Origin of the sequence: Microcoleus sp. N9_A2 (genome assembly GCF_036701775.1) — a bacterium.
In the GTDB taxonomy this organism is placed as follows: Bacteria; Cyanobacteriota; Cyanobacteriia; order Cyanobacteriales; family Microcoleaceae; genus Microcoleus.
This window is the reverse complement of record NZ_JAUBRH010000052.1, coordinates 1-48,868: the sequence shown is the minus strand read 5'-3', so window position 1 is coordinate 48,868 and position 48,868 is coordinate 1. Positions and strand designations below refer to the sequence as shown.

The 48,868-nt window shown below is 46.6% G+C and carries 38 protein-coding genes; 26 read left to right on the top strand and 12 right to left on the bottom strand.

Annotation, left to right across the window (positions count from 1 at the left end):
- Positions 1–107: 107 nt before the first annotated feature.
- Both QUA44_RS23570 and QUA44_RS23565 read right to left on the bottom strand, forming a co-directional pair.
- Complete coding sequence (locus QUA44_RS23570; RefSeq protein WP_333276727.1) at positions 108–257, bottom strand: hypothetical protein; 150 nt, start codon at positions 255–257, stop codon at positions 108–110.
- Positions 258–325: 68 nt separating this feature from the next.
- The gene (locus QUA44_RS23565) at positions 326–2,386 is read right to left on the bottom strand and encodes an amylo-alpha-1,6-glucosidase (RefSeq protein WP_333254802.1); all 2,061 of its coding nucleotides are present in this window, start codon (positions 2,384–2,386) and stop codon (positions 326–328) included.
- Between the two features lie 316 nt (positions 2,387–2,702).
- Between QUA44_RS23565 and treZ the strand changes: the two genes are divergently transcribed.
- From treZ to QUA44_RS23520, 9 genes are all read left to right on the top strand, one after another.
- Positions 2,703–4,526 carry a malto-oligosyltrehalose trehalohydrolase gene (treZ, locus tag QUA44_RS23560; RefSeq protein WP_333254804.1) on the top strand — a complete coding sequence of 608 codons (1,824 nt, stop codon included), beginning with the start codon at positions 2,703–2,705 and terminating at the stop codon, positions 4,524–4,526.
- A gap of 233 nt (positions 4,527–4,759) precedes the next feature.
- Positions 4,760–7,555: a malto-oligosyltrehalose synthase gene (treY, locus tag QUA44_RS23555; RefSeq protein WP_333254871.1), complete on the top strand. Its 2,796-nt coding sequence runs from the start codon at positions 4,760–4,762 to the stop codon at positions 7,553–7,555.
- A 539-nt stretch (positions 7,556–8,094) separates the two neighbouring features.
- Positions 8,095–10,011 carry a molecular chaperone DnaK gene (gene dnaK / locus QUA44_RS23550; RefSeq protein WP_333254806.1) on the top strand — a complete coding sequence of 639 codons (1,917 nt, stop codon included), beginning with the start codon at positions 8,095–8,097 and terminating at the stop codon, positions 10,009–10,011.
- A gap of 234 nt (positions 10,012–10,245) precedes the next feature.
- A complete protein-coding gene (locus tag QUA44_RS23545; RefSeq protein WP_333254808.1) occupies positions 10,246–10,758 on the top strand; it encodes a DUF4112 domain-containing protein in 513 nt (170 codons plus the stop codon).
- Between the two features lie 384 nt (positions 10,759–11,142).
- Entirely contained in the window at positions 11,143–11,751 is a 609-nt protein-coding gene (locus QUA44_RS23540; RefSeq protein WP_333254810.1) for a PadR family transcriptional regulator, read from the top strand.
- A 264-nt stretch (positions 11,752–12,015) separates the two neighbouring features.
- Positions 12,016–13,884 (top strand): efflux RND transporter periplasmic adaptor subunit, encoded by a 1,869-nt coding sequence (locus QUA44_RS23535; protein WP_333254812.1) that lies wholly within the window; start codon positions 12,016–12,018, stop codon positions 13,882–13,884.
- A gap of 257 nt (positions 13,885–14,141) precedes the next feature.
- Entirely contained in the window at positions 14,142–17,345 is a 3,204-nt protein-coding gene (locus QUA44_RS23530) for an efflux RND transporter permease subunit (protein ID WP_333254813.1), read from the top strand.
- A gap of 27 nt (positions 17,346–17,372) precedes the next feature.
- Positions 17,373–17,552: a hypothetical protein gene (locus tag QUA44_RS23525; protein ID WP_333254815.1), complete on the top strand. Its 180-nt coding sequence runs from the start codon at positions 17,373–17,375 to the stop codon at positions 17,550–17,552.
- Between the two features lie 210 nt (positions 17,553–17,762).
- On the top strand, positions 17,763–18,032 hold the full coding sequence (locus QUA44_RS23520; protein WP_333254817.1) for a hypothetical protein: 270 nt from the start codon (positions 17,763–17,765) through the stop codon (positions 18,030–18,032).
- A 98-nt stretch (positions 18,033–18,130) separates the two neighbouring features.
- Here the strand turns inward: QUA44_RS23520 and QUA44_RS23515 are convergent, their stop codons facing one another.
- Positions 18,131–20,308, bottom strand: coding sequence for a pentapeptide repeat-containing protein (locus QUA44_RS23515; RefSeq protein WP_333254819.1), 2,178 nt, complete (start codon positions 20,306–20,308; stop codon positions 18,131–18,133).
- A gap of 761 nt (positions 20,309–21,069) precedes the next feature.
- Here QUA44_RS23515 and QUA44_RS23510 point away from each other — a divergent pair.
- Positions 21,070–22,098, top strand: a complete 1,029-nt coding sequence (locus tag QUA44_RS23510; RefSeq protein WP_333254821.1) for a hypothetical protein — start codon at positions 21,070–21,072, stop codon at positions 22,096–22,098.
- Positions 22,099–22,158: 60 nt separating this feature from the next.
- Here the strand turns inward: QUA44_RS23510 and QUA44_RS23505 are convergent, their stop codons facing one another.
- The 3 genes from QUA44_RS23505 to QUA44_RS23495 all read right to left on the bottom strand — a co-directional run bounded on the left by QUA44_RS23505 (position 22,159) and on the right by QUA44_RS23495 (position 23,954).
- Positions 22,159–22,407: a transporter suffix domain-containing protein gene (locus tag QUA44_RS23505; protein WP_333254822.1), complete on the bottom strand. Its 249-nt coding sequence runs from the start codon at positions 22,405–22,407 to the stop codon at positions 22,159–22,161.
- Between the two features lie 305 nt (positions 22,408–22,712).
- Positions 22,713–23,531, bottom strand: coding sequence for a carbohydrate ABC transporter permease (locus QUA44_RS23500; protein WP_333254826.1), 819 nt, complete (start codon positions 23,529–23,531; stop codon positions 22,713–22,715).
- 231 nt (positions 23,532–23,762) lie between these two features.
- Complete coding sequence (locus QUA44_RS23495; protein WP_332984860.1) at positions 23,763–23,954, bottom strand: hypothetical protein; 192 nt, start codon at positions 23,952–23,954, stop codon at positions 23,763–23,765.
- Positions 23,955–24,024: 70 nt separating this feature from the next.
- On the opposite strand from QUA44_RS23495, the gene QUA44_RS23490 reads away from it, so the two are divergent.
- From QUA44_RS23490 to rdgB, 7 genes are all read left to right on the top strand, one after another.
- A complete protein-coding gene (locus tag QUA44_RS23490) occupies positions 24,025–24,717 on the top strand; it encodes an aldehyde oxygenase (deformylating) (RefSeq protein WP_333254830.1) in 693 nt (230 codons plus the stop codon).
- 131 nt (positions 24,718–24,848) lie between these two features.
- Complete coding sequence (locus QUA44_RS23485; RefSeq protein ID WP_333254832.1) at positions 24,849–25,874, top strand: long-chain acyl-[acyl-carrier-protein] reductase; 1,026 nt, start codon at positions 24,849–24,851, stop codon at positions 25,872–25,874.
- Between the two features lie 705 nt (positions 25,875–26,579).
- Positions 26,580–27,560, top strand: coding sequence for an acetyl-CoA carboxylase carboxyl transferase subunit alpha (accA, locus tag QUA44_RS23480; protein WP_333254836.1), 981 nt, complete (start codon positions 26,580–26,582; stop codon positions 27,558–27,560).
- Positions 27,561–27,804: 244 nt separating this feature from the next.
- On the top strand, positions 27,805–28,530 hold the full coding sequence (locus QUA44_RS23475) for an SDR family oxidoreductase (RefSeq protein WP_333254838.1): 726 nt from the start codon (positions 27,805–27,807) through the stop codon (positions 28,528–28,530).
- A 103-nt stretch (positions 28,531–28,633) separates the two neighbouring features.
- A complete protein-coding gene (folE, locus tag QUA44_RS23470) occupies positions 28,634–29,368 on the top strand; it encodes a GTP cyclohydrolase I FolE (RefSeq protein ID WP_333254840.1) in 735 nt (244 codons plus the stop codon).
- A gap of 206 nt (positions 29,369–29,574) precedes the next feature.
- Positions 29,575–31,002 carry a phosphoglucomutase/phosphomannomutase family protein gene (locus QUA44_RS23465; protein ID WP_333254842.1) on the top strand — a complete coding sequence of 476 codons (1,428 nt, stop codon included), beginning with the start codon at positions 29,575–29,577 and terminating at the stop codon, positions 31,000–31,002.
- Positions 31,003–31,309: 307 nt separating this feature from the next.
- Positions 31,310–31,897, top strand: coding sequence for an RdgB/HAM1 family non-canonical purine NTP pyrophosphatase (gene rdgB, locus QUA44_RS23460; protein WP_333254844.1), 588 nt, complete (start codon positions 31,310–31,312; stop codon positions 31,895–31,897).
- A 184-nt stretch (positions 31,898–32,081) separates the two neighbouring features.
- On the opposite strand, the gene QUA44_RS23455 is transcribed toward rdgB, so the two are convergent.
- Positions 32,082–32,420, bottom strand: coding sequence for a P-II family nitrogen regulator (locus QUA44_RS23455; protein ID WP_006633346.1), 339 nt, complete (start codon positions 32,418–32,420; stop codon positions 32,082–32,084).
- Positions 32,421–32,505: 85 nt separating this feature from the next.
- Here QUA44_RS23455 and QUA44_RS23450 point away from each other — a divergent pair, with 85 nt between their 5' ends.
- From QUA44_RS23450 to QUA44_RS23420, 7 genes are all read left to right on the top strand, one after another.
- Complete coding sequence (locus tag QUA44_RS23450) at positions 32,506–32,799, top strand: hypothetical protein (protein ID WP_333309960.1); 294 nt, start codon at positions 32,506–32,508, stop codon at positions 32,797–32,799.
- Complete coding sequence (locus QUA44_RS23445; RefSeq protein WP_333254848.1) at positions 32,774–34,072, top strand: MFS transporter; 1,299 nt, start codon at positions 32,774–32,776, stop codon at positions 34,070–34,072. The genes QUA44_RS23450 and QUA44_RS23445 overlap by 26 nt, the downstream gene beginning before the upstream one ends.
- 561 nt (positions 34,073–34,633) lie before the next feature.
- The gene (gene ilvB, locus QUA44_RS23440; protein WP_333254850.1) at positions 34,634–36,469 is read left to right on the top strand and encodes a biosynthetic-type acetolactate synthase large subunit; all 1,836 of its coding nucleotides are present in this window, start codon (positions 34,634–34,636) and stop codon (positions 36,467–36,469) included.
- 449 nt (positions 36,470–36,918) lie between these two features.
- Positions 36,919–38,325 (top strand): serine/threonine-protein kinase, encoded by a 1,407-nt coding sequence (locus QUA44_RS23435; protein ID WP_333254852.1) that lies wholly within the window; start codon positions 36,919–36,921, stop codon positions 38,323–38,325.
- Positions 38,326–38,522: 197 nt separating this feature from the next.
- Positions 38,523–39,815: an FGGY-family carbohydrate kinase gene (locus tag QUA44_RS23430; RefSeq protein WP_333254854.1), complete on the top strand. Its 1,293-nt coding sequence runs from the start codon at positions 38,523–38,525 to the stop codon at positions 39,813–39,815.
- 305 nt (positions 39,816–40,120) lie between these two features.
- On the top strand, positions 40,121–40,465 hold the full coding sequence (locus tag QUA44_RS23425; protein WP_333254856.1) for a hypothetical protein: 345 nt from the start codon (positions 40,121–40,123) through the stop codon (positions 40,463–40,465).
- Positions 40,462–40,662 (top strand): hypothetical protein, encoded by a 201-nt coding sequence (locus QUA44_RS23420; protein WP_106146329.1) that lies wholly within the window; start codon positions 40,462–40,464, stop codon positions 40,660–40,662. Before QUA44_RS23425 ends, QUA44_RS23420 begins: the two co-directional genes overlap by 4 nt.
- Before the next feature lie 294 nt (positions 40,663–40,956).
- Here the strand turns inward: QUA44_RS23420 and QUA44_RS23415 are convergent, their stop codons facing one another.
- The 3 genes from QUA44_RS23415 to QUA44_RS23405 form a co-directional block, all read right to left on the bottom strand.
- Positions 40,957–41,562, bottom strand: coding sequence for a hypothetical protein (locus QUA44_RS23415; RefSeq protein ID WP_333254858.1), 606 nt, complete (start codon positions 41,560–41,562; stop codon positions 40,957–40,959).
- A 207-nt stretch (positions 41,563–41,769) separates the two neighbouring features.
- On the bottom strand, positions 41,770–44,118 hold the full coding sequence (pcrA, locus tag QUA44_RS23410) for a DNA helicase PcrA (RefSeq protein ID WP_333254860.1): 2,349 nt from the start codon (positions 44,116–44,118) through the stop codon (positions 41,770–41,772).
- A gap of 260 nt (positions 44,119–44,378) precedes the next feature.
- Positions 44,379–44,762 carry a YkvA family protein gene (locus QUA44_RS23405; protein WP_333254862.1) on the bottom strand — a complete coding sequence of 128 codons (384 nt, stop codon included), beginning with the start codon at positions 44,760–44,762 and terminating at the stop codon, positions 44,379–44,381.
- 435 nt (positions 44,763–45,197) lie between these two features.
- Here QUA44_RS23405 and QUA44_RS23400 point away from each other — a divergent pair, with 435 nt between their 5' ends.
- A complete protein-coding gene (locus QUA44_RS23400; RefSeq protein WP_333254864.1) occupies positions 45,198–45,389 on the top strand; it encodes a helix-turn-helix transcriptional regulator in 192 nt (63 codons plus the stop codon).
- Between the two features lie 523 nt (positions 45,390–45,912).
- Here the strand turns inward: QUA44_RS23400 and QUA44_RS23395 are convergent.
- Entirely contained in the window at positions 45,913–46,554 is a 642-nt protein-coding gene (locus QUA44_RS23395; protein WP_333309957.1) for a hypothetical protein, read from the bottom strand.
- Positions 46,535–46,882, bottom strand: a complete 348-nt coding sequence (locus QUA44_RS23390) for a hypothetical protein (protein WP_333254867.1) — start codon at positions 46,880–46,882, stop codon at positions 46,535–46,537. The genes QUA44_RS23395 and QUA44_RS23390 overlap by 20 nt, the downstream gene beginning before the upstream one ends.
- Before the next feature lie 462 nt (positions 46,883–47,344).
- On the opposite strand from QUA44_RS23390, the gene QUA44_RS23385 reads away from it, so the two are divergent.
- Positions 47,345–48,697, top strand: a complete 1,353-nt coding sequence (locus QUA44_RS23385) for an NB-ARC domain-containing protein (RefSeq protein ID WP_333254869.1) — start codon at positions 47,345–47,347, stop codon at positions 48,695–48,697.
- The last annotated feature ends 171 nt before the right edge of the window (positions 48,698–48,868 follow it).

Sequence of the window (48,868 nt, the reverse complement as noted above, 5' to 3'; positions counted from 1 at the left end):
CATGTCACTTAATTTATCAGATTTTCTCCGCTTTTTGGGCTATTTCTCTTTTACCCCCCCTGAACGGTTACCTTTTTCGACCTTTGCATAGTATAGTTTATGTACGTCTAAAATGCAACACCGAAAATTACTATTTCAACACTGGAAAGAACATCGAAAATCAAGATGCTACCGAAGATTGATTCGTAGTAAGCAGGTCTAATTGTTGGTTTCCGTTCCTCCACCCAACGCTTCTGGACATCCCTACGGTAATTCATTCGGGGTACTTCGCGTAGCGCTCAGATTCATCCCCTCTGAATATACCGAGGGACTTCCCGGCTGGTAGTTAAACACCCACAGTATTAATTGCCAACCAAGCCCGCAGCACCTCAGCCACAGTCCAAGCTTGAGCCGTGCAGCCGCGCGGCGAGTGGGGGGCGTCGCCCTCAAAAATTTCGCTCAGACTGCCAACTCCGCCGCCCCTTATATGATGTGCCATCGGTTCCAGGAATTCGCGAGCTTGTGCTGGGTTTTTGTATACGTGCAAGTGCGCCAAGACAAACGGGCCAATCAGCCAGCCCCAAACTGTGCCCTGGTGGTAGGCGCTGTCGCGCTGCAATTGGTCGCCTCCGTATGCGCCGCGATACTGCGGGTGCTGCGGGGAGAGGCTGCGGAGGCCGACAGAAGTGAGCAACTGTTGAGCGCAGGCGTCCACCACGCCGCGCTGCTGGATGGGCGTCAGTAACGTTGTATAGCGGGTTTCCTGGCGCATCCCCGCTGACAAGGAGTTGGCGGAGTGAGGAGGAATCGAGTCTAGGGGCAGGGATACGGCGAATATTTGGTTGGGCCGCAGGGAAATATCGTGTCCGTCGGGGCCGTCCAGAACGTCGTAACAGTAACCAGTTGAGGCGTTCCAGAAGCGAGGGAATCCGGCGGCCGTTCGATCGCCCAATTGCTGGTATTCATTGTCAGGCTTGCCCAGTTTTCGAGCAAAACTTGCCATAGCTTGTATAGCATTGTACCAAAGCGCGCTGAGTTCGATCGGCTTACCAATCCGGGGCGTCACCACCCAATCGCCGATTTTCGCGTCCATCCAAGTCAGTTGCACACCCTTTTCGCCGGCGTAGATTAAACCGTCATCGGGATCGACGCGGATGTTATACCGAGTTCCCTGTATGTGCCAATCAACAATCTCACATAAGGTCGGCCAGAGTTCGCTCAAAAGTTCCTCGTCCCCCGTGGCATCGATATAAGCGCGAATTGCCTCAAAGTACCACAGAGTGGCGTCTGCGGTGTTGTATTCCGGTGCGCCGCCCGCATCCGGGAAGCGGTTCGGCAGCATCCCCCGATCGACATACCGCGCAAATGTCCGCAAAATCGATCGCGCAATCTCCGATCGCCCCGTACAGATTGTGAGGCCGGGCAAGCTAATCATTGTATCCCGTCCCCAGTCGCTGAACCAGGGATATCCGGCGACGATGGTTTTCCCCTCCGGTTCCTCGGCTACCGGCCGACTGACGATAAATTGGTCGGCGGCTAGCACTAAGCGATCGATCCAGTCGGGAGAGTCGCTCACTTTTGACCAGTTTTGCAGCAGTTGTTGGTCATAAGTGCGGCGGACTTCTAAAGCTGTACCGCCGTTGAGTTCTGGATTTTTATCGGTGCTGGCTATCAATGTGAGAGAACTTCCCGGTGCGATCATCATGTGAAAAGTCGCCGCGTGCAAGTGATCCTCGCAGCAGTCCAATCCGCGGCGCTTTTCGGCTGCCAAGTCAAATCCGTAGTACCAATTGTATAAGGGCGCAGAGACTCGGAATTTAGCCTCTGGTTCGGCATCCGTCAGCAGGTATAGGGGTGCGCACGTGGGAAATGCGGTCACACAAACCCCGCTTTCCAAAGTTTCTAGGCTCATTTGCCAGTCGCCGGCGCTCGTCGTGTGGTGGTAGTCGCGGTAGTTGACTAGGGCTTTGACGGCGAGGGCGATCGGTTGTGAGGCGCGGTGCAAGCGGTATTGAATATACGTTGTGTTAGCACCTTGCTGCATCCAAATCCGCTTTTCCAGGATAGCGTCGGCGAGAGCAAACCTCCAAACAGGCGTCGTGCCTTCTAGGTGAAAGCTTTCGATGTAGTTGTAGCCGTGAGGTTCGATCGTGCTGTCGGCCCAGCGGTTTGTATAAAGCGGATAGGCGCGATCATTATACACAGCCGTCTCGTCCAGCTTGGCGAGCATCAAAGTGCGTCCCAGCGGGGGTTTGAGGGCGGCTACCAGCAAGCCGTGATAGCGGCGGGTGAGGAGACCCGCGATCGTCCCGCTAGCGTAACCGCCGATCCCGTTTGTCACCAACCACTCCCGAGACTCCGCCGAGTCGAGATTGCAGCAGATTTCCCGTCCAAAAGCCATAACCATAAAATCCACACTCGTGCTGATTTTTGACCTACCTTTAGGTAGATTTTAGACATGATATCAACCAGAAATATTAACGCTTCCAGGCCGTTAATTTGGCGATCGCCCCCGTGCGGATTCATGCTCTAATTTAGACATAACTAACCGCTACTTGTGGCCGTTACACAATTTTAGCCTTTGATGCCTCTGTCTAAAGTTAGTTGTTTGTTATATTAAGTAATATTACCGTCTAAACAGGCGCTGAACGTTAAGGGCAAGCATTTGATAGCGCGTCGGGCGATCGAACTACCAACCTATTTTATAAGGAGAACAACTCAAAGTGAAGATAGGATCAAATTACCTCGGCAACAACCAATGTGAATTTACCGTTTGGGCGCCCACCATCAAACAAATAGCAGTCCAAATTGTTTCTCCAAAAAAACGCCTGATACCCCTGCAACAATCGGCAGAAGGTTATTGGCAAACCACAGCTACAGACATCGAACCAGGAACCCTTTACACTTACCAAATCGAAGGAAAAACCGACCGACCAGACCCAGCATCAAAATATCAACCTCAAGGCGTACACGCCCCGTCGCAAGTAATAGATGAAAATATCTTTACTTGGACAGACACAAAATGGCAAGGCGTGCCGCTAGCCGAAATGATTATTTACGAACTGCACGTCGGCACATTCACCCAAGCCGGAACATTTGAAGCAATAATTCCCCAGCTCAAACAACTTAAAGAATTGGGAATCAACGCCATCGAAGTAATGCCAGTAGCCCAATTCCCCGGCGAGCGAAACTGGGGATATGACGGCGTATATCCCTACGCAGTTCAAAACTCCTACGGCGGCCCCGATGGCTTCAAAACACTCGTCAACGCCTGCCACGAACACGGTATTTCAGTAATTCTCGATGTAGTTTACAACCACCTCGGCCCCGAAGGAAATTATCTCAGGGACTTCGGCCCCTACTTTACCTCAAAATACGGCTCGATTTGGGGAGACCCCCTCAACTTCGACGACGCCTACAGCGACGGGGTACGCAACTACTTTCTTGAAAACGCCCTCTACTGGTTTCGAGACTATCACATCGATGCCCTGAGATTAGATGCAATTCAAGCAATATTTGAAGTAGGTGCAAGACCTTTTTTACAAGAACTATCCGATGCCACAGCCGATATTTCCCAAGAACTAGGACGGCAACTTTATTTAATAGCCGAAAGTGACTTAAATGATGTCCGCACTGTACGTCCCAAAGAACTCGGCGGCTTCGGACTAGATGCCCAATGGTGCGATGATTTCCACCACGCACTACACGCCTTGCTCACCGGAGAAGACGACCGATACTACCAAGATTTCGGCAAGTGCGAACACTTAGAAAAATCATTCAAAGAAAGCTTTGTTTACTCCGGCCAGTACGCCCCCCACAGAAAGCGGAAACACGGCAATTCTGTTAAGGATGAACCGGGTCATAAATTTGTGGTGTTTGCCCAAACCCACGACCAAATCGGCAACCGCATTTTGGGAGACAGACTATCCAAAATAGTTGATTTTGAAGGATTGAAACTCGCCGCCGGCACAGTCTTGATTTCTCCCTACATTCCATTCTTTTTTATGGGAGAAGAATACGGAGAAGAAGCACCATTTTTTTACTTCGTTTCCCACTCCGACGAAAACTTAATTGAAGCTATCCGCAAAGACAAACAACAAGAATTTAAAAGCTTTGAAGGCCGAGGCGAGTTTCACGACCCCCAGAGTCCTGAGACTTTCGATAAGTGTAAGTTAAACTGGGAAAAACAAAGCGAAGGCAAACACAAAATCCTTTGGGAATGGCACCAACATCTGATTCAACTGCGGCGGACAATACCAGCCCTTAAAAAACTCGACAAAAACAGTCTAGAAGTGTCCAGCATTGAAGCGGAAAAAATCTTATTTCTACGTCGCTGGACAGATGACAGCCAGATATTCTGCATTCTAAACTTCAACACGCAAGATGTCGCTTTTACGGCTGCACTGCCCCAAGGCAACGGTCACAAAATTTTAGACTCTGCTGATGAAAAATGGATGGGTTCAGGTTCTAGCTTGCCTGAAAAAATAAATCCAGAGCAAAAATTGACCATTAAACCGCATAGTTTCGCACTCTATGAATTAGAGTAATTAAAACGGGAGGCAGAGCCTCAAATACAGGCGTTTCCTAGCAGAGCCTAGGAACAAGCAACAGGAGGCAGAACCTATCTCGTTCTCAGCCTCTGTCGCGGAATCTAGTCCCACAAGAAACGGGAGGCAGAGCCTCTCTCGTTCCCAGCCTCTGCCTGGGAATGCAGTCGAGGAGGCTCTGCCTCATATATTAAAAGAGAAAACCCTAAAAAACCAGGAGTAAAATTAACATGATGAGAATTCCCACAACAACTTATCGGATTCAATTTCATGGAGGTTTTAACTTTGAAGCCGCCAAACAAATCCTTAGCTATCTAGAAGATTTAGGAATTACCGACCTTTACGCTTCACCGATATTTAAAGCCAGAAAAGGCAGCTCTCACGGATACGATGTCGTTGACTCAAATCAGCTCAATCCCGATTTGGGAACATCAGAAAATTTTGAATCCCTCACATACGAAATCAAGAAACGGAACATGGGATGGCTGCAAGATATTGTCCCGAACCACATGGCTTACGACACTCAAAATTTATTGCTGTTAGACGTATTGGAACACGGGCCAGATTCCGACTATTTCGATTACTTCGATATTGAATGGAATCATGCTTACGAACATCTCAGGGGTCGAGTGCTGGCTCCGCTGCTGGGCAATTTTTATGGAGAGTGTCTGGAAAATGGCGAGATTCAACTCAAATACAGCGAAATTGGGCTGACCATCAATTATTATAGCTTAAAATTGCCAGTAAGAATTGAATCGTATGCTAAATTTATCAGTCATAATTTGGGGCATTTGGCCAGAGAATTAGGCAGACGCCATCCAGATTTTATCAAGTTTTTAGGAATTCTTTATTTGATTAAAAATACACCTTCAGAAACTAAAGGTAAAACCAGATACGATCAGATAGCTTTTGTCAAAGGACTGCTGTGGGAACTATACAATCAAAATCCCCTTGTGCAGGAGTTTATCGATGAAAATATAAATTTTTTTGCCGGAGAAAAGGGAAATCCTGAAAGCTTTAATCTGCTAGACGAATTGCTTTCCGAGCAGTTTTACCGTCTGTCTTTCTGGAAAGTGGGGGCAGAAGAAATTAACTACCGAAGGTTTTTTACAGTCAACGAACTGATTTCGGTAAAAGTTGAAGAGATTAAAGTTTTTCACAAAAACCATGCTCTGATATTCGACATGGTTGATGAGGGAAAGTTTACCGGATTGAGAATCGACCACATCGACGGACTGTACGACCCCACAGAGTATTTGAAACGTCTCCGGGAGAAAACCGGAGATACTTACATCACTGTTGAAAAGATTCTGGAACACGAAGAAGATTTGCCCTCATATTGGCCGATTGAGGGAACTAGCGGCTACGACTTTTTGAATTACGTAAACGGCGTTTTTTGTCGGTGCGATCGCGAGCAGCAATTTAGTGAAATATATCAGAGATTTACTCGCTTGACCGTTCCCTACGAACAGTTATTTTTAGATAAAAAAGGGCTGATTGTTGAGAAAAACTTGGCGGGAGATGTAGACAATCTAGCTCAACTTTTGAAGAATATCTCCGGTCAATCGAGACAGGGAAACGACTTTACTCGTCCCGGTTTGGAAAAAGCATTGGCGGCGATTTTGACAATTTTTCCAGTCTACCGAACTTACATCAATCAAGATGGTTTGAGAGAGTCCGATCGCACTTACGTAAAATATGCGATCGCCCATGCCAAAGAACAAGTACCGCGACTTCTTAAGGAGCTTAAATTTATCGAAACGGTGCTGTTGCTGGAAGAAGAAGAAACCCTAACAACCGAACAAAAAGAGCAGCGCCGGCACTTTGTAATGAAACTCCAGCAGTTGACAGGCCCATTAATGGCAAAAGGCGTTGAAGACACGCTTTTATACGTCTACTATCGGCTTTTATCCCTCAACGAAGTGGGAGGAAATCCCAGTCAGTTCGGCGTGTCGCTGGTAGATTTTCACGAGTTTAACAAACAGCAGCAAGCTGCTTGGCCACACAAAATGAATGCGACAGCTACCCACGATACCAAACGTGGCGAAGATGTGCGAGCCCGAATAAACGTTTTGTCAGAAATTCCCGATGAATGGGAACAGCAAGTCAGGTCTTGGAGAGAGGTAAACTCTTCTAAGAAAGTCAACTTTGTGAATCGAATGGTTCCAGATACTAATGACGAATACTTCCTGTACCAAACTCTGCTCGGCAGTTTTCCCTTTGAGGGAATTGAAAACACTGATTATGTCGATCGCCTGAAAGATTATGTGATTAAAGCTGTCCGCGAAGCCAAAGTTTATACGGCTTGGCTGAGACCGGATAACGACTACGAAGCTGGTTTTATGACCTTTGTCGATAGCGTTCTCGAACCTTCGGAACAAAATCAGTTTCTCAACAAATTTAAACCTTTCTGGAAAAAAGTAGCTCATTACGGAATTTTCAATTCTTTATCTCAAACGCTGCTAAAAATTACGGCGCCAGGGGTTCCCGACATTTATCAAGGGACGGAATTCTGGGATTTAAGCCACGTCGATCCGGATAACCGCCGTCCCGTTGATTTTGACCGCAGAATCGAGGTTTTGCGGGAAATTAAAGAGCAAGCTCAGACGGATATTTTGCAACTGGTTGAAGATTTGATTGCGACGCGAGAAGACGCGAGAATTAAGTTATTTTTGACGGCAAGAGCGCTAGAAGCGAGAAAAAAATACTTGCAAGTTTTTCAATCAGGCGATTATCTGCCCCTGCAAGCAGTTGGCACGTTTAAAGATAATGTTGTTGCCTTTGCCAGAAGCTTTGGAGAGACTACAGTTATTGTCATTGCTCCCCGGTTTTTGACGGGAATTGTCAAACCGGAAGAAATGCCGATCGGCAAACAAGTCTGGAAAGATACTAATCTGGAATTATCCGAGCAAATGCTGTCGGTTTGGAAAGATGCAATTACAAATCAGGCGGTAGAAAGTAACGGTACGCTGGCCATTGGTGAAGCTCTGAGTTACTTTCCTGCAGCTCTGCTGATCGGTAAAAAATAGCAATGAAAAGCTGGAAAATTCTTGAATTTTCCGAGATTCCCAGGAGGCGGACTTGAGGCTCTCCCTCAATAATATATTCCTTCCCAGGCACAGCCGGGAAGTAAACTGATAGGGACACGGCATTGCCGTGTCCCTTTTCAGAATTGATATTAAACCTGATTTGAAGCCAAAAAACCGATCGCCCCTACCAACCAAACAAAATTTATACAACAAAGACGGCAAATACAACACAACGTATACGGTTTGCCACAATACCCGAATGGATCGCACACCGTACATTGGGAAGAGTAAAGAAAAGCAGTCAACTACTGTAGCGGTGCAAGCCTCACGGATGCAACCGTCCCCCAACAGGTTCGGTAAATACCCCTTCATCGCAAGGTCTACCGCCCGCAGTATAGAGATAAGCACCCTATCGAAGACTGTATTAAAGCAGGACTCACTACCCGTAAACCGCGAGGTAAAATCGCAGTCCTGAATAACCAGACTATCGCACAGATAGAAAACCAAAATTTTGTAGAGATTGGAGCCGGAACACCCCTATGGGAAAAGTAGTTGGAATTGACTTAGGTACGACAAACTCCTGCGTCGCAGTTATGGAAGGCGGCAAACCCACCGTCATAGCCAACGCCGAAGGGGGTCGCACCACACCTTCCGTAGTAGCATATGCTAAAAATGGCGATCAGCTTGTCGGACAAATCGCCAAGCGTCAAGCCGTGATGAACGCCGAAAACACCTTTTACTCAGTAAAACGGTTTATCGGGCGTCGGGTTGACGAAGTAACCCACGAAACCACTGAAGTTTCCTACAAAGTCCTCAAAGTCGGCAACAGCCTTAAACTAGACTGTCCCGCCCGTGGCAAGCAATTTGCCCCAGAAGAAATTTCTGCACAAGTTCTCCGCAAACTGGTAGAAGACGCCAGCAAATACCTTGGCGAAACAGTTACCCAAGCGGTAATTACTGTTCCCGCTTACTTCAACGACTCCCAGCGCCAAGCTACGAAAGACGCTGGCAAAATTGCCGGGATTGAAGTGCTGCGGATTATTAACGAACCTACAGCGGCCGCTTTAGCTTATGGGTTAGATAAAAAGAGCAACGAAACCATCCTCGTATTTGACTTAGGTGGCGGTACTTTCGACGTATCTATTCTCGAAGTAGGCGACGGCGTATTTGAAGTGCTAGCAACAAGTGGAGACACTCACCTCGGCGGTGACGACTTCGACAAAAAAATCGTCGATTTCATCGCCGGAGAATTCCAAAGAGCTGAAGGAATTGACCTCCGCAAAGACAAGCAAGCACTGCAACGCCTGACGGAAGCTGCAGAAAAAGCCAAGATTGAACTGTCGAGTGTTACTCAAGCAGAAATCAACTTGCCGTTTATCACCGCGACTCAAGACGGGCCAAAACACTTGGACACGACTTTGACGCGGGGCAAATTTGAAGAACTCTGTTCAGATTTGATCGATCGCTCTCGCATCCCCGTAGAAAATGCGATCCGCGACGCCAAATTAGACAAATCAGCAATTAATGAAGTCGTCTTAGTTGGCGGTTCTACACGCATTCCTGCGGTGCAAGAACTGGTCAAAAAAATCCTCGGCAAAGACCCGAACCAAACAGTCAACCCGGACGAAGTGGTTGCAGTCGGTGCAGCAATTCAAGCCGGCGTGCTCTCCGGCGAAGTCAAAGACATCTTGTTGCTCGACGTTACCCCGCTGTCTCTTGGTGTCGAAACCTTGGGCGGCGTGATGACCAAAATCATTCCCCGCAACACCACTATTCCTACTAAGAAGTCGGAAACTTTCTCGACTGCGGTAGACGGCCAAACAAACGTGGAAATTCACGTTTTGCAAGGCGAACGGGAACTGGCGAATGATAACAAGGATTTGGGAACCTTCCGCTTAGATGGAGTTCCACCTGCCCCCCGTGGCGTACCTCAAATTGAAGTTACTTTCGATATCGATGCTAACGGTATTTTGAATGTAGCTGCTAAGGATAAAGGTACTGGCAAGGAGCAATCGATTAGCATTACTGGTGCTTCTACTTTGCCCAGCAATGAAGTTGAGCGCATGGTGAAGGAAGCCGAATCCAATGCTTCTGCTGACAAGGAACGTCGCGAAAGGATCGATCGCAAAAACCAAGCTGATTCTCAAGCCTATCAAATCGAGAAGCAGTTAGCAGAATTGGGCGATAAAGTTCCCGCTGATGACAAAACTAAGATTGAAGGGTTGCTTAAAGACTTGCGCGAGGCGATCGGCAGTGAAGATGACGATCGGATCAAAACCCTAACAACAGAGTTGCAGCAAGCATTCTACGCTGTCAGCAGCAACCTGTACCAGCAAGCAGGCGGCCCGACTGATGGCCCTGGCGGCCCTGGTGGCCCTGGTGGCTATGGAGACGGCGGCCCCACTGGCGGCGGCGACGACGTGATTGACGCCGACTTCACCGAAGGCAACAAATAAAAGGCTAAATTAAAAGCCTTGAGCTAAAAGCAGAAAACCCGGTTTTGAATTAAAGCCGGGTTTCTCTGTATTCGGACTTATATGATGTTAAATTTTGTAGGGGCGGGTTCACCACCAATAATTGCCCATAATCGACAATCTCATAAACCCGCCCCCGCCCATACCACCGCACATGATATAAAGGCGGTATTTTAGCCGGAATCAATATTAATATTGCAATCAGGAGCAATCTAAATGTCTCGTCCTCCTATACAAAATTCCTCCCCAAATACTCCCAGCCCATCTCATATTACATCCTTGCGCCGACTCCGCCGGATCAGCCATTTACTAGACAATGCAATTCCGATTCCCGGCACAAAATACCGCATCGGACTCGATCCGATATTGGGACTTATACCGGGCGGAGGTGATGTGATCAGTTCAATTTTTGCAGGATATGTTGTCTTCAAATCCGCTCAAATGGGAGTGCCTCAAGAGACTTTAGTAAAAATGGCAGCTAATATCGTATTTGATACAGTTGCTGGTACAGTACCGGTGGCCGGAGATTTGTTGGATGTTGCTTGGAAAGCTAATGTCAAAAATATAGAATTGCTGGATGCTCATTTAGGTTCCCCGGAACAAGGCAAAAAAGCCGACTGGTTATTTGTGGCGGCTTTGCTGTTGGGTTTGATCTTAATTGTCGGAGGTGTAATTTTCTTGAGTGTGATGCTTTTTGGCTGGCTATTTCAAGTGATTACAGGGCGTTAATCTTTGGTTTTATTCTCAAGATAAATCACTGTCTTTGTGTCATATTAATAGCATATAATCGGGGAAATTATCCCTTAAAAATACTCTACTGGAATTTCCCGTAGTTTTAGGAATAGATTCAAGAAAGATTGAAGGGGACTAAAGTCCCTCGCTTCGCTTACATCGAGCCGACTTTAGTCTCGCTCGTTTTCCGATTTCCGCATTTCCTTTATAAAGTAAAGCGATCGCCCTTTGTTAAACTCAAAAAGTATATCTTAAGAATATTGACAAATATTATTAAATGTGCACCTTGATCTAAAATTTCTTTCAAACTAGGTATTGACCCCATCGCCCTTGAGTTCGATATAGTGATATAATCCAGACTATAATATCAAATTGATATAAATGCTTGAATTATCAGCCCTTGGGCTGCTACAGTTGCAACCCCTGCACGGCTATCGGCTAAAGCAAAAACTGGAGCTGTTTATGAGCAGTTGCATCAGCGTCAACTACGGAGCGATTTACCCGCTGCTGAAGCGCTTGTTAGATCGAGGCGAGATTTCGGTAATAGCCGAAGAAGCCGGAGATGCGGGCTGTCCGCGCAAAATCTACGGAATTACTGCCAAAGGGCGCGAACTCTGGCGGGAAAAAATGCTCGAACACCCTCAAGAAAGCTGGGTTAACAGTGGTTCCCGGTTCCAAATCAAGTTTTTCTTTTTTGGCGACTTAGAACCGACAGAACGGATGAAATTGTTGGAACACCGCTTGCGAGCCTGTTACACCAGGCAAGACTACATCGAAAGCCTCAAGAGCGAATATCCACTAACCGACGACTATCAATTTGCCTCTCGCGATCGCTGCAAGTCAGTGCTGGCGTCAGAAATAGAGTGGTTAACCGAGCAACTAGCCAAGGAAAAAAGTGCGATCGATCGAGTGCGTGACTCCCCAACCTTCGCTGAATCCGCCGACTCCAAGGGAAAATCGTTCCAACTCACCCACTCAGGTGACTCATAAGAAGGATGTGTAATCATTCCTGCCATCGTAACTTTTGAGAGAAAACAAGAAGCTTTCCTAAAAAGAATCACTCCCAAGCTTGGCTAACTGTGATCAGACTAAAGCCCTGCACATACCCCAACCTCATTAAAAAGGTACTTTCCCGATTCCATCCTGTTTAAAATCACTGTCCAAATACCCCCATGTTTGAGGGGAACGCCGGAAAATTAAAGATTTCGCCCAAGTCTCAGTCAGAAGTTAAAAAAAATCTAAGTGGTGCTGCCAATGAGTTATTCTAAATCCCCAGAATCCGTAGTTGAAGCCCAAGAGCAAAAATCTCCCACACCCGAACAGCACCCAACTGAAGCAGACAGCGATCGACCGCAGGATTTGGCCCCCGTTGCCGATCGCCCCCAACCTGTTGCTAAACCGGAACTGCACCCAACCGATGCAGACAGCGATCGACCAGAGGATTTTGCAGCCGCTGCCGATCGCCCCGAACCTGTTGCTAAGCCACGATCGCGCTGGCCTCTAATTGCCGCGATCGCGATCGCCACAGGCGCAGCAGGTATCGGCTGGTACTCATGGCAATCGGGTCATAATCGCGCCCAGCAACCTGCTGCTGCAGCCCAACCCCAAGGCATACCAGTCAAGCTCGCCGCCGTAAAAACCAGCTCAGTTCAAGATGCCTCGGAATTTGTCAGCAGCTTAGAAGCCAAGCGTTCAGTACAAATCAAACCCGAAGTAGAAGGGCTCGTCACAGAGATTTTTGTCAAATCCGGGGACTTCATAAACAAAGGACAAGCCATCGCCCGGATGAAAAGCGACAGCGCCCAAGCTGACTTGAGGCAATCCCAAGCCAACCTGATCCGCGCTCAATCCCGCTTAGCGGAACTGCAAGCAGGCAGCCGGCCCGAAGAAATCGCCCAAGCTCAAGCCCAAGTCGCCCAAGCCCAAGCCAACCTCGCTCAACTGCGATCAGGCAATCGCCCAGAAGAAATTGGTCAAGCCCAAGCCCGCGTTAGCCAAGCTGAAGCCGATCTCGCCGACGCCGAAACAGGCAGCCTCCTAGAAGACATCGCCCAAGCAAAAGCCCAAATTGAAGCAAACACGGCCGAAGCAAAGCTAGCCAGTCAGCAACTTGCCAGATATCAAGTATTAGCCAAAGAAGGTGCAGCATCAGCAAACACCCTCCAAGAATACATCCAAAAAGAAAGCAGCGCCAAAGCCAACCTCCGAGAAGCTCAAAGGCGGTTCGAGCAGCGACAAAAAAACAGACAAGCCGAGATCGAGCGACGGACAGCAGCCTTGCAACAGCAGCAGCAAGCCTTGCGGCAATTGCAAAACGGTGCGCGCCCAGAAGAAATAGCCAAAGCCGAAGCAGAAGTCGCACAAGCCAAGAGTAGATTAGCCCAGTTAGCCAACGGCACTCGCCAAGAACAGCTCGATCAAGCTGAAGCGCAAGTTGCCGAGGCCGCCGCTCAAGTGCGCGGCTTTGAAGTACAACTACAAGAAACTGCTGTCATCGCGCCCTTCGCAGGAGTCATCGGCGACATACCAGTGAAAGTAGGTGATTACTTGCAAAAAGGCAACGCCATTGCCACCCTGACAGAGAACCAATTGCTAGACTTGCGGTTATCAATTCCTTTAGAGCGTCAGCCTCAATTACGCTTAGGGCTGCCAGTAGAAATGCTGGATAATCAAGGCAAGGCGATCGCCCAAGGTCAAATCAGCTTTATCTCCCCGAACGTCAGCGCCAATTCCCAAACAATCTTAGCTAAAGCCACCTTTCCCAACCCCAGTGGCGAACTGCTTAATCTCCAGTTTGTAAAAGCTAAAGTCATCTGGAAACAGAACCCCGGAATTTTAGTTCCCGTCATCGCAGTCACTCGCTTGGGCGGGCAAACTTTTGTCTTCACAGCTCAAAAGCCGGAACAGCCAAAACCGGGAATGCCACCTTTAATCGCGCGGCAAAAACCAGTGAAATTGGGAACCATTCAGGGGAATAATTATCAAGTTATCGAAGGTTTGCAAGCCGGAGAAAAAGTGATTGTCGCAGGCATTCTCAACTTGACTGACGGCGCTCCAGTTACTGCTCAAGAGGAAGAAACGCAAGGGGAAGGTAATAAATTACCAGCAGGTGGGAAAAATTAACTTCTGCATCAGGATTTACAGAATTTTAAAGATTAATAGGATTGAATTAAAGATGACTAAAATTAATCCTGTCCATCCTTTAATCCTTAAATCCCGATGGGTCGTAGGGGCGGGTTTAGCTAATAATTTATGAGATCAGCCAGAAGATGAAGGCAAAACCCGCCCGACCCATTTAGTGTTTATTTGTACCCACCTAATTACCAATTACCAATTACCAATTACGAATTATCAACTAACAACTACCCATTACCCAAATAATGTTTGCAGATTTCTTTATTAAACGACCAGTCTTTGCTAGCGTCTGCGCCTTAATTATTGTTTTGGTAGGCGCAATCAGCATTCCCACATTGCCGATCGAGCGCTTCCCCGACATTAGCCCCACCCAAATCAACGTCACAGCCAACTATAGCGGTGCCAATGCTGAAGTTGTCGAAAATGCGGTAACAAACATCCTAGAAAGGCAAATCAACGGCATTGAAGGACTGAAATATCTAACTTCCAGTAGCACCAACAGTGGAACTAGCACCATTACAGCCACCTTTGATAGTTCCCGCGACAAAGATATCGCCGCCGTCGATGTGCAAAATCGAGTTGCCGTCGCTCAACCACAACTGCCAGACGCCGTACAACGCACAGGAGTTACAGTTACAAAACAATCTAACAGCCTGCTGCTTGCTATAGGATTATTTACCGAAAATAAAGAATACGATACCATATTTTTAAGCAACTACGCCGACCTCTATTTAGCCGATACTTTAAAAAGAGTAAAAGGCGTGGGGGACGTGCGAATTTTTGGGGAAAGACGCTATGCTATGCGCCTGTGGATCGACCCCAATAAATTAGCTGCTCGTAATCTAACGATGCAAGATGTCACAAGAGCAATTAACGAACAAAACTTGCAAGTTGGTGTAGGAAGAATTGGTCAAGAACCCGCCCCCGAAGGGCAAATGTATCAGATTGATTTGACGGCAGAAAGTCGTCTAAAAAGCCCCACAGAATTTGAAGACATCGTTATTAAAAGTGAAACAAATGGAACTTTAGTTAAGTTAAAAGATGTTGGTAGAGCAGAATTAGGAGCAGAAAATTATAACTCTTTCCTGCGATTTCGAGGTAATGACGCGGTGGGTTTAGGGATTTACCAATTGCCGGGAAGTAATGCTCTAAATGTTGCCAACGCCGTCAAAGCAGAAATGGCAAAGTTAGCTAAAAACTTTCCTCCCGGGGTGATACATAGAATCGCACTAGATACGACTCAATTTGTCCAAGAGTCAATGGCCGAAGTAGTCAAAACTCTGTTTGAAGCAGTCTTGCTAGTGGTGATAGTTATTTTTGTTTTCCTGCAAGATTGGCGCACTACGATTATTCCCACCCTCACAATTCCGATTTCGTTGATTGGGACATTTGCCTTTATCAAAGCTTTCGGCTTTACGATTAACAGTTTGTCTCTATTTGGTCTAACCTTAGCAACAGGTTTAGTGGTTGATGACGCTATCATCGTAGTCGAAAATATTGACCGTCTAGTCCGCCAAGGTATGAATGCCCGCCAAGCAGCTTCCGAGTCAATGCGGGAACTTTTTAGTGCTGTAATTGCCACTTCCTTAGTATTGATGGCCGTGTTCATACCCGTGGCATTTTTCCCTGGGACAACGGGAGCACTCTATAAACAATTTGCCTTAACAATTGCTTTTTCCGTTCTGCTTTCTACCTTTATGGCGGTTACTCTTACTCCCTCACTTGCCGCTATATTACTGCGCCCAGGTAAGAAGTTTGGCGGCCCGTTGGGTTGGGTGTTTAACCGGATTAATATTTTTCTGGATTGGATGCAAAAGAAATATAGAGATTCCTTAATATTCTTAACACGATTTAAAACCATTGTTACCCTGTTGTTTATTGCTTCTCTGGGATTCACAGCTTGGCTTTATTTATCAGTACCAACAGCATTTATCCCAGAGGAAGACCAGGGCTATTTTCTGACAATTATTCAAGGGCCTCAAGGCGTTTCACTGCAATACACCCAGCAGGTGATGGACGGAGTTGAAAAAGAAATCCTCAAAGTTCCTGAAGTTGTGGGGACTTTTTCTGTAGGTGGCTTTGGTTTTAGTGGTAACAGTTCCAATCAGGGGATTATATTTACTACCCTTAAACCCTGGAAAGAACGTCACGGAGAAGATCAAACTGTACAGGCGATTATTGGTAAATTGCGGGGTAAGTTTTTCGCGATTCCAGAAGCTAGAATTTTCCCTGTGAATCCGCCGGCTATTCAAGGTTTAGGTCAATTTGGAGGTTTCCAATTTCAATTGCAAGACCGCAAAGGTAACAGCGGTTTAGATTCTCTGGTTGAGGCGATGGGTGGAATTTTAAAGCAGGCGAATCAGACACCGGGATTGCAAGCGGTATTTAGTACGTTTGCTGCGAATACGCCTCAGTTAATTGTGGAAGTTGACCGCAATCGAGCTAAGGCTCTAGATATTCCCATTAATGATGTTTTCAGTACGTTACAAACGGCTCTGGGCTCTCAGTATGTGAATGATTTTAATCTGCAGCAGCGCAATTATCGGGTGTATGTTCAGGCGGATAAACAGTTTCGTGATAACCCTGAAGATATTAGTAAGTTGTATGTTCGCTCTGGAAAGAATGAAATGATTTCTTTGAGCAATTTGGTGAAGATAACTCCGGTGGTGGGAGCGCAAACTGTTAACCACTACAATTTATATAGGTCAATTGAAATTAGTGGCTCTCCGGCTCCGGGAGCGAGTTCTGGACAGGCGCTAAAATCGATGGAAAAGGTGTCGTCTCAAGTTTTGCCATCTGGTTTTGGGTATGAATGGTCGGGGAGTTCTTTAGAAGAAATTGAGTCGGGGGGTCAGGCACCAATTATTTTTGGTTTGGGGCTGGTTTTTGTGTTCTTGGTTTTGGCGGCTCAGTACGAAAATTATGTCGATCCTTTCATTATTTTGCTATCGGTTCCTCTGGCGATTTTAGGTGCACTTTTAGCTCAGTCGTTGCGGGGTTTGGCGAATGATGTTTATTGCCAGATTGGTTTGGTGATGTTGATTGGGTTGGCGAGTAAAAACGCGATTTTAATTGTGGAATTTGCTAACCAGTTGCGGGAGCGGGGATATCCAATTGCTAAGGCAGCAGTTGAAGCGTCTCAAGAGCGTTTACGACCGATTTTGATGACTTCTTTATCATTTATTTTGGGGATTGCTCCCCTAATTAACCCGGAAGGTGCGGGGGCGGCAAGTCGTAGATCGCTAGGGAATGCGATCGCGGGTGGGATGGTTGTTTCTACTTTCTTGAGTTTGTTTATGGTGCCGGTTCTGTATGTGGTGGTTGTCTCGGCTCGCGATCGCTTTCGGAAACGCGATCGCCCGCAAAATCTGCCCGAGGATGGCACAATTTTGAACGGGAAAACAACTCCCAGCGATGAGGTTGAACGCGATAAAGTATCGCCGTTGTAGTTGGTAAGTTGAAAAGGCGATCGTTTTGTGAGTCTCATTGGTGCGATCGCCCAAAACCCGCCAATCCCGCATCAAAACCCCCAAAGTCCCCAGATTAGTCCGGGGATCAATTCTTCAATCCAAAATCCAAAATCGAAAATCCAAAATGGATTGACGGCGGCCCCCATCTGCGGCTACGCTTTGAAGTTAGAGGTTGCTTGCTTGTAGAGGAGGCAGCCCGCGTCGCCCAAAAATCTAGTTGCACTGCCCAAAGCTGCTACTAACAGCAATGGACAGCTAACCGCCAAACTGGTACGAGCAGTCTGGAGGCTAACGGAGTATCTTAACATCCTCTGTAGCCGCCCTGCTATGTGTTGAAATGCGGGGCGGCTGGGTTTTTGGGTTTTTCTAGAAAACCCAAAACCAGGAGAACATAATATGTCACAGGAATTCTTACCTGACGACAACAGATCTGATCGCCCAAATGACGACTCAGCAGCAGTATCGGAACAGGAAGTGGTGCTGTTAACGGTTGTCGGTTCGCAATCGGGTGTCAGGGAAACCATACTCACTTTGTACCGACTGGGATTTGCCGAAGTCGGCGATTGGAGCCCCGTACAACGTGCAGCGAATCCGAAGCAGGTGATGAGCGTACTGATCCGTCGTTCGCGGGCTAACGGTACACCGCCGAGAAAATCTGGACGGTAAGCTGCGCTGTCATTTTGATTGAAGCGAAGAATCTTCGTGGGGTGGGCGTCTCGCCCGCCCTAAAAATACAATTACTTACTGGGCGTTGATATTGGATTTCAGGGTAAAAGTAAGAGACTGGCGATCGCAGGCAACAATTTACTGCAAGCTTCTACCAAAGTCGCCGCACTAGGTAAACCAGCAATAGTCCCTTTCAAAATTTTCATTGCCGTTTTCCCCGCCTTTTGCATTGTACTTTCTTGGGGATTTTTCCCGACTTCTGCCAAAGTTTTTACCTGCTCCAATGCTTCAGCTTTATCATCATCAGATAAATTAGTTTCAGCCTCGATTGCTGTTTGTAAGTCAGTCAATAATTCTTTGATTCCCGGTTCATCTGGTTTAGCAGAATCAGATAATTGATTAATTGTATTGGCAACAGTACCGCTGATATCACCTAAACTTAAAGCTCCTGCACCGCTAGCGTTAACGGTTCCGCCTGTAATTTCTATTTTGCGACTTTGGTCGATTTGGTCACTCATAGCTTTACTCTTTGATTTAGATTTAGGTATATTAGTAATATTAACATTAACAGGTGGCTGAGTCAATAATTTTGCAGATTCATTCAGATCGCAATTTTTAGTATGCCCTCCTTTCACTAAGTCTAGAAAAACATTAAAATAATGTTTTTGAATGGCAATAGTTTCATCTTTAGATTTTAATTGCTCGTCTCGCAGTTTAGCTTCTAGTTTTGCTTGATAAACTTTGTCCCAATTTTGCTCGATTTTTCCCTTATCCGTTCCTTCGGGAACTTCGATAGTCACTAAAACATCGTTTTCTTTCTTCTCAAATCCTTGAATTGACTCCGGTGTAATGTCTGGAAATTCTTGCATTAACTTCTGAAAAGCAGCGGTAAAAGCTTCTGGGTTAATCCCATCTTTGAGCAGGATTTGCACTGTTGTCAGAATTTTTTTATAGAGCTTCTCGAAATCCCCCGGTTCAAAACATTTACTGATGTGGTGAGGGCGACGTTCGCGATCGCCAGTTCCCGGTTGGGGATATTCTAGAAGATAAACAAACCGACAGTCAACGCGATCGAGCTTTGTATTAGCGTCAATGTTCCAAGCTTCCAAACAAGCACCTGTAAAATAAGCCTCTGTAAAATTTGTTGCCAAGGCTTGAGTATCAGTGAGGTTTGCCGATTCCAAATTAGCTTGATGCAAAGTTGCTTCGCTGAGGTTAGCCTGCTTGAGATTAGCCTCGTTGAAATTAACTCCTGTCAGGTTGGCTCCTTGGAGATTCGCACCGACATAGGATTTTTTGTAGCCATTGCCAGTGATGAGTAATTCTCTGATCCGGGTATCAGCTAATATCGAATTACCGACTCGCGCGCGATCGAGCTTTTCTGTATTGCGGAAGCAAGTGCGAGTGAGATTAGCTGTTCTAAAATCTGTACTTTTGAAAGTTGCCTCAGTGAAATTGGCATCAGTTAAATCGGCATTGCGAAAGCTAGTGCCACCTGTAGCGGCAAAGACAATGGCGATTTTGCGAACAAAGGCGTGTTTCTCATCCCCAGCCCGGGCACGCCAAGCAACGTAAATACCTAGTCCTGCCGCTGCCCCTGCCCCTGCCACTGCCCCTGCCCCTGCCCCTGCCACTGCCACTGCCACTGCCGCTGCCACTGCCGCTGCCCCTGCCACTGCCCCTGCCCCTGCTACTGCCGCTGCCCCTGCCACTGCCCCTGCCACTGTCGCTGCCCCTGCCACTGCCCCTGCCCCTGCCACTGCTGCTGCCACTGCCACTGCCACTGCCGCTGCCCCTGCCGCTGCCCCTGCCGCTGCCCCTGCCGCTGTCGCTGCCCCTGCCACTGCCACTGCCCCTGCCGCTGCCGCTGTCGCTGCCCCTGCCACTGCCGCTGCCCCTGCCGCTGCCCCTGCCGCTGCCCCCAAAGCTAGGCGGATAATAGCTATAAACAAGATTGCCAAAACTATCAACAGAACTACACCGGGAAGATTGGTGTACTGTTTGATGATATCTGGAGTCAACAAAACTGCTACCCAAACACTAACAAAGCCTGACATCAATCCCGATATTACCGATAGAAATAGCGAGATAGTTACTAGAAAAATTGTCCAGCGGCGTTGGAGTCCAGCTTTGGCACGGGTGAAGTCAGCTTCTTTGAGGATGGCATTGGTGAAGTTTGCGCCTCGGATGTCTGCACCGATGAATTTTGCACCTGTGAGGTTTTGACCTTTGAAGTTGCGGCCTCGGAGATTTTTACCGGAGAAGTCTTGGGGCATGACTTTACGCAGGGAGATAGTGGCTATTTTTTCATTGCGATGCTAGTTGTAGCGATGCCCCTGACAAAATTTTATTTTAACAACGAATCTGGCCGATTAAACAGGACTTACGCACTCCGACAAAGAAACCGGGTTTTTTACCGAGTTGCATTTGTGACAACTTAAACCCACCATCCGCGAGTCCGCCAGGGAATCAATTCCCTGTCTAATAGCGAAAGTCCTCTCAAAGAGGACTAATGAGTTTAAAAGTCTTCGTCTTCTTCTTAGTCCTCGACCGAGGACTTTCGCTTTGAGGCAGGGGTTTAAACCCCTGCCGGACTGCGGAACTGAGGGTTTGACCTCGAATACAAGGTTTACCGCCACGCTTACCCGGTTCGATCGCAATAATATTAGCGATGTCTTGTTCTGACCTGGCACTTTTCCTTTAGCTTATTTTCTCAATTCTAGGCTAACAAAGGGATAGAGTGCTCCTAACGTTTGCTAGTTTCCAGCATTTTATTAGTTCCTTTAATTTCATAATTCACTTTAAATCAATCCCCGCACAGCCAGCACTCCCCTCAAGTCCCATCAGGTGCGTGCCCGGAGTCATTTTGGGTATCTTTTCGCCGATCGCCCTCCATCGTGCAATAATAATATGACTTGCACAAAAACTCTATTAGTAGGTAAATTTTGCCTGCCTTACCGCTACATATAGCGTCTCAACTGTCAACCCGTGCAAGTTCCCAATTAAACCGGCTGTTGCACTACACAAATTTTTCCTAATGGCTGAAGTCCCCCTAAATCCCGCAGAACTTGCAGAAGCCCTCAACGGCTTTACCGACATCAACTTCCAATTACCAGACCCCGAAGACGAACAACTACCAGACTTTGACTTTGAAAATCAGGTTGACAATGCCTGGAAAGTGTGCGATCGCTTCGACTTGCAAACCGACATTTGGCGGGGACGCATTCTCCGAACAGTCCGAGACAGAGAAAAAAAAGGCGGCGAAGGACGCGGTACAGGCTTTTTGAACTGGCTCAAAGAAAGAGAAATTGGCAAAAGTCAAGCCTATTCTTTGATAGAATTAGCTAATAGTGCCGACACTCTGATCCAACAAGGAGATTTAGATCCAAATTCTATTAGAAACTTCAGCAAAAGAGCCTTTGTAGAAACCGCAAAAGCATCTCCCGAAGTGCAGCAAATGGTAACAGATGCCGCAGCAAGTGGCGATCGCATCACCCGCCGCGAAGTCAAACAACTCTCCGACGAATGGATGGCAATGAACTCAGATTTATTGCCAGAAGAAGTCAAAGAAAAAGCATCTAGCGGTTCACTTCCTTCCCGTTATCTCGCTCCTTTAGTCAAAGAAATGGAGAAACTCTCTCCATCTCACCAAAGCGAAATTCAAAAAGAAGTAGCAGAAAATCCCGACTTAGATACAGTAAAACAGCTAACTTCAGACGCCAAGAACTTATCAAAATATCTCGACGCCGCCGCCCAAGTGCAAGCTCTCAATCAGTCTCATTTAGACATGGAAATGGCCTTAGAAGAATCTTTGCGAGTAGGCTGTTTGGGAACCACCGCCGACGTTGTAAAACAAGCCGCACAGCTAGAACAAACAGTAGTCAAACTCTACACCATTTGGAAGCGTTTAGGCAGTTTAGCAGATAGATTGTACGTGGATACAGGAGCAAGTACACCGAATTTACGGTTGCTTTTGGGATGCTTGGACAGTCTTTCGGGAGAAAAAATTGAAGTAGATTTCGGAGATGGAGAACGCTCTATTCGCTTGCAAATTTTCAGCGAATAGCTCAACCTTGACCGCAGATAAACGCCAATCTCCAGGCTCATTATCGGCGTCGAACCCTGTTCATCTGCGGTTAAAATTTCTGATTTTTTTCCAAAGATACCGGGGATGCAAATAACGCCGATATTTGGTAACTACTTCTTTCCCCAACAGCACTACGCTAATCCAAAAACAAACTTCCGCCCCAACAGCCAGAACGACAGATAAAGTAGTTTTTTGGGTAATGTCCAGCGGCAGGAATGGCACAACAAACAAGATTGCGAGCCACGGTAGAAAAGATACGATAAATAAAAATAAACCGAGTTTTTGCATAGATTCACATAATACAGCTTTGATATGCCCTTTATCTATTAGTCTGCTTGGAGTGAATTTTGTTTGTATAGTAGCGAGTTCAATCGCCGCGTGACTACAAACTCACCTAGCGGCACCAATGTCAGCAACAGGCAAGATGCCTGTTCCACAAGAAAGTTCACTCTTTGTGGAACAGGCATCAATGTCAGCAACAGGCAAGATGTCTGTTCCACAAGAAAGTTCACTCTTTGTGGAACAGGCATCTTGCCTGTTCTTGAGAATGGTTCCACAAATGACTACAAACTTAATTGCCAAGCATCTCCAACTCAATTCTTAATCCCCGTCGCCGCAATCCCCCGAATAAACTGCCGTTGACCGGCCAAAAACAGCAACACCATCGGCACTGTTCCAATTACCACCGCCGCCATCAACAACTGCCAACTGCTAGTAAACTGTTCCTGAAACTCAGCCAAAACCAACTGCACAGTCCGCAACTCCGGCCGGGTGGTAAACACCAGCGGTTTAAACAAATCATTCCACTCCCCGATAAAGGTAAACAAAAACAGCGTCACCAAAGCAGGGCGGGCCAAAGGTAACATCACCTGCCATAAAACCTGCCAGCGGTTAGCCCCATCCAGCATTGCCGCCTCCTCCAACTCCACCGGAATTGTCATAAAATACTGGCGCAGCAGAAAAATCCCAAAACCGTTAGCCGCCGTCGGCAAAATCAGCGCCCCGTAAGTATTCAGCAGATGGCCCGACTTCAAAACCAAGAAAATGGGAATCACCAAAAGCTGAAACGGAATTACCAGCGTCGCCAAAACCCCCAAAACTACGGCCTGTCGCCCCCGAAACTTCAGCCTGGCCAAAGCATAACCGGCCAAAGCAGAAGTCACAACCTGAAAACCCGTCACTGCGATCGCCACTAGAGTAGAATTAACAAATGCCAACAAAAAATTGCCACGTCGCCAAGCCTCCTGATAGTTCGCAAAAGTCAGGCCTGTGGCCTTGACACCGACACCAGATGGTGATACAGAAATGAAAAATACAGCAGCCAGCGGTAGCAGCACCAGCGCAGCCCCCGCCAGCAACAAAATAAAACTCAGAAGTTCCAGCGCTTGAGACCTGTCAAAGGATTTACCCATAAATTTGTGAATTAACCTAAAATAATAAGCCTGTGAGGTTATCAAAGCCGATCGCATCCCAGATTCCCATACAACAACATAATAGTCGTAGAAGGAAAGAAGGACTACCTAGGGAGGAAGTTGGGATTAGGATATAATGTTATAGATAGAGTTGGTAATGTAAAACCCTGAAAGGTGGAGACATAGACCGTATTTCTCTCATCTATTTCCGGGCAAAAGATCGACTAACGACTAATTCAAGTAATTAGTAAATAGATAGCATTCTAGCGATAGTCTTTCTGGAGTGTTCGACGGCAAAACTCCGCCAAACACGCTGAGGACGCCAGTTTTTCCCGGAACGTCAAAGAAAAGTTCTTTGTCGAAAGAATCCTCAGCTATAATCTCTGATTTAGATGGGGTGCGTTCAAAAAAGGTAAAGTGCACTGTCACTGACCCCCAATTTTAAAGGGGTTTCCAGACATCCCACAAGCTTATATGAGGAGACTACATATCTATGCCCCAGCTTGAGGCTAGCCCAACAATTGACTTTCAAACCGAAACTTACAAAGATGCTTACAGCCGCATCAACGCCATTGTGATTGAAGGCGAACAAGAAGCTCACGACAATTACCTGACACTGGCCGAACTGTTGGCTGACAAAAAAGCAGAGTTAGTTGGCTTGTCCAAGATGGAGAACCGCCACATGAAAGGCTTCCAAGCTTGTGGCCGGAATCTCAAAGTCACACCGGACATGGTATTTGCCAAGGAATTCTTTTCGGATTTGCACAGAAACTTCCAAACGGCCGCGGCGGATGGTCAGATTGTAACTTGCTTGCTGATTCAATCACTAATTATCGAGTGTTTTGCGATCGCAGCTTACAACATCTACATCCCCGTCGCCGATGACTTTGCTCGCAAAATCACCGAAGGCGTCGTCAAAGAAGAATACAGCCACCTCAACTTTGGGGAAGTCTGGCTGCAAGCTCACTTTGAGGAATCCAAAGCCGAACTCGAAGCTGCAAACCGCCAAAACCTGCCCATCATCTGGAGACTGCTAAACTCTGTCGCAGACGATGCTCGCGTTTTGGGTATGGAAAAAGACGCTTTAATCGAAGACTTTATGATTGCCTACGGCGAAGCCCTAGGTAACATTGGCTTTAACAACCGCGACATCATGCGGATGTCAGCACAAGGTCTCGCAGCCTAGTTAATTGGGAAATAAGGAATGGGAAAAGAATTAAAAATCAAAAATGAGGCATCTCATTTTTAATTAGCAAATTTTCCTTCTTCCTTCTTCCTTCTTCCTTCTTCTTCAATCTTCCTTCATTTGACAACTTAATGTTTGGTCTAATCGGTCACTTAACCAGCTTAGAACACGCCCAATCAGTAGCTAACGAGCTGGGCTATCCAGAATATGCCGATCAAGGTCTCGATTTTTGGTGCAGCGCACCGCCCCAAATAGTTGATCATATCACTGTCACTAGCATCACCGGGCAAAAAATAGAAGGCCGCTATGTGGAGTCATGTTTTCTGCCGGAAATGCTAGCCACTCGCCGGATTAAAGCAGCCACTCGCAAAATCCTTAATGCGATGGCACACGCTCAAAAAAACGGGATTAACATCACTGCTTTAGGCGGCTTTTCTTCGATCATTTTTGAGACTTTCAACTTGCAGCAAATTAAGCAAATTCGCAATCTCAAGTTGGAGTTTGAACGCTTCACTACTGGTAACACTCACACGGCTTACATCCTCTGCCGCCAAGTAGAACAAGCAGCCCCAAAATTGGGAATTGAACTTTCAAAAGCCACTGTAGCGGTTTGCGGTGCTACTGGCGATATTGGCAGTGCTGTGTGTCGCTGGCTCAATGTCAAAACAAATGTAGCAGAATTGTTGCTGATTGCCCGCGACAAACAACGATTGCAAGATTTGCAATCGGAATTAGGGCGAGGCAAAATCATGGATTTGGAAGAAGCCCTGCCCCAAGCGGATATTGTAGTCTGGGTAGCCAGTATGCCAAAGGGAGTAGAAATTAACCCTAAGACATTGAAGCAACCCTGTTTATTGATTGACGGTGGCTATCCGAAAAATTTGGCAACTCAGGTTCAGCATCCCGGAATTTACGTACTAAATGGCGGGATTGTGGAGCATTCCCTCGATATTGAGTGGAAAATTATGAAGATTGTCAATATGGATGTACCTGGCCGACAGTTGTTTGCCTGTTTTGCTGAATCAATGCTGCTGGAATTTGAAAAAATGTATACCAATTTTTCTTGGGGACGGAATCAAATTACTGTGGAAAAGATGGAGCAAATCGGTCATATTTCTGTCAAGCATGGTTTCAGACCTTTATTAATGTCAGTTTGATGTGATTTGTTGTGGTTATTGGTTATTGAGGAAAGTTTTTCTGATAATAACCAGTAACTTTTTTTAGGACAGTTAATAGTGAATTTTCAACAGTTAACTATTAATATTACAGCCGATCGCACGACCCGAAGAAAAGTAGTTTGTAGTTCGGAACAAGCGGATGTGATTGGTGGCAAGAGTTTGTATTTAATTCTTCGGATATTTGATAGTTGGCGACAAAATGTAATATAGACAGGGCTGTTAAAGCTTCCCAAGGGGTGATTTCGATGAACGCGCTGGTGTCGCTTTTTGGACTTGGGAAAAGTTCAGCAGGGTTAGGTCTTTTGTGGCGGTGGGGAACCCAGGGGCGCTGGGAAATAGGGGCTTCAGTTGACAGTTGACAGTTGACAGTTGACAGTTGACCGCAAGATAGCGACCTCTACCTGGAAGGAAGAGGATTGGAGTAATGAATAGTCTTCTTTTAATTTCTCCAGATCAGGCTTGGGGCTTTAAACCAATTCTTTATGGTAAAAATCAGAAGCAAGCAAAAATAGTGTAGCAAAAAACGAGGCTCAAGTCTCTGATGTTCAACCAGCTTAGTAAGCCAAGCATAATTCAAAATTTAAAACTTCCAAATTTCCCCTCTTTTTCAGTATCCCCTGACAGGGTAGGATCTGGAAATAGTCGATCGACAAAACCTGACAAAACCTTATAGAAATTATCAGCGTGCCAAACTCAGACCGTAAACCACTACTCCTAGATTTTGAAAAACCACTGGCCGAACTCGAAACCCGAATTCACCAGATTCGCGAACTCGCTGCAGAAAACAGCGTCGATGTCACCGACGAAATCCGCAAACTCGAAGCTCGCTCTGCCCAACTGCGACAAGAAATCTTCAGCAGCTTGTCCCCCATGCAGCGGCTGCAACTCGCCCGTCACCCGCGCCGCCCCAGCACTCTCGATTACATTCAGGCAATTAGCGACGAGTGGATCGAGCTTCACGGCGATCGGTGCGGCGGAGACGACCCTGCCCTAGTGGGCGGAATTGCCCGCATAGACGGGCGTCCCACAGTCATCATCGGCCATCAAAAAGGGCGCGACACTAAAGACAATATCGCCCGCAACTTCGGTATGGCAGCTCCCGGCGGCTACCGCAAAGCCCTGCGGTTGATGGAACACGCCGATCGCTTCTCGATGCCAATTTTCACCTTTATCGACACTCCGGGGGCTTGGGCGGGCTTAGAAGCTGAACAGCTTGGACAAGGAGAGGCGATCGCCTGTAACCTCCGAGAAATGTTTCGCCTCGACGTTCCGATTATTTGCACAGTCATCGGCGAAGGCGGTTCCGGCGGAGCCTTGGGTATCGGTGTCGGCGAGCGGCTGTTGATGTTAGAACATTCTGTGTATACCGTCGCCACCCCCGAAGCTTGTGCCGCCATTCTCTGGAAAGACTCTGGCAAAGCTAACTTGGCGGCAGAAGCCCTGAAAATCACTTCCTGGGATTTGAAAAACCTCGGCGTTCTAGATCAGATAGTACCAGAACCAGTTGGTGGCGCTCACTCGAATCCCCTCAAAGCTGCGTCCATGCTTAAACAAGCTTTGTTGGAAAACTTAGCAGAACTAAGTCAGCTTACGGGCCAGCAGCGCCGACAACTCCGGTATCAAAAGTTTCGCGACATCGGTGTGTTCACTGAAATTGCTGCTTGAGTCGATCGAGCAGAGAGTTATGAGTCAAAAACCTCTTAACTTCAAGCGAGTAACTCATAACTCGCAACCGATAATTCTGCTAATCCGTCAGCAGTGTTATAATTTCTCAGGTGACAGCGGCTTAACAGTTCTTAATGTTTATCTCATAATTAACTGTTATCACCCGCAGCCAACAGCTTGCTAATTTGCCAAAGCAGGCTGCAACGCTTTAAAGATTTGCCGATCGAAAGTATCAGGAAATTTAATGAACGATCGAACAACAAAGCAGGCTCTGATTACCGGAGCGAGCAGCGGTATTGGCAAAGCGACGGCTCTAGCGTTCGCTGCTGAAGGCATAAATCTAGCTTTAGTTAGCCGAAAGTCAGAAAACCTAGAAGCCGTTGCCACAGCAGCCAGAGAATTTGGAGTGAAAGCAGAAGCTTATCCCTTAGACTTGGCAAAAATTGAGCAAGTGCAAAGCGGCATCAGCGCGATCGCCTCTCAATTCGGGCCCGTAGATATCCTAGTCAACAGCGCTGGCATGGGGTATACAGGCTCCTTGACCGAAACATCCCTAACCGACTGGCAGAGCGTTCTAGACCTCAATCTTACAAGCGTCTGGCAGTGCATTTTAGGAATTTTGCCGGGAATGCGCGATCGCGGATCGGGAATCATCATCAACGTTTCCTCGATCGCCGGCAACCAAACCTTCCCCAACTGGGGGGCCTACTGCGTCAGCAAATTCGGTCTCATGGCTTTGTCTAAAACCTTAGCCGCCGAAGAACGGGCTCACGGAATTCGCGTAACAGCAATCTGTCCGGGTTCTGTCAATACTCCGATGTGGGACACAAAAACTATGCAAGCCGACTTCGATCGCAGTGCCATGTTAACCCCAGAAATCGTCGCCCAATCAATTCTGCACGCAGTTCAGTTGCCAGCAAGTGCAGTAATTGAAGAAATCACCCTCATGTCCAACGCAGGAGTTTTGTGAACTTGAGATTTTAGACTGCTGGATTTTTCTCGAATTCAACAATCTTTGAATCTCTAGCTATATCCCCCAATCCAAAATCGATTCACCCTTACACCAACTTCTTATGACAATTTCATCAAACACCAGTTCCAATGGATCAAACTCAATCTCGACTGACAGCATGAAACTTTCAGAAACCGCAGACAACAACACCCCGCGCATCCCAACTCGACCAGATCGCAATTCCTCGAACGGTCAAGAATCCCACGTACCGAAACCGTCAGAAGTAGGCCAAGAAGAAATGATGGAGGCCGTTCGGACAATGCTGTTGGGAGTAGGAGAAGACCCCGAACGCGAAGGATTGCTCAAAACCCCAAAACGGGTAGCAGAAGCAATGCGGTTTCTCACCAGTGGTTACAGTGAATCCCTCGAAGAACTCCTCAACGGCGCTATCTTTGACGAAGGTCACAACGAAATGGTACTGGTACGAGACATCAGCGTATTCAGTATGTGCGAACACCATATGCTGCCGTTTATGGGCCGAGTTCACATTGCTTACATTCCCAACCAAAAAGTAGTGGGATTGAGCAAATTAGCCCGAATTGCCGAGATGTACAGCCGCAGATTGCAGGTGCAAGAACGTTTGACGCGCCAAATTGCCGAAGCAGTTCAGACAATATTGGAACCGCAGGGAGTAGCTGTGGTAATGGAAGCCAGCCATATGTGCATGACAATGCGGGGTGTACAAAAACCTGGTGCTTGGACGGTGACGAGTGCCATGTTGGGCGTGTTTCAAGAGGAACAAAAAACTCGCGAAGAATTCTTGAATTTGATCCGCCACCAACCGGCATTCTTTTAGTCAGTTGACAGTTGACAGTTGGCAGTTGACAGTTGACAGTTGGCAGTTGACAGTTGTCAGTAGGTTGGGTTGAGAGATGAAACCCAACATAACTATCAAACAAGGCTAATGAGAGTCAGCAGTCAACAGTCAACAGTTATCAGTTTCTAGTGACGATCGACAAATAACCCCATAAAATAGACAGGTGACTCATGACTTGTGACTAAATGAATCCTATTAAATTCGGTACAGATGGCTGGCGCGGCATCATTGCTGACGATTTTACATTTGATCGCGTAGCGTTAGTCGCTCCCTTAGCGGCACAAGTTCTCGCACAAACAGGCGGCAATAATGCCAGCAGCGGTACTGTAATTGTCGGTTACGACCGCCGATTTCTGGCTGAAGATTTTGCCCAAACAGCGGCTGTTGCCGTCCAAAACGCCGGATTTGACGTATTACTGAGCGATTCTTATGCTCCAACTCCAGCTTTCAGTTTAGCGGCCAAACAATTAAATGCTTTGGGTGCGATCGTCCTGACAGCCAGCCACAATCCCGGCGCATATTTAGGGTTAAAAGTCAAGGGCGGGTTTGGCGGTTCAGTTTCGCCCGAAGTTACGCAACAGATAGAAGAAAAACTCGAAAATCCAGCCACACTCGCAGCAACTCCCGGAAAATTGGAGAATTTCAATCCTTGGCCGGCTTACTGCAAAACCTTGCGGGAAATGGTAGATATTGAAGCGATAAAAGAGGCAATTGCATCCAGTAAAATTACAGTATTTGTAGATGTAATGCACGGCGCGGCGGCGGGCGGCTTAGCTCAAATATTAGAAGTTCCAGTGCATGAAGTCAATAGCGATCGCGATCCGCTGTTTGGTGGCGGTGCACCAGAACCTTTACCGCGCTACCTGTCGCAGTTGTTCCGCGTGATGCGGACTCACCAGCGAAAAAGCTCTGGTTTGTCGATCGGATTTGTATTTGACGGAGATAGCGATCGAATAGCAGCCGTTGACTCCCAAGGAAATTTTCTCAGTTCACAAATCCTAGTTCCCATATTAATCGAACACCTAGCAAAACGGCGCGGCTTCACCGGAGAAGTCATCAAAACCGTCAGCGGTTCCGACATCATGCCCAAAATTGCCCAACTTTACGGCTTACCATTGTTTGAAACGCCGATCGGCTACAAGTATATAGCCGATAGAATGTTAACCACCAAAGTCCTAGTAGGCGGCGAAGAATCAGGAGGAATCGGCTACGGAACCCACATACCCGAAAGAGACGCTTTACTGTCAGCCCTGTACTTGTTAGAAGCAGTCGTCAAATCCGGGGAAGACTTAAGCGCAATTTACAGCGGACTGCAACAAGAAACAAGCTTTACTTCAGCTTATGACAGAATCGACTTGCACCTAGCAAACATGGAAGAAAGAGCGCGCTTGCTGGATTTGCTGCAAAATCAACCATTAACAGAAATCGCCGGCAAAGCAGTTATAGATTGCAACAAAGTAGACGGATATAAATTCCGATTAGCCGACGGAAGTTGGCTGTTAATTCGATTTAGCGGAACCGAACCAGTATTGCGGCTGTATTCCGAAGCGGCGACCTTGAAAGACGTGATGCACAACTTGAATTGGGCGAAAGCTTGGGCACAGAAAAATTAGAGTTTTTAACCGCAGAGACCACAGAGGTCGCAGAGGAAAAGAAGAGATAGAGATGAATAATTCCGATGTCAACGGATTTGATATCACTTATTTCTCCATTCTTCTTCTCTGCGTTCTCTGCGCCCTCTGCGGTTAAAAAAAATCTTTCTTATTCATAAATGAAAGAGTATTACTATAGAATCCACATTCGGCCTCCTCAACTATCACAATCGGTTTTTAGTTGTGTTTATTGAACAATTAAGCTGTAAATTATACTTTAGTACCGTAGATAAACGGATCAAAGTTTTTTGAAAGGCATAATCGACTGATGACAAATAATAAATTGCTAATTGTGGCTACGGGCAATCCGGGTAAACTTAAGGAAATGCAGCTTTATCTTCAGGATTTGGGGTGGGAATTGCGCCTGAAACCGGAAGAGTTGGAAATTGAGGAAACTGGGGAAACGTTTATTGCTAATGCTTGCTTGAAAGCTTCTGAAATTGCCAAAGCAACTGGCGAATGGTCGATCGCCGATGATTCTGGTTTAATGGTAGATGCACTCGATGGTCAACCAGGGATTTACTCGGCGCGGTACGGTTCAAGCGATGCTGACAGGATATCTCGGCTGCTCAAAGAATTGGGAAACGAACCAAACCGGGAAGCACAATTTGTTTGCGCGATCGCGATCGCCCGTCCCGACGGTACAATTGCCTTGCAAGTTGAAGGAATTTGCCGGGGCGAAATCCTCCACACTCCTCGCGGTACGGGAGGTTTCGGATATGACCCCATTTTCTACGTACCCGCACAGCAACAGACTTTTGCCGAAATGACACCGGATATCAAGCGATCGCGCTCTCACCGCGGTCGAGCATTCTTGGCTCTAATACCACAGCTAGCCAACATTGTCAACCCCTAATGAGGAAAAAAGCCAAAACATGGGGTAACTGTGGCATTGGATATTGACACGCTTGGTATCAGAACTAAACAGGAAAGAGGTTTTTCGTTGGCAGTTACCAATGACCAATGACCAATGACCAATGCCCTGTTTGGCCTGTTTGGCCTGTTTGGCCTGTTTGGCCAATGCCCAATGCCCCAGTATCTTAGATTGCCTCCAAGTTCTTTTCCCCAGTCCGAATCCGAATAATTTGTTCTACAGGAGAGATGAAAATCTTGCCGTCGCCAATCTCGCCCGTGCGGGAAGCCGCGATAATTTTATCAACCACCATGTCAACCTGATCGTTTTCCACAACAATCTCGACCTTGAGCTTTTGCAAAAACTCAACGGTGTACTCAGAACCGCGATAGCGTTCTGTCATGCCCTTCTGACGGCCAAAACCTCTAACTTCAGAAACAGTCATCCCCACAATACCAGCATTGACGAGTGCGATTTTCACTTCGTCTAGTTTAAAGGGGCGAATAATAGCTTCAACCTTTTTCAAGTTTCTCACTCCTAACAGTTAGTACCTTCGTTATATTACTTAATCGGCGTGACATCTTTTAAGATCACTGCCAGCAGCAAGTATTTTGTCAAGTATATTACCCTATCTTGTACTCGCGATGAAATGCACGCCAACCTTTAACAATCTTCTCGGATTTTCCGGGCGCGCGGGTTCTCGGCTCCGGCTGATCGCGGTAGAGTTAAGAAGACAGCAGCAGCCGTCCCCCGCCGATCTGCTAAAACAGAAAAAGAACGCAGGAGACAGGAGTTTTCCGAGTTTCCGCTTTGCTATGTCAGATTTGCACGTATTGCTGAAAACTATAATTGCTAGAGGCGGTCAGTTAAACTATTCCTATGCACCCAGCCAGCCCTCCCCCTGACCGCAGCGGGCTTGATGCCCTACTGAGAAATCGCCCCTTCCTCGCCTTGTGGACGGGCCAGTTATTGGCCCAAGTGGCGGATAAAATCTTTTACGTATTGCTGATTATTCTGCTGAAAACCGGCGATTACCGCCCCTGGCCTGTTTCTTGGCAGTATTCGGAAAATTCAATGCTGTCAGCGGTGATGATCGCCTACACGCTGCCGGCGATCTTCTTTGGTTCCGCGGCCGGTATTGTGGTAGACCGCTTTTCCAAAAAGCAAATGCTGATTGCCTGTAACGTGATTCGAGCCGTGTTGATTGTAGCTTTGCCGTTTTTGCCCAAAACTTTTGCTGTGTTGCTGGTGATTACGTTTTTGGTCTCTACTGTAACGCAATTTTTTGCTCCAGCAGAGGCGGCGGCAATCCCCCTGGCCGTGGGGCGAGAGGGACTGATGTCGGCAAATGCTCTGTTCGCCTCGTCCACAATGGGCGGAATTATTGTCGGGATGACGATCGGCGAACCGCTGTTTAGTTGGGTCAAACACAGCTTCGGGCCAGCTTATCAAGAGTTTTTGTTGGGTGGGTTGTACCTGATATCCGCAGGTTTGATCTATGCCATGCACATCAAAGAAAATCATCCCGGTAGCAGTGCCAAAAATGTCCATCCTTGGCAAGACCTTAAGGAAGGTTTGCGCTATTTGAAGCACAACCACCTGGTTAGCAACGCGATGCTGCAGTTGACGATTTTGTATTCGGTGTTTGCGGCGCTGCAAGTTCTGGCGATCGCACTTTCGGGCAAAATAGGTCTCAAAGAAACTCAATTTGGCTTTTTGCTGGCTGCTGCGGGAGTTGGAATGGTCTTCGGCGCGGCGTTTTTGGGCCACTGGGGCGATCGAATGCACCACAAACCTTTGCCATTAATTGGTTTTTTGATGATGGGTTTTGTGTTGGGAATGTTTGCTTTTACCAGACAGCTTTGGCTGGGATTCGGATTGAGCGCTCTGTTCGGTTTTGGCGCTTCCTTAATTAACGGCCCGATGCAAGCTCTGATTCAAGAGAAAACTCCCGAATCTATGCGGGGAAAAGTCTTTGGCTTGGAGAACAATGCGATTAATATTGCTCTGAGTTTGCCTTTAGCGCTGACCGGCCCGCTGACGGATGCTGTCAGCAAAGTAGTGGGATCGGATGACTTGGGTTTGCGGATCGTGTTGCTGAGTTTGGGTTTTTTGGTCTCGGTGATGGGCATGGCAGCTTGGCACCACACTCGCAAAGTCTTAAAGGATGCTCTGTGAACTTTGGTAAGAAGGAAGAAGTTCGGCAACGGATTATGTAACGGATGTAACGGATGTAACGGATGTAACGGATGTAACGGATGTAACGGATGTAACGGATGTAACGGATGTCCGTCGGAAGATGGAAGATGTCATTAGTCATCAGTCATTAGTGCTTTCGCCTCCGAGCGAACATATAACGTCATCAGGAAGAAGGGAGAAGGAAGAAGGAAGATGGCTTTCTTTTCGCGATCGATCTCTAACATATAGCGGTTATCAAGCGTGGTGAGGTATGCCCAATGACCTGTTTGGCCAATGACCTGTTTGGCCAATGCCCAATGACCTGTTTGGCCAATGCCCTATAGCGTCATATCGCGGTAAACCGGCATAGAAACGGCGATTTCTTCTATTTCTTTTCTTCCTCTGCTGTTCCACAATTTTGCGATCGGACGATCGCAAACCGCCCCAGCGCGAAACTTTTTGTAAAATATCCGCCGTTAAATTCTCAGAGTTCGATCGTAGAGATTAAAGTAGTATAAAAGCTTTCATTAAAATTCATAATTAGTTTGAGGAAAAAAATCAGTGCAATTAAAAACTAAAGTAGCCGTCAGGCGTGCAACGGGTGGATTTGCTTTAATCGATAGCTTGATCCGCCACGGTGTCAAGCATATTTTCGGTTATCCCGGCGGTGCAATTTTGCCGCTTTACGACGAACTATACCGGGCTGAAGAAACTGGCGCGATCAAACACATTCTAGTGCGGCACGAGCAAGGTGCTGCTCACGCCGCCGACGGATACGCCCGCGCTACCGGACAAGTTGGGGTTTGTTTCGCGACTTCCGGGCCCGGCGCAACTAATTTGGTGACGGGGATTGCGACGGCGCACATGGATTCGATCCCGATGGTAATTATTACCGGTCAGGTTCCCCGTCCGGCGATCGGCACTGATGCGTTTCAGGAAACTGATATTTACGGCATTACTCTGCCCATTGTCAAGCATTCCTATGTAGTGCGCGACCCCAGAGACATGGCCCGAATTGTGGCTGAAGCTTTCCACATCGCGAGTAGCGGGCGGCCGGGGCCGGTGTTGATTGATGTGCCCAAGGATGTCGGTTTAGAAGAGTTTGAGTATCTGCCGGTGGAACCGGGATCGGTGAGAATTCCGGGCTACCGGCCGACGGTGAAGGGAAATCCCCGGCAAATTAATCAAGCAATCCATTTGCTGAAGGAAGCGAAGCGTCCTTTGCTTTATGTGGGCGGCGGGGCGATCGCAGCCGGGGCCCACGAGGAAATTAAGGAACTCGCCGAGATGTTCCAATTACCTGTCACGACAACGCTGATGGGCAAAGGCGCTTTTGACGAAAAACATCCTTTGTCGGTGAAAATGCTGGGGATGCACGGCACTGCTTACGCTAATTTTGCCGTTACCGAGTGCGATTTGCTGATTGCTGTCGGAGCTCGGTTTGACGATCGGGTGACGGGCAAATTAGACGAGTTTGCCGCCCGCGCGAAGGTGATTCACATCGATATCGATCCGGCGGAAGTAGGTAAAAATCGCGGCCCGGAGGTGCCGATTGTCGGAGATGTCCGGCAAGTTTTGATGGATTTGCTGCGCCGCTGTCGGGAAACTGGTGTTTCGGGTACTCCCGGACAAACTGCGGAATGGCTGCACAGGATCGATCGCTGGAAACAGGACTATCCGTTAGTTGTGCCTCACTACCCCGACATTTTGTCTCCGCAAGAGGTGATTTGGGAATTAGCTACTCAAGCGCCGGATGCTTACTACACGACGGATGTCGGTCAACATCAAATGTGGTCGGCTCAATTCTTAAACAACGGGCCGCGTCGCTGGATTTCCAGCGCTGGTTTGGGAACGATGGGTTTTGGGCTGCCGGCGGCGATGGGCGCGAAAATGGCGCTACCCAACGAGCAAGTCATTTGTATTGCTGGCGACGCTAGCATCCAAATGAATATTCAAGAGTTGGGAACATTAGCACAATACGGCATTAATGTCAAGACTGTGATTGTAAATAATGGCTGGCAGGGCATGGTGCGGCAGTGGCAGCAGGCTTTCTACGGCGAGCGTTATTCGTCGTCGAATATGACTGTGGGGATGCCGGATTTTGCGATGCTGGCTGAGGCTTACGGCGTGAAGGGGATGCAGGTTTCGCGGCCGGATGAGTTGGAGGGTGCGATCGCCCAAATGCTCGCTCATGACGGTCCTGTGCTGATGAACGTCAAGGTGACGCGGGACGAAAACTGCTATCCGATGGTTGTTCCGGGCAAAAGTAACGCTCAAATGGTTGGTTTGCCGGAACGCAGCACGTTGCCATCTGCAGAGTTGATTTATTGTCCGAGTTGCGGCGCGAAGAATGTTTCGAGCAATAAATTTTGTCCTGAGTGCGGGACAAAAGTTTAAGTAGTTTTGAGTGGGGACTTAGGCATTGCTTATTAGTCTCAACTTAAGGTCAAACGTACTCACAGACTGCTGTTTATTGCTAAGGCCAGATCCCCCCTAACCCCCCTTAATAAGGGGGGGACAAGATTCCGATAGAAGTCAACCCCTACTCCCCTTCTTAAGGGGGATTTAGGGGGATCTGGCCTCGGATAAAAGCGAGAGATACAAAGGTTTTCGGGGTTAAGTTGACGAGGACAAGAGTCCGCTCAAAGTCAACCCCTACTCCCCTTTTTAAGGGGGATTTAGGGGGATCTGGCCTCGGATAAAAGCGAGAGATACAAAGGTTTTGGGGTTAAGTTGACACATATCGGCAATGCCGTGTCCTTACCGGGATCTGCTGTTTCACATTTAAAACCATCTGGGCTGGCATCCCATCGAAAGCTTTAATCTATAATGTATAAGCATATTTTATGAGCCAGTGTCTAAACCCTGATTGCCTATTGCAAAACCCGTCTGGCTCTACAAACTTCTGTCACGAATGTGGGAATAAACTGCTATTGGGCGATCGCTACCGAGCCCAAAAAATCATTGGACAAGGAGGCTTTGGGCGCACTTTTCTAGCTGTTGACGAGTATAAACCCTCAAAACCTCCCTGCGTTATTAAACAATTTTACCCCCAATTTCAAGGCGCTTCTAGTATCCAGAAAGCTGCTGAGCTATTTGAGCTTGAAGCAGTCCGCCTTGAACAGTTGGGTAAACACTCTCAAATTCCCGAATTATTAGCATATTTTAGTCAAGATGAACGGCAGTATTTAGTCCAAGAATTCATCGACGGTGAAAATTTAGCCCAAACACTAAAATCTCAGGGATATTTTAGCGAAACGCAAATTCGCAATTTACTTAATAATTTACTGCCAGTATTCGACTTCATTCATTCTCGCCAAGTTATTCACCGAGATATCAAGCCAGAAAATATTATTCTTCAGCAAGATGGGCAACTGGTTTTAGTTGACTTTGGAGCCGCGAAATATGCGACACAAACGGCTCTAGCGGTAACGGGAACGAGGATCGGGACGGCTGGATATACGGCACCAGAACAAGCCAACGGTAAACCGATTCATGCGAGTGATATTTATAGTCTGGGTGTGACTTGTCTGTGTCTGTTAACTCAGGTTGAACCGATTGATTTATTCGATGATAGCGAGTTTGATTGGGTGTGGCGAGAACACTTAAAAACATCTGTCAGCTCGGAACTGGGTCAGATTTTAGATAAAATGATCCAACCTGCTATTAAAAAACGTTATCAATCTGCTACTGAAGTTTTGCAGGCTCTTGGTACTCAATCACCTCAATTATCAGCTCAAACACCTCCTCCGCCACCAGACTCGCTTAAATCAGCGCGGGGTGTTGACTATACTCGTCTCCGGGATTTATTAGCAGCAGGAAAGTGGAAAGAGGCGGATCAGGAAACAATAAAGGTAATGCTGAAAGCTGCTCGACGGGAGAAGGAAGATTATTTTGATACGGGTTCAATTGATAATTTTCCTTGCGATGATTTGCGGACGATCGACCAGTTGTGGGTAAAATATAGTCAGGGTCGCTTTGGTTTTAGCGTCCAGAAAAAAAATTGGTTGGAAGTGGGCGGCAAAGTTGATTGGGATACTGAAAAGAAGCTAGGCGATCGCGTCGGTTGGCGCAAGAGGAAAAAGGGGAGGAAAGATTGGTTGGAGTACGATGATTTAACCTTTAATCTGCAAGCACCAGAGGGCCACCTCCCTAGGCAACTGTGTGGGTGGTGGGGTGGGTTCCGGGGTTTGGGTGTGAAGTGGCGTTATGGTTCTGCTCTCGCATCAAGAGCTGTAAGCTGTAATTTATAGCGATTTCAGCCATTTGTTAAGTCTTTTTTTGAGAACCTTTTTTTACGAAGTTATCGGCTTTTCATCATTTCATTACCTGTTACTTACATTAATAATAAATGCCAATAAAAGTCAGAGATATCATTAAACAACTAGAGGTAGGATGCAAATAAACTTTGTGGTTTCGTCAAGTAGAGGAAAAATCGCGGGAGTGGCAAATGAATCTTTATTTGGGAATAGATTTCGGTACTACGGGCGCGCGATCGACAATCATCGACTCCCAGGGTACAATCCATTGTGAGACTGAATATACTTTTGCCAACAACGGGCAACAACAGACTGAATTACCCTCGGTGTGGCAAAATGCACTCTCGGCTGTAATTGAGCAAATCCCCCCAACCATCCGCAATCAGGTAAGGGCGATCGCCCTTGACGGCACATCTTCCACTGTCATGCTGTGCGATACTGACGGTATACCCGTATGCGAACCCATTTTATACAACGATGCGCGCGGTGCAGCCGTGACAGAGACGTTGCTGGCGATCGCCCCGGATAACCACACAGTATTAAGCGCTACATCCAGTCTGGCAAAACTCCTGTGGTGGCAGGAAGGCGGGCACGCATCATCCACCGCCCCTACGGTTTTCCTGCATCAAGCTGATTGGCTGGCATTTTTGCTGCACGGAAAATTAGGAATTAGCGACTATCACAATGCTTTAAAACTCGGTTTCGATGTTGATACTTTGTGCTATCCCGATTGGCTGATCCAGGGAATTGCGGGCGCTGCAACGCCTAAATTGCCGCACGTTGTCGCACCGGGCACGCCTGTGGGGGAAGTTCAAGATGAAGTGAGGAGTCGCTTCGGATTTCCCCGCGATTGTACAGTTTGTGCCGGCACAACCGATAGTATTGCAGCATTTTTAGCAAGCGGTGTCAATTTACCAGGAGAAGCAGTAACTTCTCTCGGTTCTACTTTAGCCGTCAAACTGTTAAGTCATACCCGCGTAGATGATTCTCGATACGGGATTTACAGCCATAAATTAGGCGATTTGTGGTTGGTTGGAGGCGCTTCTAATACCGGAGGTGCGGTGCTGCGACACTTTTTTACTGATGCTGAATTAGCTAATTATAGCACACAAATTAATACCGAACAAGAGAATTTGCTGGATTATTACCCATTGTTAAAAAAGGGCGATCGCTTTCCAATTAATGACCCGAATTTAGCGCCCAGACTCGAACCGCGTCCCGCTGATTTTGTGGAATTTCTGCACGGTTTGCTAGAAAGTATCGCGCGGATTGAAGCGCGGGGATATCAATTATTGCAGGACTTGGGTGCAACTCCTTTGACAAAGGTTTATACTGCTGGCGGTGGCGCAAAAAATGCGGTTTGGAGTGCGATCAGAAAGCGGTATTTGAAAGTGCCGGTGGAAACTCCTGTTCAGACTGCGGCTGCTTATGGAACGGCGTTATTGGCGATGCGAAGTGCGATCGATTTGAGATTGGAGGATTGAAGAAAGCGACCTCACGGATCGATGCGGGAGATTGTAACTTGGATGCTTTTAGTTAGGCTTAAATGTGGTAATTGGGATTGCGATCGCTCTTGATTCAAACTCAAATATAAGGAAGCAAACATTCTGCTATATTGTGTTAAGAATCTAAAATTTAATAACTTAAACACCTCCTACAGTCCTCTCTTCTGTAAGTTACTAGATAAAAGGAGGCAGAGCCTCCGCACCTGCATTACCAGGCAGAGCCTGGTAACGATCAAACATTCTGATATATTGTGTTAAGTTGTTATCCCTAAAAATTAAGGACAATGGCAAAGCTACCTGATGACATCCTGAACACAATTTTCACATTGCAGCGGCGGCTAGTGGAAATCCTCAACGAAACAACCGCCACAGAATATATTTTAATGCAGCAGTTTGGCGAGACAGAAGCGACACTCCCCGAACTAGAATCTCTGGATAATATTAAGGAAAGGTTGAGAACCTCTTACAATCGTTTGTACAGGCTTTTGCAGCAGGTGGCAGAATCTCAACCCGCTGCGACTGCGGATACGTTAACCTTTCTGTATGGCACGATAGAAGACGGAGAGGCCATTGTCGATGCCTCAGCAGCAAGCATTCAAGAAATCAAAATGGATTGGAACTTACGATGAATCAACAACCTAGAATCCCCGACGCTGAAACCAGAAAGCGACACGTTGAAAAGATGCGTGAAGTCTGCCGACAGCTTGACGCTTTCAATTTGAAGTTAGATGAAGCAATTGCCATATTTGAAGCTGACAACCGCCGCCAGCGTCGAGAACGTTTGGCGGGTAAATACAGGCGTGTGGAATCTCAGGTAATCGAATAGACCTCTTGCAAAATAATTTTATGCTATAATAAAGGGTTTGGCTTAAGTGAAGCAGATTGCAGGTTATATCAGCACTTTACAATTATGAGTTAGCTCTGGGGTCTAAAACTCAAAACCTTTAATTATAACATATATTTTTTTTGCAAGAGGTCTAATAAGATCGATTCAGGGGCGATTCCTTACTGGATAGCCTTGAATTATTTCTTTTTAATCCCTCTGTTCGGACTTTGGTTGTTTAGTAGCGGTTGAAACCGCCGACTCCGATCGGGGTTTTTAACGCAGATTTGATATATGCTAATTTTGGCGCACCATCCAGACTAAAAATCCCAATATTTTATCGACTGGAGGTAGCGGATAATCGGTAAGATCGATCGTCACTATTTGCCCTTCTAGCTTGAGAAACCGCCAAGCTGTGCCGCTAGAAACACTGCCGTAGATGGCTAAGATCGATCGACCTTTTGCTTCATTAAACCTTTGGGCCGCCACCATTTCAGCAATACACTGCCCCAAACCTACTTTCAAATCTCCTTTTTTAGCTTCCACCATCACAATTACCGGGGCCTCAACTTCTAACTGTTCGGGGGAACGGCTGATCAGAAAATCGCAAACTCCTGTAAGTCCAACAGTAGCATCGACATTAAATTCTTCACCCGAAAACACGCTGATTTGTTGGTTCAGAATGTTGCGAACTTCCAGCAAGACAGGGTTAATAATAGCTTCTGAACGGGCTTTTTCTGTGCTAGTGGCGATCGCCCAAGGCAAATTTGTCTCCAGCATGGTCTGTAAGGCTGTCGCGGGTGCGATCGGCTCGATTTCTGGCAAAAATCTGATTCCTTCAACTACTACGAGATTGAAGGCTTCTTTAACCTTGCCGATGGTCGTAAATTGACTGTAAGACATAAGAGTTTATCTTTTGATTTCTGCTTTTTACTTAGAAAATCCGGCGGTTGAAACCGCCAGAAAGTCAAACGATGTCCGCCTCTGCGGACTGAAGAAAACAATGTAATTTTTACCGCCATTTTTACCGCCCATTCTTCAACCTGCGGAGGCGGGTTTTGCCTGTACCGACGCGGTTTCAACCGCCCGGTATTCTTGGAGTTTTTTCTATTACACTCGCCGCAACTTAGCCGTCCTCGGATCGATGATTTTGAGCCCCAAACCTTTAAACTTAATTGCCAGATTAGTTTTATCGCCCACTCCCAAAACGTGGGTAATTTCTCCAACTCCAAAAGCATGATGAAAAACCCGTTCCCCCGTTTTCCATTCTGATGGAGAACTCCCAGAATCGGCTGCTGAATTATTAGTTTTTCCCTGAGATGCAGCAGTTTTGCCCGCCTTAGTTTTCTTCGCACTTCCAGCTAGCAAATGTGTCGGTAATTCCCCCAAGAATAGCGAAGGCGTGCAGTGTTCGCGGTATCCTCCCCAGAGGCGGCGTTCGCGAGTGTGGGTGAGAAATAGCAATTCCTGGGCGCGAGTGATGCCGACATAGCACAAACGGCGTTCTTCTTCAACTGCTTTCGGGTCATCTAAACTGCGGAAATTGGGAAATAAACCCTGTTCCATTCCGACTAAAAATACTACGGGGAATTCTAACCCTTTGGCTGAGTGCAGCGTCATCAGCGACACGCGCGAATCGTCTTCTTTCAAATCATCTAAATCGGATGCTAAAGATGCTTTTGCTAAAAATGATGTTAGCGTCGGTTCTTCGTTTTGTTCTTCAAATTGCAGCACTGCGTTGTACAATTCTCTGACGTTTTCGATGCGATTTTCGGCTTCTTCGGTTCCTTGGTTTTTCAAATCGTCAATGTAACCAGAATCTTCGATAATTCCTTGGACAATTTGCGACGCGGGCGTAGTTTCAAGTTTTTGTTGCCAATTACCAATCATGGCGGCAAATTTAATTATAGCTTTTGCCGATCGCCCTGCGAGAGTATTTACAGAAGATTCGTCGCTGAGAATTTCCCACAACGGAATACCTAATTGGGTTCCAGCGTCTTCGATTTTACCAAATGTCGTGTCGCCAATGCCGCGGCGGGGAGTGTTGATGATGCGTTTGAGGCTGACGCTATCGTCGGGATTGGCGATCGTCCGCAGGTATGCTAGGATATCTTTGATTTCTTTGCGATCGTAAAACTTCAGGCCGCCGACAATATTATAGGGAATATCCAAGTACATTAACGCTTCTTCAAAGGAGCGAGATTGAGCGTTGGTGCGGTAGAGAATCGCAAAGTTACTCCCGTGTTCGTATTCGGAATTTTGGCGCTTCAGGGACTGAATTTGACCAGCTACAAATTGCGCTTCATCTATTTCGTTGTCAGCGCGCCATACCACAATCGGAGCTCCGGGTTCGCGAGTCGGCCGCAGAACTTTCTCGATGCGTTCGGTATTGTGTTCGATCAAGTGGTTGGCGGCTTGCAGGATGTTTTCGCGCGATCGATAATTTTCCTCTAATTTTACCATCGTCTGAGTTTTTGCATCCGACAAACCATCGCCGAAATCCTCTTGAAATTCCAGCAAGATGGTATAATCCGCCATCCGAAAACTGTAAATAGATTGATCGACATCGCCCACCACAAAAATCGAGCGATTTTGCCATTTATCAAACTCTTTCGGGTCAACATTATTTGTGACCAACATCCGAATCAAATCATATTGAGTGCGGTTCGTATCTTGGTATTCATCAACTAAAATATGTCTGAATTTGTGATGCCAATAACTTAATACTTGCTCGTTTTGGGATAAGAGTTTAACCGGAACCAGAATTAAATCGTCAAAATCTAAGCCGTTGTTGGCGGCTAAAGCATCTTGGTAACGGCTGTAAACATCCGCAATTACCCGCCCTCGGTAATCCGGTTCTGCGGCGAGGAATTCTTGAGGAGACCAACCTTTATTTTTAGCATTGCTGATGGCATAGCGGACTTTACGCGGGTCAAATTTCTTATCGTCTAAATTGAGGACTTTGGTAACAATTTGTTTGACGAGACTTTGAGCATCTGACTCATCAAAAATTGAAAAATTCTTCTTCCATTGGCGGCCTTTTTCGTCTTGATATTTCTCAATATCGTAGCGGAGAATCCGGCCGCACAGAGAGTGAAAAGTCCCCATCCAAATCTGTTTGGTAATTCTATGGTAAATTTGCGATCGCAATTTGGTTTGCACATCCGGCGCTAAATCTGCCAAAGGTTTGCCATATTCAGCTTCAGCTTGCTGAGTCGCCAGCAATTTCTCAATTCTTTCTTTCATCTCCCTAGCGGCTTTATTCGTAAATGTCACCGCCAAAATATTTTCGGGATCGACTCGGTTGGTGCGAACTAAGTTTGCTACGCGGTAAGTTAGAGCTCTGGTTTTCCCCGAACCAGCCCCCGCTACTACTAACAGCGGCCCGTTGTAATGGACGACTGCTTGGCGCTGGGATGGGTTGAGGTGGCTGAGGTGATCGGTAGTAGTTTGAGTCATAGCTAAAAAGTTAGTTTGATTTTTTTAAGGATAAATAATACTTGGTATGTGATGCCGCGAGTTTTTTTTAAGGTCAGGTGCGCGCACTCTACAATATAATATCATGAATATCAGACGGCGGTTGAAACCGCGTCTACACAAACGATGTCCGCCTCCGCAGACGAAGAGAGAATAAGGTAAAACATAATTTTCACCGCCTATTATTCCACCTGCGTCGGCGGGTTTTGTCTGTATAGCCGCGGTTTCAACGGCCCGGATTTCTAACGTTTCAATATTTGTTTGAGCAAAATTGCTGCTAATATTCCCAAGCCAATCCAAATCGCAATAATTACAGCAGCCGCAGCCCGATTTATCGGTTTTCCTCGCTCTATTTCAGTAGCGGCTTTTTCCCGGCACTCGGCTAAAACCTGTGGCGGAATCATCTTCAGTACCAGCCAAATTCCCAAAGGTACAATTATCAAATCATCCAAGTAGCCGAGAATCGGTATGAAGTCAGGAATTAAGTCGATCGGGCTAAAAGCGTAGGCCACCGTAAGCCCTGCTAAAATTCTGGCGTACCAAGGTACTCTCTGGTCTGTACTGGCTAAACAAACCGCGTAAGTCTCTTTCTTAAGTCGGCGGGCAGCTTGTTTTAACGATTGCATATTTTAAATTTTTACACTCTTCAATAGTCCCGACAATTTTTAAGCAGCGAAAGTACCATAATACACGAATGAAGGAAGGTTAGGATGATTCAAAATAAAATTCTGATCTCAATCTCACTTGTCAATAAAAGTACAAAGTAGATGCTTATTACCAAGGGGAGGAAGTAAGAAATTCACAAATAATTTAGGATTGCTATATGCGATTATAAAGGTAAGCTTTTCCCACAATTCTTTTGCCACTTTTCCTTAAAAAAGAACACTCAATGACGGCAATAATTGTCGGCTCAGGATTCAATGGCTTGAGAAAATACGGCTCAAAAAGTTCTCGATCGCTTCCTCTATGAACTAAACCGTTCAGTGTAAACAGAGGGGAATTCGCAAACGGTATCCGTATCCTGTCGTCATCTCATTTATGAGGTTGGGACGCCAGCAGGATTGACCCAACAGCAACTTGCAGATCGCATTGGGGCAAAACAGTCGCTGATCGCACGGCGTGAAGATGCGAAGTATGAGGGACATTCGCTTTCAATGCTGCAAAAAATTGCCCGTGCGCTCAATCACCGATTGGAGGTTCATCTAATTGCGATCGCTCCTAATGAAAATCACACTGAGCCACGTAGTGCGTAAATTGGGAAATGAGTGTGCGCGATCGTACCAAAAATTAAGAAGGCGATCGCCTCCTTATAGTAGGAAAGCGATCGCCCGTTCAAGGCGCTCGATCTGATTTTCAGGCATATCGCCCCTCCACTTATCACCAAATACACTAATGATAGCAATATTGTGATAAAGTCAATGTGGATGCAGAATTGACCGAACAGCAACTTGCCGTTAGCGATAGCTTACCGAAGGTATCGCTTTGGGACAAAACATTCGCTGGATGAACTGGCGCTGGCACAGCGATCTATTGTTTCAATAATACCCTTCCATATCCGATCGTCACTAACAAAAAAAGGTTTTTCCTCAATAGTCTATGTAATCGTTTCTTTGAATTTATCAAAGTTGAAACTTAGAACCACCTCACCGACGACGGTTGGTGTTATAGATGTCTTGATTGCAAGTTTGAGCGTTTATGATTGCAGGTCGCTACATCCAGTGGTAACAGTGGATATTTCTATTTTGTCCACTGTTACCACCTCGGCAACATTCGGCTTTAATCTATACGAAGAGGCGCACCGATCAGCTCCATCTTGCCGTCAGATCTTGGTTGAAGTGTAGGACCACCTGTCACTTTATAGGTACGAACTGTTTTTCTAAACGGGTATGGTGGACCAGCATAACATCCCATTTTAGATGCAGAACTGTTTTCAGACGAGAAGACCTTTGCTAATAGTGATGATGCTACTCCTGATGTCACGCTTCCAAGAACTGCTCCAGAAACTACAATTGCCGAAGTAGCAGTCATCCCCCCAGCAACGAGAGTGGAAGCCATTGCAGTAGATATACCTGCGACTATTCCAGTTTGCGCCGCAAAAGTTGCTGCTGAGACAAATGCACCATATCCTCCAGTTAAAGCCCCAAACAAAATCGTACCGACAACCGCGCCAACTGGCCATACGCAGTCCCAAGTAGTTATTAAATCTTTTGAGTCGCCACTATATATCGACGCACTGATCGTAAACCAGACTGCTCCCGTACTTCTCCGAAAATATTGTCCAGGCTGAACCAGTTCATAGTAGAGTGGACCAACCTGCTTTAATGCAATCTGTAACGGCCATATCGTACCGTTATAAATTTCAAATCCAGGGCTTTGCATAGCTGTTTCTCCAGTTTTGTTATTTTGACTTGATATCATCAAGAAGCGTTAGCATCATTGTCGCTGCGTCTAAAACCCGCAGTTGCACCTCTGCGATATGCTCATGACGCTCTTGAACTAAACTAAGGAATGTCTCACCTGAAGCTAGGTACTCAACCGCTTGTTTTTCATCCCCTTTTTCAGCAGAGTCTCCCTCAAAAATTTGGACACGGAAGGTTTTTTCACCGATCCTGATGACATATTGAAAGCCATTGACCACAAGATCGTCTTCTGGAAGATGATAAAAAGAGAATCCCACAACTTCGGGAGCAAAACTCCCCGCTAGGTGGTGGTCGCTGACTGCGATGGTCGATTGATCGTTATCCATACAACTCCTTAACTAATTCCTAAACTTGATCCGTAGCCAATACAAAATTACAAAAAGCTGCCTCCAAATAATAACGACTCCAGCCTAAAACTAAGTTGATCTGATACTGCAAGCATTAAGAAATGGGAACTTAAAGCTTGTAGGATGTACATAAATTCAGTTACATCAGCAACTTAACGGAGAGTAGTTCTGCATAGCAAAGCTACGGTAAGGAAGCCGATTATCACTGCTGCTGAAGTTGTGTAAATGCTTCCCAATAAGCCGAGATAACCTGTTAATTAGTTGCCCTACGAGCGGTTATCTAAGAAAGTAGATGACGATTAAGCTCTGAAGGCTTTGAAACCCTCGTAATCAATAATCTATCAAAACTCTCCGGAGCTGTCTTTACAGGAAAGTATGGAGTTTAAGTATGGTTGAGTATGGTTGAGATTGGATGAATATTGCCCCAAAACGAGAAAATCTATGGAATTTGAGCAAGGATTGGAGATTGTCACCCATGCGATCGCCCGCAAAATCGCTAGAACGCTCACTGAGGTTGAAATTGCCCTTTTATTCGGTGCCTGGAACAACTTGACCTACGATCGCATCGCCGAGCGCTCGGGCTACTCCATCAACTATCTCCAACGGGACATTGGCCCCAAATTCTGGAAGCTTCTCAGTGATGCTTTGGGCCGCAAAGTCAACAAAACCAATCTACGCGGCATTCTCACTCACTTTGATACCCCGATCGCCACTCCCCAACCTCAAGTCCAACGTTCAATTTATTGGGGCGAGGCGATCGATGTTTCCAGCTTCCAAAGTCGAGTTGAAGAGATTGAAACCCTCACGCAGTGGATAATACAAGATCGCTGCCGACTGATTGCTTTGGTGGGAATGGGTGGAATCGGTAAAAGTACCTTAGCGGCTAAAGTCGCTCAACTCTTACAAGAACAATTTGAATTTGTAATTTGGCGATCGCTGCGTAACGCCCCTCTCTTAGATACGTTGTTGTCCGAACTGGTGCCTTTCCTTTCTAACCAGCAAGATATCCAAGCTAAACCCGAACGACTCCTGTACTGGCTGCAAACCCATCGCTGTTTGGTGATTTTGGATAATCAAGAAACGATTTTACAAGCAGGCAATTGCGCCGGATACTACCAGCAAGATTTCACAGACTATGGTGACTTATTTCAATTACTGGGAGAAGCCAGTCATCAGAGTTGTATTTTACTTACCAGTCGTGAGAAATCCTCAAAAGTCGCAATATTAGAAGATTTAAACGGAGCAGTGCGAGCGCTTTATGTGCAAGGTTGCAGGGAAACATCCCTGGTATTCATTGACTCCAAGCAACTCGTGGGAACCGATGCGGAAAAACGCCAACTTTGTGAATTGTATTGTTGCAATCCGCTGGTAATAAAAATAGTTTCTGCCTCTATTCAGAGTTTGTTTGATGGAGAGATTGCCACATTTTTCCAAGAAAAGACACTGGTATTTAATGGCATCCGCCGCTTGTTAGCTCGGCAATTTGATCGATTGTCGCCCGTAGAAAAAACCATCATGTATTTGTTGGCGATTAATCGAGAATATACAACCATTGCTGAACTGCAAGCCCACATTGTACCTGCAATTTCACGGGCGACCCTATTAGAGTCCCTAGAATCCTTAACGTGGCGCAGCTTAATCGAAAAGCGATCGGGTGAATATACCCAACAGCCCGTCGTTATGGAATATGTCACAGACTGTTTAATGGGTACATCTCACTTTTACAAAGATATTAAGTGGAAAGCTGACCAGGGAGATAAGCACAGCGAAGAGAAAGGATATCAAAATTACTGACTATATTACTGACTATTTTTTTAGTTTCTAAAAATGTAACAACCCGGATATTTAGCAATTTCAGTGGCAAGGTAAAGTATAGCATCTGTTGTATGGTAACCGTTCAGGGGGGGTAAAAGAGAAATAGCCCAAAAAGCGGAGAAAATCTGATAAATTAAGTGACATGGAAGA

Coding starts and splice junctions, on each gene's coding strand:
- QUA44_RS23570 (WP_333276727.1), bottom strand. CDS start 257: ATGAATTACCGTAGGGATGTCCAGAAGCGTTGGGTGGAGGAACGGAAA.
- QUA44_RS23565 (WP_333254802.1), bottom strand. CDS start 2,386: ATGGTTATGGCTTTTGGACGGGAAATCTGCTGCAATCTCGACTCGGCG.
- treY (WP_333254871.1), top strand. CDS start 4,760: ATGAGAATTCCCACAACAACTTATCGGATTCAATTTCATGGAGGTTTT.
- dnaK (WP_333254806.1), top strand. CDS start 8,095: ATGGGAAAAGTAGTTGGAATTGACTTAGGTACGACAAACTCCTGCGTC.
- QUA44_RS23545 (WP_333254808.1), top strand. CDS start 10,246: ATGTCTCGTCCTCCTATACAAAATTCCTCCCCAAATACTCCCAGCCCA.
- QUA44_RS23540 (WP_333254810.1), top strand. CDS start 11,143: ATGCTTGAATTATCAGCCCTTGGGCTGCTACAGTTGCAACCCCTGCAC.
- QUA44_RS23535 (WP_333254812.1), top strand. CDS start 12,016: ATGAGTTATTCTAAATCCCCAGAATCCGTAGTTGAAGCCCAAGAGCAA.
- QUA44_RS23530 (WP_333254813.1), top strand. CDS start 14,142: ATGTTTGCAGATTTCTTTATTAAACGACCAGTCTTTGCTAGCGTCTGC.
- QUA44_RS23520 (WP_333254817.1), top strand. CDS start 17,763: ATGTCACAGGAATTCTTACCTGACGACAACAGATCTGATCGCCCAAAT.
- QUA44_RS23515 (WP_333254819.1), bottom strand. CDS start 20,308: ATGCCCCAAGACTTCTCCGGTAAAAATCTCCGAGGCCGCAACTTCAAA.
- QUA44_RS23510 (WP_333254821.1), top strand. CDS start 21,070: ATGGCTGAAGTCCCCCTAAATCCCGCAGAACTTGCAGAAGCCCTCAAC.
- QUA44_RS23505 (WP_333254822.1), bottom strand. CDS start 22,407: ATGCAAAAACTCGGTTTATTTTTATTTATCGTATCTTTTCTACCGTGG.
- QUA44_RS23500 (WP_333254826.1), bottom strand. CDS start 23,531: ATGGGTAAATCCTTTGACAGGTCTCAAGCGCTGGAACTTCTGAGTTTT.
- QUA44_RS23490 (WP_333254830.1), top strand. CDS start 24,025: ATGCCCCAGCTTGAGGCTAGCCCAACAATTGACTTTCAAACCGAAACT.
- QUA44_RS23485 (WP_333254832.1), top strand. CDS start 24,849: ATGTTTGGTCTAATCGGTCACTTAACCAGCTTAGAACACGCCCAATCA.
- QUA44_RS23475 (WP_333254838.1), top strand. CDS start 27,805: ATGAACGATCGAACAACAAAGCAGGCTCTGATTACCGGAGCGAGCAGC.
- folE (WP_333254840.1), top strand. CDS start 28,634: ATGACAATTTCATCAAACACCAGTTCCAATGGATCAAACTCAATCTCG.
- QUA44_RS23465 (WP_333254842.1), top strand. CDS start 29,575: ATGAATCCTATTAAATTCGGTACAGATGGCTGGCGCGGCATCATTGCT.
- rdgB (WP_333254844.1), top strand. CDS start 31,310: ATGACAAATAATAAATTGCTAATTGTGGCTACGGGCAATCCGGGTAAA.
- QUA44_RS23445 (WP_333254848.1), top strand. CDS start 32,774: ATGCACCCAGCCAGCCCTCCCCCTGACCGCAGCGGGCTTGATGCCCTA.
- QUA44_RS23435 (WP_333254852.1), top strand. CDS start 36,919: ATGAGCCAGTGTCTAAACCCTGATTGCCTATTGCAAAACCCGTCTGGC.
- QUA44_RS23430 (WP_333254854.1), top strand. CDS start 38,523: ATGAATCTTTATTTGGGAATAGATTTCGGTACTACGGGCGCGCGATCG.
- QUA44_RS23425 (WP_333254856.1), top strand. CDS start 40,121: ATGGCAAAGCTACCTGATGACATCCTGAACACAATTTTCACATTGCAG.
- QUA44_RS23420 (WP_106146329.1), top strand. CDS start 40,462: ATGAATCAACAACCTAGAATCCCCGACGCTGAAACCAGAAAGCGACAC.
- QUA44_RS23415 (WP_333254858.1), bottom strand. CDS start 41,562: ATGTCTTACAGTCAATTTACGACCATCGGCAAGGTTAAAGAAGCCTTC.
- pcrA (WP_333254860.1), bottom strand. CDS start 44,118: ATGACTCAAACTACTACCGATCACCTCAGCCACCTCAACCCATCCCAG.
- QUA44_RS23405 (WP_333254862.1), bottom strand. CDS start 44,762: ATGCAATCGTTAAAACAAGCTGCCCGCCGACTTAAGAAAGAGACTTAC.
- QUA44_RS23395 (WP_333309957.1), bottom strand. CDS start 46,554: ATGATATCAAGTCAAAATAACAAAACTGGAGAAACAGCTATGCAAAGC.
- QUA44_RS23390 (WP_333254867.1), bottom strand. CDS start 46,882: ATGGATAACGATCAATCGACCATCGCAGTCAGCGACCACCACCTAGCG.
- QUA44_RS23385 (WP_333254869.1), top strand. CDS start 47,345: ATGGAATTTGAGCAAGGATTGGAGATTGTCACCCATGCGATCGCCCGC.